At 71.3% G+C, this 57671-nt stretch carries 42 protein-coding genes (1 of these 42 only partly in view); 26 read left to right on the top strand and 16 right to left on the bottom strand.

Annotation, left to right across the window (positions count from 1 at the left end):
* The 4 genes from ACIQ5Y_RS28830 to ACIQ5Y_RS28815 all read right to left on the bottom strand — a co-directional run.
* Positions 1–1770: part of a condensation domain-containing protein coding region (locus ACIQ5Y_RS28830; RefSeq protein WP_403886619.1), annotated on the bottom strand (this coding region is incomplete at its 3' end). Its footprint begins 47 nt before the window's first position; the window shows 1770 of its 1817 annotated nt.
* Entirely contained in the window at positions 1767–2747 is a 981-nt protein-coding gene (sbnA, locus tag ACIQ5Y_RS28825) for a 2,3-diaminopropionate biosynthesis protein SbnA (RefSeq protein WP_403886616.1), read from the bottom strand. The genes ACIQ5Y_RS28830 and sbnA, both read right to left, overlap by 4 nt.
* Before the next feature lie 22 nt (positions 2748–2769).
* Positions 2770–3573 carry an ABC transporter permease gene (locus tag ACIQ5Y_RS28820; protein ID WP_403886613.1) on the bottom strand — a complete coding sequence of 268 codons (804 nt, stop codon included), beginning with the start codon at positions 3571–3573 and terminating at the stop codon, positions 2770–2772.
* Positions 3570–4556 carry an ATP-binding cassette domain-containing protein gene (locus tag ACIQ5Y_RS28815; protein ID WP_403886611.1) on the bottom strand — a complete coding sequence of 329 codons (987 nt, stop codon included), beginning with the start codon at positions 4554–4556 and terminating at the stop codon, positions 3570–3572. Before ACIQ5Y_RS28815 ends, ACIQ5Y_RS28820 begins: the two co-directional genes overlap by 4 nt.
* 373 nt (positions 4557–4929) lie before the next feature.
* Here ACIQ5Y_RS28815 and ACIQ5Y_RS28810 point away from each other — a divergent pair, with 373 nt between their 5' ends.
* Together ACIQ5Y_RS28810 and sbnB are read left to right on the top strand one after the other, a co-directional pair.
* Positions 4930–7182, top strand: a complete 2253-nt coding sequence (locus ACIQ5Y_RS28810) for an MMPL family transporter (RefSeq protein WP_403886608.1) — start codon at positions 4930–4932, stop codon at positions 7180–7182.
* 57 nt (positions 7183–7239) lie between these two features.
* Complete coding sequence (sbnB, locus tag ACIQ5Y_RS28805) at positions 7240–8247, top strand: 2,3-diaminopropionate biosynthesis protein SbnB (protein ID WP_403886605.1); 1008 nt, start codon at positions 7240–7242, stop codon at positions 8245–8247.
* Between the two features lie 103 nt (positions 8248–8350).
* Here the strand turns inward: sbnB and ACIQ5Y_RS28800 are convergent, their stop codons facing one another.
* Positions 8351–10282 carry a serine hydrolase domain-containing protein gene (locus ACIQ5Y_RS28800; protein ID WP_403886602.1) on the bottom strand — a complete coding sequence of 644 codons (1932 nt, stop codon included), beginning with the start codon at positions 10280–10282 and terminating at the stop codon, positions 8351–8353.
* A gap of 176 nt (positions 10283–10458) precedes the next feature.
* Here ACIQ5Y_RS28800 and ACIQ5Y_RS28795 point away from each other — a divergent pair, with 176 nt between their 5' ends.
* The 4 genes from ACIQ5Y_RS28795 to ACIQ5Y_RS28780 all read left to right on the top strand — a co-directional run bounded on the left by ACIQ5Y_RS28795 (position 10459) and on the right by ACIQ5Y_RS28780 (position 15891).
* On the top strand, positions 10459–11706 hold the full coding sequence (locus ACIQ5Y_RS28795; RefSeq protein ID WP_403886600.1) for a sensor histidine kinase: 1248 nt from the start codon (positions 10459–10461) through the stop codon (positions 11704–11706).
* The gene (locus tag ACIQ5Y_RS28790) at positions 11691–12335 is read left to right on the top strand and encodes a LuxR C-terminal-related transcriptional regulator (RefSeq protein WP_403886597.1); all 645 of its coding nucleotides are present in this window, start codon (positions 11691–11693) and stop codon (positions 12333–12335) included. The genes ACIQ5Y_RS28795 and ACIQ5Y_RS28790 overlap by 16 nt, the downstream gene beginning before the upstream one ends.
* A gap of 84 nt (positions 12336–12419) precedes the next feature.
* On the top strand, positions 12420–14576 hold the full coding sequence (locus tag ACIQ5Y_RS28785; RefSeq protein WP_403886594.1) for a DEAD/DEAH box helicase: 2157 nt from the start codon (positions 12420–12422) through the stop codon (positions 14574–14576).
* A 118-nt stretch (positions 14577–14694) separates the two neighbouring features.
* Complete coding sequence (locus ACIQ5Y_RS28780) at positions 14695–15891, top strand: FAD-dependent monooxygenase (RefSeq protein ID WP_403886591.1); 1197 nt, start codon at positions 14695–14697, stop codon at positions 15889–15891.
* 62 nt (positions 15892–15953) lie between these two features.
* Here the strand turns inward: ACIQ5Y_RS28780 and ACIQ5Y_RS28775 are convergent, their stop codons facing one another.
* Complete coding sequence (locus ACIQ5Y_RS28775; protein WP_403886588.1) at positions 15954–16934, bottom strand: SMP-30/gluconolactonase/LRE family protein; 981 nt, start codon at positions 16932–16934, stop codon at positions 15954–15956.
* Between the two features lie 87 nt (positions 16935–17021).
* Here ACIQ5Y_RS28775 and ACIQ5Y_RS28770 point away from each other — a divergent pair, with 87 nt between their 5' ends.
* The 4 genes from ACIQ5Y_RS28770 to ACIQ5Y_RS28755 all read left to right on the top strand — a co-directional run bounded on the left by ACIQ5Y_RS28770 (position 17022) and on the right by ACIQ5Y_RS28755 (position 20846).
* Positions 17022–17459 carry a MarR family winged helix-turn-helix transcriptional regulator gene (locus tag ACIQ5Y_RS28770; RefSeq protein WP_403886585.1) on the top strand — a complete coding sequence of 146 codons (438 nt, stop codon included), beginning with the start codon at positions 17022–17024 and terminating at the stop codon, positions 17457–17459.
* Between the two features lie 172 nt (positions 17460–17631).
* Entirely contained in the window at positions 17632–18780 is a 1149-nt protein-coding gene (locus ACIQ5Y_RS28765) for an alpha/beta hydrolase (protein WP_403886582.1), read from the top strand.
* Between the two features lie 186 nt (positions 18781–18966).
* On the top strand, positions 18967–20058 hold the full coding sequence (locus ACIQ5Y_RS28760; protein ID WP_403886580.1) for an alpha/beta hydrolase: 1092 nt from the start codon (positions 18967–18969) through the stop codon (positions 20056–20058).
* Positions 20055–20846, top strand: a complete 792-nt coding sequence (locus ACIQ5Y_RS28755; protein WP_403886577.1) for a trypsin-like serine peptidase — start codon at positions 20055–20057, stop codon at positions 20844–20846. The genes ACIQ5Y_RS28760 and ACIQ5Y_RS28755 overlap by 4 nt, the downstream gene beginning before the upstream one ends.
* A 21-nt stretch (positions 20847–20867) precedes the next feature.
* Here the strand turns inward: ACIQ5Y_RS28755 and ACIQ5Y_RS28750 are convergent, their stop codons facing one another.
* The 3 genes from ACIQ5Y_RS28750 to ACIQ5Y_RS28740 form a co-directional block, all read right to left on the bottom strand.
* Positions 20868–21794 carry an EamA family transporter gene (locus ACIQ5Y_RS28750; RefSeq protein ID WP_403886574.1) on the bottom strand — a complete coding sequence of 309 codons (927 nt, stop codon included), beginning with the start codon at positions 21792–21794 and terminating at the stop codon, positions 20868–20870.
* Between the two features lie 64 nt (positions 21795–21858).
* Positions 21859–22680, bottom strand: coding sequence for an isocitrate lyase/phosphoenolpyruvate mutase family protein (locus tag ACIQ5Y_RS28745; protein WP_403886570.1), 822 nt, complete (start codon positions 22678–22680; stop codon positions 21859–21861).
* A 315-nt stretch (positions 22681–22995) separates the two neighbouring features.
* Positions 22996–24108, bottom strand: coding sequence for a threonine synthase (locus ACIQ5Y_RS28740; protein ID WP_403886568.1), 1113 nt, complete (start codon positions 24106–24108; stop codon positions 22996–22998).
* Positions 24109–24331: 223 nt separating this feature from the next.
* Here ACIQ5Y_RS28740 and ACIQ5Y_RS28735 point away from each other — a divergent pair, with 223 nt between their 5' ends.
* The 8 genes from ACIQ5Y_RS28735 to ACIQ5Y_RS28700 all read left to right on the top strand — a co-directional run bounded on the left by ACIQ5Y_RS28735 (position 24332) and on the right by ACIQ5Y_RS28700 (position 34418).
* Positions 24332–25909 (top strand): S8 family peptidase, encoded by a 1578-nt coding sequence (locus ACIQ5Y_RS28735; protein ID WP_403886566.1) that lies wholly within the window; start codon positions 24332–24334, stop codon positions 25907–25909.
* Positions 25910–26028: 119 nt separating this feature from the next.
* Complete coding sequence (locus ACIQ5Y_RS28730; protein ID WP_403886563.1) at positions 26029–27192, top strand: DUF4190 domain-containing protein; 1164 nt, start codon at positions 26029–26031, stop codon at positions 27190–27192.
* Positions 27193–27382: 190 nt separating this feature from the next.
* The gene (locus ACIQ5Y_RS28725) at positions 27383–28135 is read left to right on the top strand and encodes a GntR family transcriptional regulator (protein ID WP_385126043.1); all 753 of its coding nucleotides are present in this window, start codon (positions 27383–27385) and stop codon (positions 28133–28135) included.
* Positions 28136–28545: 410 nt separating this feature from the next.
* Entirely contained in the window at positions 28546–30237 is a 1692-nt protein-coding gene (locus tag ACIQ5Y_RS28720; protein WP_403886559.1) for a purine-cytosine permease family protein, read from the top strand.
* A gap of 161 nt (positions 30238–30398) precedes the next feature.
* Positions 30399–30584: an SPOR domain-containing protein gene (locus tag ACIQ5Y_RS28715; RefSeq protein WP_360900784.1), complete on the top strand. Its 186-nt coding sequence runs from the start codon at positions 30399–30401 to the stop codon at positions 30582–30584.
* A gap of 30 nt (positions 30585–30614) precedes the next feature.
* Positions 30615–31079, top strand: coding sequence for a (deoxy)nucleoside triphosphate pyrophosphohydrolase (locus ACIQ5Y_RS28710; protein WP_403886556.1), 465 nt, complete (start codon positions 30615–30617; stop codon positions 31077–31079).
* A gap of 154 nt (positions 31080–31233) precedes the next feature.
* On the top strand, positions 31234–31662 hold the full coding sequence (locus ACIQ5Y_RS28705) for an ATP-binding protein (protein ID WP_403886632.1): 429 nt from the start codon (positions 31234–31236) through the stop codon (positions 31660–31662).
* A gap of 173 nt (positions 31663–31835) precedes the next feature.
* Positions 31836–34418, top strand: coding sequence for a SpoIIE family protein phosphatase (locus tag ACIQ5Y_RS28700; RefSeq protein WP_403886553.1), 2583 nt, complete (start codon positions 31836–31838; stop codon positions 34416–34418).
* Positions 34419–34623: 205 nt separating this feature from the next.
* On the opposite strand, the gene ACIQ5Y_RS28695 is transcribed toward ACIQ5Y_RS28700, so the two are convergent.
* The 7 genes from ACIQ5Y_RS28695 to ACIQ5Y_RS28665 all read right to left on the bottom strand — a co-directional run bounded on the left by ACIQ5Y_RS28695 (position 34624) and on the right by ACIQ5Y_RS28665 (position 44564).
* Positions 34624–35343: a PspA/IM30 family protein gene (locus ACIQ5Y_RS28695; protein ID WP_403886551.1), complete on the bottom strand. Its 720-nt coding sequence runs from the start codon at positions 35341–35343 to the stop codon at positions 34624–34626.
* A 52-nt stretch (positions 35344–35395) separates the two neighbouring features.
* The gene (locus ACIQ5Y_RS28690) at positions 35396–37516 is read right to left on the bottom strand and encodes a TPM domain-containing protein (protein ID WP_403886548.1); all 2121 of its coding nucleotides are present in this window, start codon (positions 37514–37516) and stop codon (positions 35396–35398) included.
* Positions 37517–37561: 45 nt separating this feature from the next.
* Entirely contained in the window at positions 37562–40660 is a 3099-nt protein-coding gene (locus tag ACIQ5Y_RS28685) for a protein kinase (protein ID WP_403886545.1), read from the bottom strand.
* Positions 40661–40727: 67 nt separating this feature from the next.
* Positions 40728–41504 (bottom strand): succinate dehydrogenase/fumarate reductase iron-sulfur subunit, encoded by a 777-nt coding sequence (locus ACIQ5Y_RS28680; RefSeq protein WP_403886542.1) that lies wholly within the window; start codon positions 41502–41504, stop codon positions 40728–40730.
* On the bottom strand, positions 41501–43405 hold the full coding sequence (locus ACIQ5Y_RS28675; protein ID WP_403886539.1) for a fumarate reductase/succinate dehydrogenase flavoprotein subunit: 1905 nt from the start codon (positions 43403–43405) through the stop codon (positions 41501–41503). The genes ACIQ5Y_RS28680 and ACIQ5Y_RS28675 overlap by 4 nt, the downstream gene beginning before the upstream one ends.
* A 1-nt stretch (position 43406) precedes the next feature.
* Positions 43407–44237 carry a hypothetical protein gene (locus ACIQ5Y_RS28670; protein ID WP_403886536.1) on the bottom strand — a complete coding sequence of 277 codons (831 nt, stop codon included), beginning with the start codon at positions 44235–44237 and terminating at the stop codon, positions 43407–43409.
* Between the two features lie 96 nt (positions 44238–44333).
* Positions 44334–44564 (bottom strand): hypothetical protein, encoded by a 231-nt coding sequence (locus tag ACIQ5Y_RS28665; RefSeq protein WP_403886534.1) that lies wholly within the window; start codon positions 44562–44564, stop codon positions 44334–44336.
* Between the two features lie 355 nt (positions 44565–44919).
* On the opposite strand from ACIQ5Y_RS28665, the gene ACIQ5Y_RS28660 reads away from it, so the two are divergent.
* The 8 genes from ACIQ5Y_RS28660 (at position 44920) to ACIQ5Y_RS28625 (ending at position 57633) form a co-directional block, all read left to right on the top strand.
* Positions 44920–47412, top strand: a complete 2493-nt coding sequence (locus tag ACIQ5Y_RS28660; RefSeq protein ID WP_403886531.1) for an ABC transporter family substrate-binding protein — start codon at positions 44920–44922, stop codon at positions 47410–47412.
* A gap of 374 nt (positions 47413–47786) precedes the next feature.
* The gene (gene typA / locus ACIQ5Y_RS28655; protein ID WP_030664340.1) at positions 47787–49691 is read left to right on the top strand and encodes a translational GTPase TypA; all 1905 of its coding nucleotides are present in this window, start codon (positions 47787–47789) and stop codon (positions 49689–49691) included.
* A 429-nt stretch (positions 49692–50120) separates the two neighbouring features.
* Positions 50121–51758 (top strand): ABC transporter substrate-binding protein, encoded by a 1638-nt coding sequence (locus ACIQ5Y_RS28650; protein WP_403886528.1) that lies wholly within the window; start codon positions 50121–50123, stop codon positions 51756–51758.
* 173 nt (positions 51759–51931) lie between these two features.
* Positions 51932–52864: an ABC transporter permease gene (locus ACIQ5Y_RS28645; protein ID WP_403886629.1), complete on the top strand. Its 933-nt coding sequence runs from the start codon at positions 51932–51934 to the stop codon at positions 52862–52864.
* Positions 52857–53804: an ABC transporter permease gene (locus tag ACIQ5Y_RS28640; RefSeq protein ID WP_403886525.1), complete on the top strand. Its 948-nt coding sequence runs from the start codon at positions 52857–52859 to the stop codon at positions 53802–53804. Before ACIQ5Y_RS28645 ends, ACIQ5Y_RS28640 begins: the two co-directional genes overlap by 8 nt.
* A gap of 20 nt (positions 53805–53824) precedes the next feature.
* On the top strand, positions 53825–54871 hold the full coding sequence (locus ACIQ5Y_RS28635; protein ID WP_403886627.1) for an ABC transporter ATP-binding protein: 1047 nt from the start codon (positions 53825–53827) through the stop codon (positions 54869–54871).
* Complete coding sequence (locus tag ACIQ5Y_RS28630; protein WP_403886522.1) at positions 54864–55916, top strand: ABC transporter ATP-binding protein; 1053 nt, start codon at positions 54864–54866, stop codon at positions 55914–55916. The genes ACIQ5Y_RS28635 and ACIQ5Y_RS28630 overlap by 8 nt, the downstream gene beginning before the upstream one ends.
* Before the next feature lie 94 nt (positions 55917–56010).
* Positions 56011–57633: an ABC transporter substrate-binding protein gene (locus ACIQ5Y_RS28625; RefSeq protein ID WP_403886520.1), complete on the top strand. Its 1623-nt coding sequence runs from the start codon at positions 56011–56013 to the stop codon at positions 57631–57633.
* Positions 57634–57671: the final 38 nt, after the last annotated feature.

Here is a 57671-nt window from a genome sequence, read left to right as displayed (position 1 = left end):
CGGGGCGAGTTCGGTGTCGGTGGCGCCGTCCCAGGCGATCACGGTGGGCGTGCCGGTGGCGGTGTCGAGGAGTTCGGCGGCGGTCGTGTCGAGGCCGGGTCCGGTGTAGAGGACGTCGGGGCGTGAGTCGTCGAGGAGTGCGGCGGTTCGGGTCAGGGGGGCTCGCAGGTCGAGGGGGACCCAGGCCGCGCCGGCGCCGAGGACGCCGAGGACGCCGGCGACGAACGGGATGCCGGGCTCGCAGAGCATCGCCACCCGCGAGCCGGGGCGCACCCCGGCCGCGGTCAGGCGACGGCTCAACGCCGAGGCGAGGCAGACCAGCTCAGCGTAAGAAACAGAGCCCTGCGGATCCTGGACCGCAGTCTTCTCGGGCTCGTCGGCAGCCAGTGCCCGGACACGCTCCACCACCCCTGTGTACGTCTCGTCCACCGCGGTGGCGTCCCAGCCCGCGCGCACCGCGGCCGACTCCTCCGGCAGCAGGACGTCGATCCGGTCGACGACCGCGTCCGGACCCGCCTCGGCGAGCCTCTCCAGCCAGCCGAACAGACGGCGCTGGTGGAGGTCCAGCTCCTCCGCCGTGTAGCGCGAGGGGTTGGCGTCCAGGCGGACCGCGTAGCCCTCCTCGGCCGAGTCGAGATAGATGATCTGCATGTCCTCGACCGGGCCGGTCGACAGGTTGTTCAGCAGACCGGTGCACGCGCCGAACGCGTAGTCGAAGCCCGACTCCAGGACGTTGACGGTCGGGCCGAGCGAGCGGCCCGCGTCACCGGTGAAGCCGAGGTCGCGGCGGATGCGGTCGCCCCGGTAGTTCTGGTGCCGCAGCGTGGAGCGCAGCTCGCCCGCGCTGTCGCGCAGGAAGTCCGCGACCGTACGGCCGGGCAGCACCCGGACCGGATGCGGCACGAAGTTGGCGCGCATCCCCGGGACGGCGCGGGCCGCCGCCGTGGCACGGGCCGGTACCGCGAGGGTGAGCAGGGCGCGGTCGACGCCCGCGGCCCGCTGCACGTAGGCGCCGGTCGCGGCGATCAGCAGCGTCTGCCAGGTGATGCGGGTGTCCCAGGCCAGTGCCCGCAGCCGCTCGACGGTGGCCGCGGGCAGCACGGCCTCGCACCGCAGCGAACTGCGGGCGGGCCCGCCGGCACGCGGCGAGAGGCTCACCGGCTCGGGCTGCTCCTCGAAGCGGTCGCGCCAGAACGCCTGCTCCTTGAGGTACTTGGGCGTCTCGGCGTACGCGGCCTCGTCGTCGGTGAGCGTGCGCGGATCGGGGAACGCGCCTTCGGCCTCCGGGTCCGCGTACAGCGCGGCGAGCCGGTTGTAGATGAGGACGCGGCTGAACCCGTCGACCAGGATGTGGTTGACCCGGATGTAGAACAGCAGGTGCTCCGGGCCGAGCCGCAGCAGCACCGACCGCAGCGTGCCCGCGGTCAGGTCCGGCGGCACGAGCAGGTCCTGCCGCATGAACGCCTCGGCGGCGTCCCGCGGCCGCGGCTCCCCGGACAGGTCGAGCGTCTCGACGGGGAAGTCCCCGGCGTCGGCGAGCTCCTGAAGCGGCTCGCCGTCGAGCTCGGTGAACAGGGCGCGGAGAGTGCCGGCCTCCCGCAACACCCCCTGCCACGCGGCCGTGAACCGGGCGGTGTCCAGGGGACCGCGCAGCTCCAGGAAGTCGCCCATGGTGAAGACGGGGTTGCCCGGGTCGGCCTGCTGCCCGTACCACATCTCGCGCTGAGCGGCGGAGAGCGGCAGCTGTCGGGCGGGAGGTGTGGGGATCATGACTGCGGTGCTCCAGTGGGAAGTTCGATCGGTTCGTTGCCGTACACCTCACGCACCCAGCTCGGCTGGTAGACGGTGTCGAGATAGCGCTCGCCGAGGTCCGGGGCGATGGCGACCGCCGTGTCGTCCCGGCCCGGTCTGTTCTCGGCGAGCCAGCGCAGCGCACCGCTCACCACGGTTCCGGTGGAGCCGCCGAAGAGGAATCCACCGCGGGCCAGGGCGTGGCAGGCGCGCACGGTGTCGACCTCGGGGACGTGCACGACGTCGTCGATGTACGAGGTGTCGAGCAGTGCGGGGCGCACCCCCGTACCGAGTCCGGGGATCATGCGGGGGCCGGCAGGGCCGCCGAAGGTGACGGAGCCGACGCTGTCGACCGCGACGACCGTCACCGGTCGCGGCAGCTCCTTGAAGTAGCGGGCGCAGCCCATCAACGTGCCCGTGGTGCCGGCGCCGATGAACAGGATCTCCAGATCGGGGAACTGCTTCTCGATCTGCGGGGCCGTGGTGCGGTAGTGCGCACGCCAGTTGTCCGGGTTGGCGTGCTGGTTCAGCCACACGACCCGCGGGTCGGCGGCGAGCAGAGTTCGGACGTACGCGAGCCGCGCCGCCAGGAATCCGCCCTCCTCGGCCGGATCCGTGATGGTGTGCACCTCGCTGCCGAGCGACTCGATGAGCTTGCGCGTCGCGACGTTGGTCCGCGAGTCGACCACGCAGATGAAGTGGTAGCCCTTGGCCGCGGCGATCACGCTGAGCGCGACCCCGAGGTTGCCGGACGACGACTCCACCAGCGTCGAGCCCTTGGTGAGCGCACCGCTGCGCTCGGCCGCCTCGATCATGCTCGCGGCGGCCTTCAGCTTGATGGAGCCCGCGAAGTTGAAGCCCTCGCATTTGAGGTGCAGTGGATATCCGTACAACTCCCGGAGATCTACGTAGAGATCTTCGGTGTTGAATTCGTGCGGTGCCGTGATGACCGGCATGATTCCCCCCGGGAAGACAAGGCTATCGCGTTGCCGATATGCGGTACACGCGCAGGCTCAGAGGTATGAGAACGGCGATGAGAGCCCCGATGCTGATCGCCGACACGATCACCGCGTGTTCCACCGGAAAACTGTCGGACGCAACGGCTCCGGTGTTTCCCCACAATTGCCGGCAGGCCTCCGAGACCGCGCTGACCGGATTCCACTCGGCGACGGTCTGCAGCCAGCCGGGAAGTCCGGTCAGCGGCATGAAAGAGCTGGAGAGGAAGGAGAACAGGACCAGGAGCAGGGCGGACACGCCGCTGATCGCCTCCAGGTTGCGCATCATCATGCCGAGGAGCGCGCCGACCCAGAGCATGGCGTAGGCGAAGCCGAGGAGCAGCAGGAAGCCGGCCACGTTCTCGGCGAACGATCCGTGCACGCGCCAGCCGATGGCGAGCCCGGTGACGGCCACGAGCGCGATGCTCAGGGCCGCGGCGGCGAGATCGGCGAGCGTGTGGCTGACGAGGACGGTGGCCCGGCCCATCGGCAGCGAGCGGAACCTGTCGATCAGGCCCTTGCCGAGGTCGCCGGCCACGCCGATCGCGGTGATGCCGATGCAGGAGAGTCCGACCTGGGCGAACACCCCGGCCATGATGTACTCGCGGTAACTGCCGCCGGTGTTCTTCACCTCGACGACGGTCGCGAAGAGATAGCCCAGGATCACGACCATCGCGACGGGCGTGAGCGCCACGCCGATGATCTTCTCCGGGGTGCGCCGCAGATGGCGCAGGTGCCGGCCGGTGAGGGCCGCGACGTCACCGCCGTGGGCAAGCACCGAACTCATAGGGACGCCTCCGCTTTCACCGCGCCGGGGTGCGTGGCCGGCGTGCCCGTGAGCTCGCCGGTCAGATGGAAGAACACGTCGTCGAGCGAGGGGCGCCGCAGAGCGAACTCCTCGACGGCGACGCCCGCGTACTCGAGCGCGGTCGCGGCGGACGCCAGCGCGCCCATGCCGTCCGGCAGCTGCACGTGGAGGGTCCGCTGCCGCTCGTCCAGCTGCGGCGGACTCACCGCGAGCGGCGCGAGCACGGCGGCGGCCTGCGCGAGCGCGCCGGCGTCGGCGACGGCCACCTCCAGGCGCTCGCCCCCGACCTTCCGCTTGAGCTCGTCGGAGGTCCCCTCGGCGATCACCCGGCCGCGGTCGACGACCAGGATCCGGTCCGCGAGGAAGTCGGCCTCCTCCAGGTACTGCGTGGTCAGCAGGACCGTGACACCCTGGTCGACCTGGTCCTGCACCATCCGCCACAGCGTGGCCCGGCTGGCCGGGTCGAGTCCGGTGGTGGGCTCGTCGAGGAACAGCACCTCGGGCGAGGCGATCAGGCTCACCGCCAGGTCGAGGCGGCGCCGCATGCCGCCCGAGTACTCCTTGGCGGGCTTGTCCGCGGCGGCCTCCAGCTCGAACTGCGCGAGCAGTTCGGCGGCCCGGACGCCGGCGCCCTTGCGGCCGAGCCGCAGCAGCCGGCCCAGCAGGACGAGGTTCTCGCGCCCGGTGAGGAGCTCGTCGACGGCGGCGTACTGCCCGGCGAGACCGATCCGGCGGCGCACCTCGCGCCGCTGCCGCACGATGTCGAAGCCCGCGACGCGAGCCGTGCCGGCATCGGGTTCGAGCAGGGTGGCGAGCGTGCGGACCGTGGTGGTCTTGCCCGCTCCGTTGGGCCCGAGCAGGCCGAGCACGGTGCCCGCTTCGACCGACAGGTCCACGCCGTCCAGGGCGCGGTGGCCGCCGTACTGTTTCGTCAGGCCGGCCGCCTCGATCGCGGTGTTCACGGAATTCCCCCTTTCACGCCTCAGGTGAATTGGTTGGCTGGTTATGGGCTGGGTAGTCACGTGGCGGAGTGGGTAAATGGATTCCAGGTCGCCTGGCGGACGAATCCGGTCGGCGGACGCAACGCGGTCCGTGCCGTCCCGTGACTCCCGACGAGAAGAACCTAACCAGCGGCGTGGCCGGATCGTGCCGTTGTCGATGGTCACAGGCTGCCGCTGCAGCATGTTGCAGACCCCCACGCCCCCCGGTGCCGGCAGGATGCTGCAGCGGCATTCAACTGACATATCGAGAAGGGAAACCGCCGGTCCCGGATATCTACAGTGAGAGACGTCGCTCATCAAGGGTCCCCCCGCTGACGTCCCACTGGGAGAGGTAATGGCAAGGCAACGAAATCTGGCGGCTTCACTGGGCGCCTGGAGTGCCAGGCACCGCAAAACCGCGCTTTTCGGATGGCTCTTCGCCGTCATCGCGCTCACGGTCCTCGGCGGTATGGCGGGCCAGAAGAGCCTGACCGAGGCCGACTACGGCACGGGGGAGTCGGGCCGCGCCGCCCGGGTCCTCGTCGACGCCGGCATCAAGACCCCGGCGCCCGAGATGGTCCTGGTCCACAGCGGTGAACTCACCGCCGAGGACCCCGGGTTCAAGAAGGCCGTCGCCGACGCGATCGCCGCCGTGGACGGCACCGGCCTCGCGCAGAACATCGGCGACCCGTACACGACCGGCGCGGTCTCCGAGGACAAGCACGACGCGCTGATCCAGTTCGCGGTGAAGGGCGACCCGGACACGGCCGCCGACCGCATCCAGCCCGTCGTCGACGCGCTGGCCAAGGTGGACGAGGCCCACACGGGCGTCACGCTCGGCCAGTACGGCGCCGCCAGCGGACTCAAGGGCATCAACGACTCCCTCGGCGACGACTTCACCCGCGCCGAGTACACCGCCCTGCCCGTCGCCCTCGGCATCCTGCTCGTCGTGTTCGGCGCGCTCCTGGCCGCCGTCCTGCCGCTGATCCTCGCGATCACCGCGTGCGTCGCCGCCATGGGTCTGCTCGCGCTTTCCAGCCAGCTGGTCCCGGTCGACGCGATGACCAACTCGGTGCTGCTGCTGATGGGCCTCGCCGTCGGCGTCGACTACTGCCTCTTCTACATCCGCCGCGAGCGCGAGGAGCGTGCCGCCGGCCGCGACAAGGAGAGCGCGCTGCGCATCGCCGCCGCGACCTCCGGCCGCTCGGTGCTGATCTCCGGCCTGACCGTGGCCGTCGCCATGTCCGGCATGTTCCTTTCCGGCCTCACGGTCTTCGAGGGCTTCGCCATCGCCACCATCGAGGTCGTCCTGATCGCGGTGCTCGGCTCCATGACGGTGCTGCCCGCCGTGATGGCGATGCTCGGCGACAAGATCGACGCCGGCCGGATCCCGGGCCTGCGCCGCAAGGCACGCGTCCGCACCGCGGGCGAGAAGCCGGGCCGGCTGCTCGGCGCGGTCCTGAAGGCGCCCGCGCTCTTCGCCGTCCTCGGCATGGCGTTCCTGCTCGCCCTCGCCTCGCCCGCGCTGTCAATGAAGACGGAGAAGCTCGGCTTCGACCAGCTGCTGCCCGCCGACAACGTCACCGCGAAGACGGCCCAGCGGATCGAGGACGTCTTCCCCGGCGCACCGGCACCGGCCCAGATCGTCTTCAAGACCACCGACGTCACCTCGGCCGAGGCCACCGGCGCCCTCGCGAGCTTCAAGGAGCGCGCCCTCGCCTCCGGCCACGTCAAGAACCCGATCGAGGTGATCGTCCACAAGGCCGAGAACATCGCGGTGATCAACGCGCCGCTCGCCGGTGACGGCCGCAACGCGACCTCGGTCCGCGCCCTGAAGGCGCTCCGCGGCGAGATCATCCCGGCCACCCTGAAGAAGGACGGCGCGAACAAGGCGCTGGTCGGCGGCGACCTCGCCTTCTCGACCGACTACAACGACCAGCTCAAGTCGTCGATCGTGCCCGTCTTCGCCTTCGTGATGGGCGTCAGCTTCCTGCTGATGCTGCTCTGCTTCCGCTCCGTGGTCATCGCGATCACCTCGATCGTCCTCAACCTCCTGTCCGTGGTCGCCGCCTACGGCGTGATGACCGCGGTCTTCCAGAAGGGCTGGGGCGACGAGCTGGTCGGCACGACGGCCGTCGGCGCCATCGAGTCCTGGATGCCGCTGTTCGTCTTCGTCGTCCTGTTCGGCCTGTCGATGGACTACCACGTCTTCGTGGTCTCCCGGATCCGCGAGGCCTACGACCAGGGCATCGACAACCGCGCCGCCGTCGCCTACGGCATCCGCTCCACCGCCGGGGTCGTCACCAGCGCCGGCCTGATCATGGTGGCCGTCTTCGCGGTCTTCGGCACGCTGTCCATGCAGGACTTCAAGCAGCTGGGCGTGGGCCTGGCCGTCGCGGTCCTGCTCGACGCCACGCTCGTCCGCGCCATCCTGCTGCCCGCCGTGATGGCGCTGCTCGGCCGTTCCAACTGGTGGCTGCCCTCCTGGCTCAAGTGGCTCCCGGAGCTCTCGCACGGCGAGGAGCAGCCGGCTCCGGCGCCGAAGCACGCGGCGTCCTCCCCGCACCGGCAGTCCGAGGCGCCCGAGCACACCTTCGCGGGCCGCTGACCGGCCCGACGCCCCCACACCCTCCGTATCCGCTCACGATCTCAAGGATCCTTCTCCATGTACGAGTTCAGCGTCGTCGGCGGCAAGACCGCGCGGGAGATCATCTCGGCCTCCCGGCAGGACCTCGTCGACGTCGTCCGCGACACCTACCTCGCCCACCACGCGGGCGACTCGGTGAACCCCGACAGCTACTTCCTGCGCTTCCCCGAGAAGCCCGACGCCCGAATCATCGCGCTCCCCGCGCACCTGGGCGCCGGCGCCGACGTCTCCGGGATCAAGTGGATCAGCAGCTTCCCGGCCAACATCGAGCGCGGCATACCGCGCGCCTCGGCGGCCCTGCTGCTCAACGACTACGAGACCGGCTACCCCTTCGCCTGCCTGGAGGCCTCGCAGATCAGCGCCGCCCGCACGGCCGCCTCGGCGGTGCTCGCGGCGGAGCAGCTGACCGGCGGGCGCACGGCCGGAAAGCTGACGGTCGTCGGCGCGGGCATCATCGCGCGCAACATCCTGGAGTTCTTCGCGTCCCGCGACTGGCAGGTCGGTTCGGTCACGGTGCACGACAAGAGCGAGGAGTACGGCTCCGCGCTCGCCGCCCACGCGACGAACGCCCTCGGCTACCCGGCCGGCACCGAGTCCGACCTCACCGCCGCCCTCGCCGGCGCCGACGTGGTGGTCCTCGCCACGACCGCCGCCGAGCCGTACATCCTCGACCCGGGTGCCTTCGCGCCCGGTCAGGTCGTCCTCAACATCTCGCTGCGGGACATCGGCCCGGAGCTGATCGAGGGCGCGTACAACATCCTCGACGACGTCGACCACTGCCTGAAGGCCAACACCTCGCCGCATCTCGCCGAGCAGAAGTACGGCGACCGGCACTTCGTCACCGGCACGCTCGCCCAGTTCATCAAGGGCGAGGTGACCACCGGCGACGACAAGCCGGTCATCTTCTCGCCGTTCGGCCTGGGCGTCCTCGACCTGGCGGTCGGCCTGCACGTCCTGCGTGCGGCGCAGGCGTCGGGCGAGGCCGTGGAGATCGCGGACTTCTTCGGCGAGACCACCCGCTGGTAGCCCCGTCCCCCGACCACGAGGCCCGGGCAGGATCTCCTGCCCGGGCCCTCCCATGTCCGACGAAGGAGCGATCGTGACCACCTCCCCGCGGGGTCGCCGCGTCCTAGCCCACCAGCCGATAGGAGGCGCACACCCCGAGGAAGAGCATCGAGGCCAGCGTGCTGCACGTGTAGTGCAGCCGGCCGGTCACCCGCCACCAGCGCCGCCGCCAGGAGAGGAAGGCGCACACGACCATGGCGCAGGTGGTCGCGAGCGCGATGGTGGTCAGGGCCGGTACCGCGGTCAGGAGCGGCGAGTCGCCCACGATGATCGTGCGGTTCAGGGCGTTGGGGTCGGCGGACAGCAGCAGGAAGCACGTCGTCGCCGTGGTGATCAGCGCACCGGAGGTCCACAGCAGCAGCTTGGCGACGCGCGCCCCGGCCGGCGTGCCCGGCGAGCGGCGGCGCACCAGCGCGAGCACCGGCAGCGCGAGCACGGTCAGGGCGAGGAACGCCAGCGAGCCGAGCAGCACCTGCTGGTGCAGCGTGGGGGAGAGGTACCAGGGGAGCCGCTCGTACGAGACGGAGGCGTCGGAGGCGGCGGTCAGGCGCCCGTCACGGAAGGCGATCCGGTCCTGGCCGCCCTGCTCCTGGAAGAGCCCCGGGCTCAGCTGCACCCAATGACGCTCGGTCACCTCCGGGTTGCGCGACAGCCCCGTCGTGGTCAGCGTCGCGCCCTCACCCGCGCGGACCCGTACCGAGCCGATCAGGGCGCTGACCCGGGTCAGCTCCGAGGAACTGGTGCGCGTGGAGCGGTACTCGCCCTCGTACTGCCCGACGTCGGCCTGCGAGGTGGAGCCGTGTGCGCCGGCGGGCGTACCGAAGTGGTCGGCGACGCGGTCCACCACCTCCTGCCCCGCGTAGGCGGCGATCCCGTTCTCGCCGTCGCCGTTGTAGACGACGTACACGCCGGTGTCGCGCTCGGGCAGCAGGGCCAGGTTGCCGTGGAAGCCGGGCAGGTCGCCGTCCTTGACCAGCATCCGCTGTCCGTCGCGGACGCGCTCCTCGAGGATGTACCCGAGGCCGGGCAGCCGGTCGTCGTTTCCGAACTGGCGCTTCATCAGGGCTGCGGCGGAGCGCTCGCTCAGCACCGGACCGCCGCCGTCGAGCAGGGCGCTCAGCAGCCGACCCATGTCGGCCGCGGTGGTGACGGCGCCCGCGCCCGTCGGCGACCAGTCGCCGTACTGGCCGTCCTGGACGCGCTGGTGCCCGGATTCGGGGCGGTGGCCGCGTGCGAGGTCCGCCGCGATCTCGGGGGTGTGCGGCTGCGCGAAGCTCGTACGGTCCATGCCGAGCGGTCGCAGGACCGAGCGGTCCACGTACGCGGCGAACGGGGTGCCCGTCACCGTCTCGACCAGATAACCGGCGAGCGCCACGCCGTAGTTGTCGTAGCTCGCGACCTCGCCCGGCGGGCGCACCCGGCGCGGCTGGTGCTCGGCGAGGCTCTCGCCCAGCGGGCGCACCTCCTCGGGCCGGGTGGCGGCACGCCCGATGATGCTGTTGTCGAAGCCCGCCGTGTGCGTGAGGAGATCGCGTACGGTCACGGGGTGCCCCGGATACGTGTCCTTCACCTTGAACGACGTGAGGTAGCGGTTGACGTCGGACCGCAGGTCGAGCCGGCCCTGCTCGACCTGCTGCAGGACCGCGATCGCCGTGAACAGCTTGGCGTCGGAGGCCAGGAAGAACCCGGTGCGAGTCGGGTCCACCGGGGTCCCCGCGGTGGAGTCCGCGACGCCGTACCCCTTGGTGAGGACCTGACGGCCGTTCTCGACGACCACCACGGAGGCGCCGGGGATCCGGTAGTCGGCGAGCTGCCGGCGCACGAGGGAGTCGACGGCCCCGGAGAGCCCGGACGCCTCGGACGGCTCGGACGTGGCGGGGGCCTCCACCCGGGAAGCCGGCGTCGCGGAGGCGGTGCCGGCGCCACCCGCCAGGAGCAGCGGCACGCAGAGCGGAAGGAGCAGGTGCCGCAGTCGCAGTCGCAGTCGCATCGTCATGTATACAGTCAAGTCGTCACGACGAGGACGAAACAGCGACCTCGGTGGCGTCCCAGGGGGGACCTAGGTACACCACCGCAGACGGGACACACGTCCCCTGCGCGCGGACCCGGCATCGACAAGACTCGGGGCATCACCACGGCAGCGAGCCGTAACAGAGGGGAAATGGGACGACCGTGAACAACCTGAACATCCGCACCGGTTTCCGTGCCGTCGGCAAAGGACTGCCCGTTCTCGGCTTCGCCATCGCGGAACTCGTCCTCTTCTGCCTCTTCGTGACGGCGGTCTCGCTGATCGGCATCGGTCTGGGCGTGCTGCTCGTCCCGGCGCTCGCCGTCGCCGTACGGGCCGTGGTGAACGGCTCCCGCCGGACCGCGGAGCGGTGGTCGGGCCGTGCGATAGAGGAGCCCTACCTCCCCGCGCCCGCCGCCGAGTCGGGGCTCAAGGGGCAGTGGCAGCGCACGCACTGGGTGCTGACCGACCCGGCGACCTGGCGGGACCTGGCGTGGATGCTGGTCAACCCGGTGGCCGGGGTGTTCGTCGCGCTGCTGCCGCTCGCCCTCGTCGTCGGCGGACTCGGCGGCATCCTGATGCCGGCGATCTACCGGCCCATCGCCGACGCCGGTGAGAACTACTACATGTGGATCCGGATCAGCGACCTGACGTCCGCCTGGTACGCCGTGGCCCTCGGCATCGTGGTCCTGGCCGCCGGTCTCGCCACCGGACCCGCCCTGCTGCGCGCCCACGCCTCCCTCGCCCGCACGCTGCTCGCCCCCACCCGCACCGCCCAGCGCGTCCGCCGCCTCACCGACAGCCGCAGCGACGCGGTCAGCAGCTCCGCGGCCGAACTGCGCCGCATCGAGCGTGACCTGCACGACGGGGCGCAGGCCCGCCTGGTGGCCCTCGGGATGAACCTCGGTGTCGCGGAGCAGCTGCTCAGCAAGGACCCGGAGGCCGTCCGCGCCATCCTGGCCGACACCCGCAAGGCCTCCGCCGCCGCCCTGACCGAACTGCGCGACCTCGTCCGCGGCATCCACCCGCCGGTGCTCGCCGATCGCGGCCTCGCGGACGCGGTGCGCGCCCTGGCCATGGACAGCCCGCTCGACGTCACCGTCAACGCCGACCTGCCCGGCCGCCCCGAGGCGCCCGTCGAGTCCGCGATGTACTTCGCGGTCGCCGAAGCCCTCACCAACGCCGCCAAGCACGCCGCGCCGGACACCGTGAGCATCGACCTCTGGTACGAGGGCGGCGCGCTGCGCGGCCAGGTCATCGACGACGGCCAGGGTGGAGCGGACCCCTCGCGCGGCACCGGGTTGCGCGGCATCGAACGCCGGCTCGCCGCCTTCGACGGGCTCCTCGCGATCAACAGCAAGCCGGGCGGACCGACCACCCTCACCATGGAGCTGCCGTGCGCGTTGTCCTAGCCGAAGACCTGTTCCTGCTGCGGGACGGCCTGGTCCGCCTGTTGGAGTCGTACGACTTCGAAGTGGTCGCCGCCGTGGACACCGGGCCCGGACTGCTCAAGGCCCTCCTCGACCACAAGCCGGACGTCGCCGTCGTCGACGTCCGGCTTCCGCCGACGTTCACCGACGAGGGCCTGCGGGCCGCCCTGGAGGCCCGGCGCCAGATCCCCGGCCTGCCGGTCCTGGTCCTCTCCCAGTACGTGGAGCAGCTCTACGCCCGCGAACTCCTCGCCGACGGCAGCGGGGGCATCGGCTATCTGCTCAAGGACCGGGTCTTCGACCCCGACGGGTTCGTGGACGCGGTGCGCCGCGTCGCGTCCGGCGGCACCGCGATGGACCCCGACGTCGTCGCCAAGCTCTTCGCCAAGGAGCTCCACCGTGACGGCCCGCTCGCCCGCCTCACCCCGCGCGAGCGCGAGGTCCTCGGTCTGATGGCCGAGGGCCGCTCGAACGCCGCGATCGCCCAGCACCTGGTGATCACCGAACGCTCGGTGATCAAGCACACCTCCAACATCTTCACCAAGCTCGACCTGCCGCCCTCGGACGCGGACAACCGAAGGGTCCTCGCGGTCATCGCGTACCTCAAGTGAGGCTCCCGCCCGAACCCGACCCGCGCAGGGGCTCCCGCGCAGGTGGGAGGATGCGGGGGGTCTGATGAGAGGGGCCGGGGCGCGATGGGGCGGAGTGGCCGGGAGGCGGTTGTCCGGGGGAGGCGGCTGTACGAGGCGGCGCAGGCCGTCGCCGAGGACCACGCGCGTGCGGTCGAGGCGGTGCGCGCGGCCCTGGCGCCGATCCGCGACGGCCTGGCGGAACGCGAGCTCGAAGCCATCCCGGTGGCCCGGCTGAAGGAGGTCACCGAGGGGAGACTGCGGCTCGGGGAGGTCGAGCGGGGCGGCTTCCGTACCGTCGGGCAGGTCCTCGACGCCGGGCCGTACCGGCTGCGGCAGATCCCCGGGGTCGGGCAGCAGACCGCCGCCCAGACCGTCGCGGCCGCCCGTCAGATCGCCGATGCCGTACGGGAGACCATCGCCGTGCACATCGACGTGGACCGGCCGGATCCCCGGACGACCGCGCTGGTGGTCGCCCTGCACGTGCTGGTGGAGGCGGGCCCCGAGGCGGGGCGAGCGCTCGACGCGGCCCGGGCGCTGTCGGGCCGGCTCGGGCCGCTGATCGAGGCGGCCAGGCCCGTCTCGTCCCGGCTGCGGCTGCTCGTGGCGGGCAGGCCGGGGCGGGAACGCGCGCTGGGGGCCGCCGCGGAGATCCGCGTGGTGGCCGAGCAGGCCGAGTCCGAGGGCGTGCCGGAGCTGCTCGCGCAGGCCTCGGTGGATCTGCTGCGCGGCCCGTCGAGCGAGCTCGCGGCCATGGTCGACTTCGAGCTCCGCTCGGCCGAGTACTACAGCCTGATCGCGGAGTTCTCGGACCGGCGGCCCGATCCGGCCGCGGCCGAGGGGTTCCTGCCCGACGAAGTGGCCGAGCGGGTCAGGGGGCAGGCGCTCGACGACACGCTCCGGAGGGTCTCGCTCCGCGGGTATCAGGCCTTCGGGGCCCGGTTCATGCTCGCCCAACGCCGGGTGATCGTCGGTGACGAGATGGGGCTCGGGAAGACCATCCAGGCGATCGCGGCGCTGGCGCACCTCGCGGCCGAGGGACGGAGCCACTTCATGGTGGTGTGCCCGCCCGGCGTGCTGATCAACTGGACGAGGGAGATCGAGGGCCGCAGCAGACTCCGGGTGACGGCCCTGCACGGGCCCGACCGGCAGGAGGCGTTCGCCGACTGGAAGGAGCGGGGCGGGGTCGGCGTCACCACCTTCGACGCCCTGCGGGGCTTCGCGCTGCCCGGGGACGGGGAGCCGGCGATGCTCGTCGTCGACGAGGCCCACTACGTGAAGAACCCGAAGGCCCGCCGCTCCCTGGCCGTTCGCGAGTGGGCCGAGCGCTGCGAACGGGTGGTCTTCCTGACCGGCACGCCCATGGAGAACCGGGTCTCGGAGTTCCGCAGCCTGGTGGGGATGCTGCGGCCCGGACTCGCGGACGCCATCGGCGAGGACCGCGCCAAAGTGGCCGGTTCCAAGGCCTTCCGGAAGGCGGTCGCACCGGTCTACCTGCGCCGCAACCAGTTGGACGTGCTCGCCGAACTTCCCGCGCTCCAGCACACGGACGAATGGGAGGAGCTGAGCGCGCGCGACGAGGACGCCTACCGCAAAGCCGTGCTGGACGGCAATTTCATGGCCATGCGCAGGGCCGCGTACGCACACCCGGAGGAGTCGGCGAAGCTGAACCGGCTGCGGGAGATCGTCGCGGAGGCCGCCGAGGGCGGGCTGAAGGTCATCGTCTTCTCCACCTTCCGGGACGTCCTCGCAGTGGTACGGGACGCACTCGCGCACACGGTGGTCCTCGGGCCGCTCTCCGGGAGCGTGCCGCCCGCGGGCCGGCAGCGGCTCGTCGACGAGTTCGCGGCCGTGTCCGGTCACGCGGTGCTGCTGGCGCAGATCGAGGCGGGAGGCGTGGGCCTCAACATGCAGGCGGCCTCCGTCGTGATCCTCTGCGAGCCGCAGGTCAAACCCACCGTCGAGCAGCAGGCGGTGGCACGGGCCCACCGCATGGGACAGGTCCGCCCGGTCCAGGTGCACCGTCTGCTCGCCACGGGCGGGGTGGACGAGCGGATGGTGCGGATCCTGGCGAACAAAGCGCGCCTCTTCGACGCGTACGCACGACGCAGCGCGGTCGCCGAGTCCACACCGGACGCCGTCGACGTGTCGGACACCGCGCTGGCCCGGCGGATCGTCGAGGACGAGCAGGCCCGGTTGGGTGCGCTCCGCGGCGGCCGCTGACCAACAACTGCACGACGCCGGACGTTACTTGACCGTATGTCTGTTGATTCGTGCCAGGGAGTTGGCAGGATCTGTGATCACGTGTCCAGAGCTCGTCTGCAAGGGGAGTGCCACCAGCATGAGAGACGCAACGGTCCTGATATCCGGAGCCGGTATCGCGGGTACCGCGCTGGCCTACTGGCTGCGCAGGCACGGTTTCCGGCCGACCGTCGTGGAGCGGGCGCCCGAGATCCGGGCCGGCGGCTACAAGGTCGACATCCGCGGGGCGGCCCTGGACGTGGTGACCCGGATGGGGCTGCGCGAGGACATCCGCGCGCACCGCACCGACGTGCGCGGCGGCTCGGTCGTCAACGCCGCCGGCAAGCGCGTGGCAAGCATGGACGGGGACACCTTCGGCGGGCGGCAGGGCGAGGACGCCGAGATCCTGCGCGGCGACCTCAACCGGATGCTGTACGAGGCCTCCAAGGGCGAGGTCGAGTACCTCTTCGACGACGCCATCGACGCCATCGACGACACGGGCGACCGGGTGGGCGTCACGTTCGCGAGCGGACGCGTCGACTCCTACGACCTCGTCGTCGGCGCGGACGGGCTGCACTCCGCCACCCGCGCGCTGGCCTTCGGCGACGAGAAGCGGTTCATCCACGACCTGGGCTACTACGTCTCGATCTTCAGCGTTCCCAACCACCTCGAACTCGACCGCTGGGAACTGACCTACGTCGGCCCCGGCCGCACCGCCCTGACCTACAGCACCGCCAAGGACCACGGCGCCAAGGCCATGTTCCTCTTCGCCTCCACCCCGCTGGAGTACGACCGCCGCGACCGGACCGCGCAGGAGCGGCTCCTCGCCGACGCCTACGCCGGCGAGGGCTGGGAGGTGCCGCGACTGCTCGAAAGCATGGACGCCGCACCGGACTTCTACTTCGACTCGCTCAGCCAGGTCCGCATGGACCACTGGTCGACCGGCCGCGTGGCGCTCCTCGGCGACGCCGCCTACTGCGCCTCGCCCGCCTCCGGCCAGGGCACCAGCCTCGCCCTGGTCGGCGCGTACGTCCTGGCCGGGGAGCTGGCCGCCGCCCAGGACCACGCCGCAGGACTGGCCTCGTACGAACGGGAGATGCGCCCCTTCGTCGAGCAGAACCAGAAGCTCGGGCCCGCCAACATCAAGCGGATGGTGCTGCGCAGCGCCGGACAGGTGCGCATCTCCATGGCCATGCTGTCGCTGCTCGGGCGCCTCCCGGGCAAGGAGAAGCTCATGGCCAAGGCCATCGAACCGATCCACAAGGCCGCGACGGCCATCACCCTCAAGGAGTACTGACCGCTGCGCCCGGGGGCGGCCCTCCCGGCCGCCGGCCGGAGGCCGCCCTTCCCGCCGCCCCGTCAGAGCCCGCGCACCGAGGCCACCGTGAAGGTGGTCGGGGTGCCCGTGCTCGGGGTCATCGGGCCCCCCTTGTCGAACTGGGAGCGGACCACCAGGGTGCGGCCCGGGGAGTGCGACAGGGTCGTCGGGATCTGCAGGGCCGGGTCCGTGACCGTACGGGTCAGGCGGGCCCTGGTGCCGTCCGCGCCGAGCCGCCAGCGGGTCAGGGTGTTGGTGGTGTTGTGCGCCACCCGCAGGGTGCCGTCGGGGGAGAGGTCGAGGCCGTCGGCGGCCTTCATGTCCCGGCCGCCGAGGTCGACGCGGCGCACGGCCCCGGTGGCGAGGTCCACGCGGTACAGGTCCCCCTCCGGCATGTCCACGGCCAGCAGATAGCGCCCGGCGCGGTCCGAGACGATCCCGTTGAGGCTGAAGCCGCCCGCCGGGCGGGGCCGCAGGGCCGGGGACAGGTCGTACGCCTCGGTGAGGGGGCCGCTGCCGGCGGCCAGCTGCTCCGGGGTCACGCGGTAGATCACCCCGCGGACGCTGTCGGTGAGGTACGCGGCGCCGTCCGGGGTGATCGTCAGGTCGTTGACGAAGCGGGGGCCGCTGCCCGCCACCTCGAAGTGGGCCAGGCGCGAGCCGGTCGCGGTGTCGTAGACCGAGACCCCGGCCGTGGAGTCGGTCACCCAGAGCCGGCCCCGGGCGTCGACCCGCAGGCCGTTCGCCGTGCGGCGGCCGTCGGTCCCGGAGGGCAGGAACACCTCCGCCTCGGTGCGGCCGGGGCGGGCCCGGTAGACGGTGCCGTCCGCGTACGAGCCCACGTAGACGGTGTGCGTACGGGCGTCGGTGGCGATGCCCTCGGGGTAGACCTTCGCGCCGGGTATGGAGAAGGCGGTGGATATCCGGGCGCCGTCCGGCGAGGAGAGCGCGGACGCCGGTGCCGCCCCCAGGCAGGCCAGGGCCAGAGCGGTGGTCAGCGCGGCGGCGGGCAGCAGTTTCATCACGTATCCCCAGGTGTCCTCTACTTGACAGGTGCAGGCGAATCTATGTTAGAGCTCTAATGCATGCAAGGGTCGTAGGATGCGGGAATGACCTCCATGGCCCCCGACGAGCGCATCGGCGCGCACATCAAGCGCGCCGAGCAGGCGCTCCTCGCGGCGAAGAACGTCGCGGTGAAGCCCGCCGCAGTAACGGTTCCGCAGTACGCCGCACTGCTTTGGCTGGCCGAGAAGCCCGGTGTCTCCGCCGCCGCGCTCGCCCGGCTGTGCGGGGTGACGCCGCCGACCATGAACACCGTCCTGAAGAACCTCCAGGAGCGCGGGCTCATCGAGCGGACCCCGCACGAGCTCCACCGCAACGTGCTGGAGACCCGCCTCACCCAGGAGGGACGCGCGGTGATGGAACAGGCCGATTCCGGCGCGGTGCGCGTGGAGCGGGCGCTGGCCGAGGCCTTCACCGCGGAGGAACGGGCGCAGCTCATCGCGCTGCTGGGCCGGTGCGCCGAGGTCCTCGACGAACAGCGCTGACGGCGGACCGGCGGCCGACCGCCCGGCCGACCCCGGCGTTCACCCAAGATTCCCGCCGTGTTTTTGCCGGGATTTGGAACTCCGCGGGGGATTCGCGCATCAGGAAGAGAAGCCAGCCCTTCCGCAGTCCTTCTGCCCATGGGGGCAGCCACAACCGTTCGGAGCGAAGTACGTGCACCAGCAGTCGCAGCCCCCGGCCCCGCCCCGGCCCTACGAGGTCGAGGAGCCGCAGTACCGGCAGCCGCAGCCCGGGAGGTCCCGGCGCCGAATATGGATCAGCGCGGTCGTCGCCCTCGCGCTGCTCCTCGGCGGCGGTGGCTTCGCCGCCTGGAAGCTCGACTGGTTCTCCGGCAACGGCGACGCGGTGACCTTCGGCAAGCCGTCCCCACCCCCGGCCGGCCCGGAGAAGAAGGCCCCGGAAGCCCCGGCGGCCTCGGCCTCGCCCACTCCCACCGGCGACCCCGACGTACAGATGCCGAGCGGCCCGAAGTCCGACTTCAAGCAGACCACCAAGCTCGACGACGGCACGATCATCGCCAAGACCCGCCTCGCGGGCGCGAAGTCCGGCTTCGAGGGTGACGTGTGGGTGTGGGCGCCCAAGGAGTACGACGACCCGAAGTACGCCAAGAGCGCCTTCCCGGTGCTCATCGCGCTCCCCGGCGGCAACGGCTTCCCGAACAACTACTGGGCCGACCGCAGCCTCGGCCTCCAGAAGGCCATCACCGAGGGCGTCCAGGCGGGCACCAGCCTCCCCTTCATCGTGATCATGCCGGTGCTCAACCCCGACAACAAGTACTACTACGACGGCGCCGACATCCCCGGCCGGCCCAAGATGGGCACCTGGATCGCCGAGGACGTCCCGGACTTCACCCGCGCCAACTTCCGCACGTACAAGTCCCGCGACGGCTGGGCCTTCATGGGTTCCTCCTCCGGCGCCTTCGTCGGCATGAAGACGCTCCTCCAGCACCCGGACAAGTTCAAGGCCGTGATCGCCAGCGGTGGCGAGATCGTCCCGGACTCCCCGCTGTGGAAGGGCCACCAGGCGGAGATGGACGCGAACAACCCCGAGACACTCGCCAAGAAGCTGATCGACACGGGCGGGCCCGAGGTCTACATCAACTTCCAGATCGGCACGAAGGAGAGCGGGAAGGAGCGGATGACGAAGTTCGTGCAGACCTACGGCAAGGGCCCGGTCAAGACGACCATCCGCGACATCCAGAACGGCGAGCACAACGGCTGGCACTACGTGCGGGGCATGAAGGAAGGCTCCCTGGAGTGGATCAGCAAGGTGCTGAAGGGCCCCAAGCCCGAGGCCGGCTGACCGGCTCAGGCCGGGCCTCCGACCGGCCGGTCGAACACCCGCCCACCATCGGGTGGCGCTCGACACGTCACGCCCGTCCCAGGCAACCCGCCCCGTCGTTCATACCTCTGACAGGGGTGTAAGGGGGACCGAACGGTCCGACCCGCGCTCCGAGGTGAGCGCCGGAGAGGGAACGGGACAAATTCCGTGCAGTATGACCAGCAAGGCGACGGCGGCCCCACGACCAAGGGCGGCCGTCGCCCCAAGCGCCTGCGCCTGCTTCTGATCGGAGGCGGGCTCGCGTTCGTCATGGCCGTCGGCGGCGGAGCGGCGGCGTACAAGTACGGCCTCTTCTCGGACATAGGGGAACCGGTGTCCTTCGGGAAGGTGCAGAAGACCTCCACCGCCGCCGCGGTGACCGGGGCGCCGCCGGGGGTGCGGATGCCGACCGGGCCGAAGGCCCAGTTCACCCGTACCAGCCGGCTGCCGGACGGCACCCAGATCGGGAAGACCACCCTCACCGGGGCGAAGTCCGGGTTCACCGGTGACGTGTGGGTGTGGGTGCCGAAGGAGTACGACGAGCCGAGGTACGCCAAGAGCGCCTTCCCGGTGCTGATCTCCCTGCCCGGGGGCCGCGGCTACCCCACGAACTACTGGGGCACGGGACCGGGCCTCGGCCTGCAGAAGGCCGTCAGCGACGGCGCGAAGGCCGGCACCAGCCTGCCCTTCATCCTGATCATGCCGGTGCACAACGCCGACACCAAGCACCACTTCGACGCCTCCGACATCCCCGGCCAGCCCAAGATGGGCACCTGGATGGTCGAAGACATCCCGGATTTCACGAAGGCCAATTTCCGGACCTTCACCTCCCGCGACGGCTGGGCCTTCATGGGGTCCTCGGCCGGCGGGTTCGGCGCGTTCAAGCACGTCCTGAAGTACCCCGACCGCTTCAAGGCGGCCATCGCGAGCGGGGTCGACATCGTCCCCGATTCCCCGCTGTGGAACGGGAACACGCAGGCCATGGACCAGGACAACCCGGAGAAGCTCGCCGAGAAGCTGATCAACGCGGGCGGCCCGGACGTCTACATCAACTTCCAGATCGGCACCGCGGAGACCGGCCGCGAGAAGGCCGAGAAGTTCATGCAGGACTACGGCAAGGGTCCCGTGCACACCACGCTCCAGGTGATCCAGGATGGTGAGCACAACGGGAAGTCGTACGTTCGCGGCATGAGGGAGGGCGCGCTGGAGTGGATCAGCAAGGTGATGTCCGCGCCGACCCCCGACCCCGCCGTGCGATGAACAGCGTGGTGAAGGGGGCCTCGGCCGCCGCCGTGGCGGGGATCGCGGCGGTGTGCGCCGTCGCGTTCCTCAAGGCGCCCGGCGACCGGCCCGTGCTCCCCTTCCCCACCGTCGGCGTGCTCATGGCGGGAGGCGAGCACTGGTGCACGGCGAGCGTCGTCGACAGCCCGAAGGGCAACGTCGTCGCGACCGCCGCGCACTGCGTGGCCCCGGCCGGGGAGGCCGGGCATCCGGGCGAGGTCGCCCACGACGGTCTGGCCATCGGCGAGCTCTCCTTCGCCCCCGCCTTCTCCGGCGAGGGCGCCGGAACCCAGCCCCTGGGGGTGTGGAAGGTCCGCTCGATCCACGTCGACGACCGCTGGACGAAGTGGGGCGAGGAGACCGCCGACTTCGCCTTCCTCACCCTCGCGCCGGACGAGGACGGGCGCAGCGTGCAGCAGGCCGTCGGCGGGGTGGCGGAGGCCCCGAAACCCGAATGGACCTCCGGCTACGACCGGGACGTGACCGTCGTCGGCTATCCGGAGTCCGAGCACAACCCGAAGAACAAGCCGGTTTCCTGCACGACGCAGACCCGGCACGACGACAACGACCCCGACATGCTCTACATGAGCTGTGCGGGCTTCTGGACGGGTACCAGCGGCAGCCCCTGGATCGCCGACCGCGGCGGTCCGGGCCACCCCGGCCGGCTGATCGGCGTACTGAGCGGCGGGGACACGGACGTGGACTCCACGGCCGCACTGTTCGACGAGCGCGCCAAGGCCCTGTACGAGCGGGCGGCGCGGGGCTGAGCCGGCGCCCGCCTTCCCCCGCTACTTCTTGCGCTCCGTACTGACGATCACGCCCACCGCCGCCACGACGACCGCGCCGCCCAGCACGATCGGCCAGGTCAGGGCCTCGTCGAGGATCAGCGAGCCGAGGGCGACGGCGACCACCGGATTGACGTAGGCGTACGTGGACACGAGCGACAGCGGCGCGGCCTGGAGCAGCCACACGTACGCCGTGAAGCCGACGAGCGAGCCGAAGACGACCAGGTAGCCGAGGGCCAGCCAGGAGGCGGTGGAGTACGCCGCCGGATCCAGGCCGTGGTGCTCGCCGCGCAGCAGGCCGACGACCACGCCGGCGATCCCGCCCGCGAGCATCTGGTACGCGCTGCCCGTGAAGGGGTTCCCCGGCAGGGGCAGCTTCGACGCCGAGAACGAGCCCAGCGACCACAGCACCGAACCCGCCAGCACCATCAGCACCCCGGACAGCCGCACGGCCCCGCCTATCCCCGGGCTGGTCAGCACCGCGAGCCCCACCAGCCCCACCAGGACCCCGCCCAGCGTGCGCAGCGGGGGCCGGTCCCCGGTGCCCGCCCGCAGCACCACCACCCACATCGGCACGGCCGCGACCAGCAGGGCGGCCAGCCCGGAGGGCACGGAGGTCTCGGCGAGCACGACCAGGCCGTTCCCGCCGAGGATCAGCAGCAGGCCGACCAGGACCGCCGAGGCGACCTGGGCGCGGGTGGCCTTGAGCGCGCCCGGGCCGTACCGCCAGGCCACGCCGGCCGCCAGCAGCAGGCCGGCGGTGATGAAGCGGGCTCCGGCGGAGAGGAAGGGCGGCATCGTCTCCACGACGATCCGGATGCCGAGGTAGGTCGAACCCCACACCACGTAGACGAGGGCCAGGGCGGTCCAGACGGCCGCGGCCGGAGCGGCGGCCGGCCGGCTCTCCTTCACCAGAGCTGATGTGGTCATGACCGGATCCTACGGTCGTTGGCGGATGCACGCTTCGGGGTTTTCCCGTACGCGTGCCACTGCCTCAGCCCTTCAGCAGGGCGTTCAGCTCGCCGTACGGCAGCGCGTGGGCGAGCGTCCCGTAGGTGCCGCCGGAGAGCAGCTCCTCGGTGGCGCGCCGGACCACGGCGTACGCGGCCTCCGCCACCCAGGAGCCGAGGCTCACGCGGGAGACGCCGAGGGCGCCGAACTCCGCGACACCCGGGGCGTCGGGGCCGGCGAGGACGTTCAGCGGGGCGTCGATGCCCTTCGCGAGCTCGGCGACGGTGGCGGGGTCGGTGACGCCGGGAACGAAGACGCCGGTGGCTCCCGCGCGGAGGTAGGCGGCGGCGCGGGTCAGGGTCTCGTCGAGACGGGTCGCCGGATCGCCGAGGCCGAAGAGGTACGTGTCGATGCGGGCGTTGACGTAGAGCGGGACCCCGGCGGTCTCGGCGGCGGAGCGCGCCGCGGCGAGGCGCTCCGCCTGGTCGGCGGGGTCGCGGCGGCCGTCCTCGATGTTGACGCCGACCGCGCCGGCGGCCAGGACCCCGGCGACGGTCTCGGCGACGCCGGCGGGGTCGGCGCCGAAGCCGCCCTCGATGTCGGCGGTGACGGGCACGGAGACGGCGGCCGCCACGCGGGCGACGAGGTCGAGGGCCCGGTCGCGGGCCAGGGCGTCACCGTCGGGGGAGCCGAGCGACCAGGCGACGCCGGCGCTGGTCGTGGCGACGGCGGGCGCACCGGCCGCCTCGACGACACGGGCGGAGGCGACGTCCCAGGCGTTGGCGAGGGCGAGGGGGGAGGCGGGGGTGTGCAGGGCCGCGAACGCGGTTGCCTTGGCGGTGAGTTCGGGGTGCGTGGTGGTCATACCCCTAGCCCATCACGCGACCCGCCGGAAGGCTCGCGGATTTCCGACACGTACGTCCCGCCGGGCGAGCCGCCGCTGGGCCCGGCGCCGTTTCCCGCCGGGGTTCCGCTGCCGGGGCTCCGCCCCCCGGCCCCCGCGCCTCAATCGCCGGCGGGGCTGGATTCGGCTGCTGCCGTCCGCCAGGGGCTGGCTGGATTGCCCGGAGGGCAATTTCAGCCGCGCCGGCGTTTGAGGCGCCGCCGGAGGCAAACCCAGCCCCTCCGGCGTTTGAGGAGCGGGTCTGGGCGGAGCCCAGGGAGCCGCGCGGCGGCGGGTTCAGGCGGGCAGGCCGGTCTTCGCGCCGGCTCCGCACAGGGGGACGATCGCCGTGCGGCCGTGGAGGGGGTCGTCCGGGGCGCCCGGGCCGACGGCCGCCCAGCACGCGGCCGCCGTCGGCTCCACGAACAGCCCGCGGCGGGCCAGGTCCCGCTGGGCCTCGCGGAGCCCGTCGTCCGAGACCGTCAGGAAGGTGCCCCCGGACTTGCGGACCGCCGCCAGGATCTGCCGGGCCCGCGGCGGCGAGGGGATCGCGATCCCCTCCGCCAGGGTGGGCAGGGGAGGGACCGGCGCGGCGTCCTCGGCCCCCGCCGCGAAGGCGGAGGCCAGCGGGGCCACCGCCGCCGACTGGACGGCGATCAGCGCCGGCGGCCGGACCCCCCGCGCGGCCAGCTCCTCCACCGCCAGCGCCGCCCCGAGCAGGAGGGTGCCGTTGCCGACGGGGACGACCAGCGCGTCCGGGAGGCGGCCGCCGAGCTCCTCCCAGATCTCGTACACGTACGTCTTCGTGCCGTGCAGGAAGTACGGGTTGAAGACGTGGCTCGCGTAGAACACCCCCGGCCCGTCCGCGGCGGCCCGCGCCGCCTCAGCCGCGGCCTCCCGGCCGCCCGGGACCACCCGCACGGCCGCCCCGTGCGCCCGCATCTGCTCCGTCTTCTTCTCCGAGGTGCCCTCGGGCACGAAAACTTCACAATCCAGTCCGGCCCGCGCGCAGTACGCCGCCACCGAGGTCCCCGCGTTGCCGCTGCTGTCCGCCACGACACGCTCCGGGGCCAGCCGCCGGGCCAGTTCCGCGAGCATCACGGCGCCCCGGTCCTTGAACGACAGGGTCGGCATCAGGAAGTCGAGTTTGGCGTGAACCCGTTCCGCCAGCGGCACCAGTGGAGTGTGCCCCTCCGCCAGCGATACGGAGAACGCCCCCGGCAGCGGCAGCACGGCCCCGTACCGCCACAGCGAGTTCGGTCCGGCGGCCGGTTCCAGCGGGCCGGCCGGATCCGGTGCGAAGTCGAGGTCCCACGGCCCGTCGCAGGCCGGGCAGCACCAGGGCGCCGTCCGGGCGTCGGCGCGCGTGCCGTCCTCGGGGCAGACGTAACCGGGCAGTGCGTGCGTCATGTGCGGAGCGCCTTTGCTCGTTCATGGCAGTCGTATGGCACGGATGTTACGTCTCCGCAGTCCTCTTGTGGGTGCTGCGGAGGTGGGTCAACCTTTCGGAGGCGACAGCCCGTTGGGCCGAATGCTTTGTCATGAGCATGGCTAGAACGGCAATTCTTGCGGCGTGTTCCGACGGCTGCGTGCCCCACCCCCCGCAACGCACCACCGACGAGGAGGACCCTCAATGTCCGTGCGTCACACCCGCCGGAAGCTCGCCGGCCTCAGCGTGACCGCCGTCGCGGCCCTCGCCCTCGGCGCCGCGGCCGCGTTACCCGCCTCGGCCGCGGACAGCGGCGCGCTCGGCGTCATCGAGAACGCGGGCGCCCCCGGATCCGTGTCCGGCAGCTACATCGTGACCCTGAAGGACTCCGCCGCCCGCTCCACGGCAGACAGCGGCAAGGCCGTCGCCAAGCGGTACGGCGCGAGGATCGACCGGACCTACAGCGCGGCCCTCAACGGCTACTCCGTCGAGGTGTCCGAGACCCAGGCCAGGAAGCTCGCCGCGGACCCGGCCGTCAAGTCGGTCGTGCAGAATCGTATCTTCACCATCGACGGGGCCCAGGGCACCCAGCCCAGCCCGCCGTCCTGGGGCCTGGACCGCATCGACCAGCGCGCGCTCCCGCTGAACCAGAGCTATACCTACCCGGACAAGGCGGGCGAGGGCGTCACCGCGTACATCATCGACACCGGTGTCCGCATCACCCACCAGGACCTCGGCGGCCGCGCCTCCTACGGCTACGACGCCATCGACAACGACAACACCGCCCAGGACGGCCACGGCCACGGCACGCACGTCGCCGGCACCGTCGCGGGCAACACGTACGGGGTGGCCAAGAAGGCCAAGATCGTCGGCGTCCGGGTCCTCGACAACAACGGCTCCGGCACCACCGCCCAGGTCGTCGCCGGCATCGACTGGGTGACGCGGAACGCCGTCAAGCCGGCCGTGGCGAACATGTCCCTCGGCGGCGGCGCCGACTCCGCGCTCGACACCGCCGTGCGCAACTCCATCGCCTCCGGCATCACCTACGGCGTCGCGGCGGGCAACGAGTCCACCGACGCCTCCACCAAGTCCCCGGCGCGCGTCGCCGAGGCCATCACGGTCGGCGCCACCACCAACACCGACGCGAAGGCGAGCTACTCCAACTACGGCAGCATCCTGGACATCTTCGCGCCGGGCTCCTCCATCACCTCCTCGTGGGGCACCGGGGACACCGCCACCAACACCATCTCCGGCACCTCGATGGCCACGCCGCACGTCGTCGGCGCGGCCGCGCTGTACCTCTCGCAGAACCCGGCGAGCACCCCGGCCCAGGTCCGCGACGGCCTGGTGAACGCGGCCACACCCAACGTGGTGACCGGCCCCGGGACGGGCTCCCCGAACCGGCTGCTCTACGTCGGCGCCGGCGGCACCGTCCCGCCCGGCCCGAAGTTCGAGAACACCGCCGACTACGCGATCAACGACAACGCGACCGTCGAGTCGCCGATCACCGTCAGCGGGGTCTCCGGCAACGCCCCGGCGACCCTGAGCGTCCCGGTCGACATCAAGCACACGTACATCGGTGACCTGAAGGTCGACCTGGTCGCCCCCGACGGCACCGTCTACAACCTCCACAACCGGGCCGGCGGCAGCGCGGACAACATCATCAAGACCTTCACCGTGAACGCCTCGGCGGAGGTCGCCAACGGCGTCTGGAAGCTGCGGGTGAACGACAACGCGAACATCGACACCGGGAAGATCGACTCCTGGGCGCTGCAGTTCTGAGGAACCGGGCCCGACCGCGTGAGCCGGTCGTGAACAGGGCGGGGGCGACCGAAGGACCGGTCGCCCCCGCTGCGTACTATTCGCGCGTCCGTTCGCGTCCCGTGATGGAGTCCGCCCCTGTGAGCACCCCGCCGATACCGACCCCCGGACCGGGCCACCCCTGGGCCCCGCCCTCCCCGCAGCCGGGGTGGGGCCTGCCGCCCGGGTACGGGCAGCAGCCGCCGCGGCTCAACGGATTCGCGCTCGCCTCGCTCCTCGTCGGCCTGTTGTGCCTGCCGCCGCTCGGCGTCGTCTTCGGGATCGTGGCCCTCGTGCAGATCGCGAAGAAGGGGGAGAAGGGCAAGGCCCTGGCGATCGTCGGCCTGGTGGTGTCGGTGCTCATGACGGGTGTCGTGGTCCTCTCCGCGGACCGGGTCGCGACGGCGGTCCGCGACCGGCTGGCGTCGGTGAACGAGCTCGCCGACGTGGAGGGCGAGCTCGCCGACATCGACGACCTGCGGGTGGGCGACTGCTTCAACGTCCCGCGCGGGGACCTGATGGACGACCACCCGCTGATGTACAAGACCGACTGCGGGCTGGTGCACCACGGCGAGGTCACCGAGTCGAAGACGGCGGACCCGAAGGCGCCCATCGAATCGACCGAGGCGGACCGGGCCTTCGAGGACGAGTGCTGGAAGGCGCAGGACGCGTACGCGATGGACACCTGGGCCCTGCCCGCCTACGCGGAGATGTTCTACTACGCGCCCTCGCGCGAGTCCTGGAGCCAGGGGGACCGGCGGCTGCTGTGCGTGATCGGGACGACGGACGGGGACCACAAGGGCAGCCTGCGCCAGGACGCCGGAACCCTGAAGCCCGAGCAGGCGGCCTTCCTGCGGGCGGCGAACACCGTCGACTTCGCCATGAGCACGCCTCCGGACGAAGAGGTCGCCGAGGCCCTCGCGGAGCACCAGGCGTGGGCGCGGGAGGTGTCCTCGGCGCTGGGCGAGGAGGCCAAGGTCGTCGAGGGCCACGCGGGGTTGCCGGGGATGGACAAGGCCGCCCGGGCGCAGCTGAAGGAGATCGAGGCGGCCCGCGCCGCGTGGCAGCGCGCGGCGCAGGCGAAGACGGCGCCGGACTTCGACAAGCAGTGGGACCGGGCGGTGGGGGCGATGCTGCCCGAGACCGAGCAGGCGCTGCGCGGGGCGTACGGGCTGTCGACGCGGATCCCGCCGTGGCTGGAGGAGTACCCGGACGACTCGGAGCCCGACTCGGGCGGGCGGGGGCCGTCGCGCGAGTCGGTGTAGCCCGGGGCGGGCCGGTGCCGAGCCGGGCCGGGGTGGCGCGAGGTGGGCTCGAGGCCTTCTTCGGTAACGCGCGGTAACGGGTTTGGGTGACCAGGCTTCATCACTTCGAGTGAAACTCTGGCCCTTGCTTGCGGTCTTCAACCGTCGGTTGCCAGGGTGTGGCTGTCTGTCAACCTGATGGGAGTGGCCAGTGACTTTCGGTGAGCAGCCGGCCTATCTGCGCGTGGCCGGGGATCTGCGACAGAAGATCGTCGACGGTTCCCTGCCCCCGCACGCCCGGCTCCCCTCGCAGGCCCGCATCCGCGAGGAGTACGGGGTCTCCGACACCGTGGCGCTGGAGGCGCGCAAGGTCCTCATGGCGGAGGGCCTGGTCGAGGGCCGGTCCGGGTCCGGTACGTACGTACGCGAACAGCCGGTCCCGCGGCGGGTCGCCCGCTCCGGCTACCGCACGGGCGGCGCGTCGACGCCGTTCCGCCAGGAGCAGGCGGATGCGGGGGCGCGGGGCACGTGGGACTCGAACAGCGAGCAGACGGGCGCGCCGGCGGAGATCGCGAAGCGGCTGGGCATCGAGCCGGGCGAGCGGGTGATGCGGACGCGGTACGTCTTCCGCGACGCGGGGGAGACGATGATGCTGTCCACCTCCTGGGAGCCGCTCGCCGTCACGGGGCGGACCCCGGTGATGCTCCCCGAGGAGGGCCCGCTGGGCGGCTCGGGGGTGGTGGACCGGATGGCCGCGATCGACGTGGTCGTGGACAACGTGGTCGAGGAGGTCGGCGCGCGGCCGGGCCTGGCCGAGGAGATCCAGCTGCTGGGGGGAGTCCCGGGGCACGTGGTGCTGGTGATCGGCCGCACGTACTACGCGTCGGGCCGTGCCGTGGAGACGGCGGACGTGGTGGTCCCGGCGGACCGGTACCGCCTGTCGTACCACTTGCCGGTGCGGTGACCCCTGCGGGGTGCCGGTGCCGGTGCCTGTGCCTGTGCGGTGCGGTGCGGTGCGGTGCGGTGAGGTGTGTGCGCGGGTACGGCGACGCCGCCGGGGCTCCGCCCCGGACCCCGCGCCTCAAACGCGGGCGGGGCTGGATCGTCCCCGGCCCGGGCTTTCGGGTGCGGGCCGTCGGCCCTCCGGGCCATGGCCCACCGAGGCAGGCTTGCAAGCCACCGGGCAAATCCGGCCCCGCCGGCGTTTGGGGCGCGGGGTCCGGGGGCGCAGCCCCCGAGCGCGGCGCCGCACCGGACACCGGACAGGGGGTTCGGGGGTGTTAACCCCCGCGTGACGCGGGCGCCGGGGGTGTAACCCCCGGGCAATGCCAACGGGTGACGGGGTGTCACATGACGCCCCTACCGTCCGGCGGTATGACCGACACCGCCACCACCCCCGCCCCCGCGAAAGCGATCCGCAGCTACGCCAAGCTGGCCGCCGACGAGAGCCGGGAGGACTACTCGCTCAGATACGCGCCGCACTCCTTCCGCCGCTGGGGCCCCGGCACCGTCGCCGGCACGGCCCTCGGCGGGATCGCCTACCTCGCCGACTTCGCCATCGGTGCGTCCATCGTCTTCGCCTACGGATTCACCAGCGGCGCCGCCGCGATCCTGGCCGCCGCCGCGGTCATCTTCCTGACCGGCATCCCGATCGCCCGCGCCTGCGCCACCTACGGCCTGGACATGGACCTCGTCACCCGCGGCGCCGGCTTCGGGTACTTCGGGTCCACCCTGACCTCGCTCATCTACGCCTCGTTCACCTTCATCTTCTTCGCCCTCGAAGGCTCGATCATGGCCCAGGCCATGCACCAGGCGGTCGGCCTCCCGCTGGAGGTCGGCTACCTGCTCACCACCCTCGTGGTCATCCCCATCGTGTTCAAGGGCATGGGCGCGCTCGCCAAGGTGCAGGCCTGGACCCAGCCCGTCTGGCTGATCGGGCTCGTGCTGCCCTTCGTGGTCCTCGCCTTCCACGCGCCCGACGCGTGGGGCGCCTTCGCCGACTTCGGCGGGACGGAGGGCGCCGGGTCGGGGTTCTCGTGGATCGGCTTCGGGTTCGGCACCGGCATCGCGCTCTCCCTCATCGCGCAGATCGGGGAGCAGGCCGACTACCTGCGGTTCATGCCCGCCAAGACCCCCGCCAACAGCCGCCGGTGGAACCTCGCCGTGCTCGCCGCCGGACCCGGCTGGGTGGTCATCGGCGCCGCCAAGCAGCTCGGCGGCGCGTTCCTCGCCTTCGTCGCCCTCGAAGCGGTGGGCAAGACGCACGCGCTGGAGCCGATCGCCCCGCAGATCGAGGCCCTGCGCCCCTGGCTCGGCGGCCTCGCGCTGCCCGCCGCCGCGCTCTTCGTGATCGTCTCGCAGATCAAGATCAACGTCACGAACGCCTACAGCGGCTCGCTGTCCTGGTCGAACTTCTTCTCCCGCGTCACCCACCGCCACCCGGGCCGGGTCTGGTACATCTTCCTCAACCTCGGCATCGCGCTGACGCTGATGGAACTGAACATGTTCGCGATGCTCGGCAAGCTGCTGGGCTTCTACTCCAACGTGGGCATCGCCTGGATCGCCGCGGTGGCAGCGGACCTCGTCATCAACAAGCGGCTCGGGCTCAGCCCGCCGTACATCGAGTTCAAGCGCGCGTACCTGTACGCCGTCAACCCGGCGGGTTTCGGCGCGATGGTGATCGCTTCCACCGTCTCGATCCTCGCGTTCTTCGGACTGTTCGGCACCTACGCCGAGGCCTTCTCCACCTTCATCGCGGCCGGTCTGGCCCTCCTGCTGTGCCCGTTGATCGCCTGGATGACCAGGGGGAAGTACTACCTGGCCCGGCCGAACACCGTGAACGGACCGGACGCGCAGACCCCGGACGTCACCGCCACCCACGTATGCGCCGTCTGCGAGACGGCGTACGAAATCCCCGACATCGCGGACTGCCCCGTCCAGGCGGGCCCGATCTGCTCCCTCTGCTGCTCCCTCGACGCGACCTGCGGCGACGTCTGCCGCAAGGGGGCGGCGGGCGGCGCGGTGGTCCTGCCGATGCCCTCCGTGCACCCCGCACGCCCCGTCTGAACCGGAGCGCACGGCCCACTCGTACACATGGCCGGATGAGTACGCCCGCGAGGTACCTCTTCGTGAAAACCCGTATCCGCTCAGTAAAGGTCGGGCGTAAGCTCGGGCATATGCGCAATGCGGTTTCCCGGGCAGATACGTCGGCGGAGGGTTGAAACGCGATGAACGACAGCGGTGCCCTGCTCCCGTGGCTGGTCATACGTCAGGACGACAACGGCAACCGCTACCGGGTGGGCCGGTACCCCACCCGGGCCGAGGCCCAGAAGGTCGCCGACAGCCTCGACGACCGAGGACACAAGCAGCTCTACTGGGTCGAGCGGATCGGCCAGACCGCCACGACGAACTAACGGCACGAACGTTGGCATAGGCTCCGCCCCATGACTGTACGAGTGGTCGTGGGCGGAGCCCTTTGTCATGAGGGGCGCCTGCTGGCCGCCCGCCGCAGCGCGCCGCCGGAGCTCGCCGGGCGCTGGGAGCTGCCCGGAGGCAAGGCCGAGCCGGGTGAGTCCGTCCCCGAGGCGCTGGTGCGCGAACTGCGCGAGGAGCTCGGCGTGGAGACCGAGCCGCTGGAGCGGATCCCGGGGGAATGGCCGCTGAAGCCCGGCCTCGTACTGCACGTCTGGACGGCCCGGTTGCTCTCCGGGGTGCCGGCGCCGCTGGAGGACCACGACGAACTGCGCTGGCTCGGGCCGGAGGAGCTGGAGTCGGTGGACTGGCTCGACCAGGACCGGCCCGCGGTCGCCGAGGCGGGCCGCCGGCTGCGGGGCGTGAGCGGGGACGCGGCCGCGGGCGGGCGCGACGGGGACGGGCGCGATGGAGACGGGCGCGGCGGGGGCGCGTGACGCTCGCGCGTTGGGCCGTCTGCGCCACAGTGCGCCGGTGGGCGAGAGGTCGGGTGGTACGACGCCTCGAATATCGGGTATGTCGCTATTAGTCCCTATCTCGTCCCTCTTTCGTCACAGACGAACCGGACTGGGGTCGCTGATGGCCCGGGAAGTGATCGGCGTGATCGACACAGACGGTGAGCGTGCCGAATGGGCTTTCCCCGCCGAGCCCGGTGCCGTCCGCACCGCCCGTCACGCCGTGCGCGGCACCCTCAGGGACTGGGGCCTGGAATCCGTCGGAGACGTGACCGTCCTGCTGGTCAGCGAGCTCGTCACCAACTCCCTGCGCTACGCCTCCGGCCCCATCGGCGTCCGTCTGGTACGGCAGGATCAAGCCGCCGCCGGCCCGGCGGGCGGGCCCGCGCTGCTCGTGGAGGTTTCCGATCCGCTTCCGGATCCGCCCCGGGAACGGGTCGCGCAACCCGACGACGAAGGGGGCCGCGGCCTCCACCTCGTCGCCGTCTCCTCGCAGCGCTGGGGGACCCGTCACGGGAAATCGGGCAAGACCGTGTGGTTCGAGTTGGCTCTTCCTGGTGAGTAACAAGGTGAGATCACGTGACGTGGCTCGAAACTAACGGGACCTTTTTGTGATCGTGAACGCCGTGCCGAGCAGGGCCGTGGTGCTGAATACTGCGGTCATGGCCGGTCCGGTTGCGGTGAGCTGGAGGGGACGGTCGCGTGAGCGAGATACCTGCGCAGGCACATCAGACCAATATGCCTCGCGAGACATGGCACGACGCCCTGTGGCACAGCAGTCCACCTGGCTCGATATATGACTACATAAAGGTCGCATCGTTCTCGATCGGGCCGGACGGGCTCATCGAGCAGTGGAGCCTGCGCGCCGAGGAACTCTTCGGGCTGCCCGCCTCCCAGGCGGTGGGCCGGGACCCGGTCGACGCCTTCATGCCACCGGAGCTCCGGGCCGACGCCCACCGCAGGGTGTCCGAGATCCTCGACGGCAAAGAGTGGACCGGCCTGATCCCGTTCCGGATCCCCGGCGGGGGCGGCGCGCACGGGGTGGCGGAGATCTACGTGATGCCGACCCAGACCGAAACCAACGAGCGGGCCGCGCTGTGCGTCGTCGTCGACGTGCGCGCGCTCCGGCGGATCGAATCCGATCTCGCGGCTTCGCAGGCGATTTTCGGCCAATCTCCCTTCGGCTTCCTCCTCTTCGGCACGGACCTCACCGTGCAGCGCGCCAACCGCCGCTTCGCCACCGTCTTCGGGGGCGCGGTCGAGGAACACCGGGGCCGGACCGTCCACGACTACCTGCCGCGGGACGAGGCCGACCGGATGGCCGAGGCGCTGCGCCGCGTCCTGGAGACCGGGGACTCCGTCACCGACCTGCGGATCACCGGAGCCGCCCCCGGCAGCCGGGAGAACCGCCACTGGTCCATCAACCTCTACCGCGTGCACGGCGGCAGCGGGCGTCCCATCGGCGTCGCCGGCATCGGCACCGACGTCACCCGCCGCCACCTCGCGGCCCGCGAGGCCGCCGGAGTACGGCGCAACCTCGCCCTGCTCAACGAGGCCGGGCACCGCATCGGGAACTCGCTCGACCTGGAGACCACCGCCCGCGAACTCCTCGACGTCACCGTCCCCGGCTTCTGCGACCTGGCCGCCGTCGACCTCTACCAGGCGCTGCTGCTCGGCGACGACGACCGCCCCGCCCGGCCGCAGGGCCCCGGCGTGCCCAGCCTGCCCGGCCAGGGTCCGGGCCGCGCCCCGTCCGCGGCCCTGCGCCGGGTCGCCTTCTCCTCGGCGGTCTCGGACGCGCCGCTGTCCGGGCCGGGCTCGCTGGTCTCCGTGGGGGAGATCCACCGCTTCCCGGCCGCCTCGCCTGGGGCGCTCGCCCTGCGCACCGCGCGGCCCCGGCTGATCGAGGGCGCCGGGCCGGACGACCTCGTGCAGTCCACGCTGGTCGTACCGCTCGTCGCGCACGACACGGTGGTCGGGCTCGCGCAGTTCTCCCGTACGAAGGGCAGCGAACCCTTCGGCGAACGGGACCGGGCGGTCGCGGTGGAGCTCGCCGCACGGGCCGCCGTGTGCATAGACAACGCCCGCCTCTACCGGCGCGAACACGAACGCGCCCTGATCCTCCAGCGCAGTCTGCTGCCCCCCGGCGACCCGGAGGCGGCCGGCCTGGACATCGCCTGCCGCTATCTGCCGGGTAACGCGGCCACCGAGGTCGGCGGGGACTGGTTCGACGTCATCGAACTGCCCGGGCACCGCACCGCGCTCGTCGTCGGCGACGTCATGGGCCGAGGCCTGCGGGCCGCCGTCGCGATGGGCGAACTGCGGACCGCCGTACGGACCCTGGCGCTGCTCGACCTCGAACCGGCGGAGGTACTGGCCGCGCTCGACGAGATCGCACGCGGCCTGGGCGCCCCCGGCGGATCCCAGCAGGCCTCCCGGGCGGCCCTGCACTCGCGGGACGCCGACCGCTCGGAGGTGTACCTCGCCACCTGCGTGTACGCCGTCTACGACCCGGTGACCCGGCGCTGCACCATCGCCAACGCGGGCCACATGCCGCCGGTGCTGGTGGAGCCCCCGGACGAGGCCGGAAAGCCGAGGCCGGCGCTGCTGCTGGAGGTGCCGCCGGGCATGCCGCTCGGAGTGGGCGGCGAACCGTTCGAGGAGGTCGAGGTCGAACTCCCGGAGGGCGCCCTGCTCGCCCTCTACACCGACGGCCTGGTCGAATCCCGCGACCACCCCCTGGAGGAGGGCCTGCGGGGCCTGCGCGAGGCCCTCGCCGACCCGGTCCGCCCGCTGGAGGACGTCTGCGACCACGTCCTGAACACCCTCGACACCCGGCACGGCGAGGACGACATCGCCCTCCTCATGGCCCGGGTGCAGGGCCTGCCGGTGGACGCCGTCGGCGACTGGCAGCTGCCGAGGGAGGCCCGCTCGGTGGGCCGCGCCCGGGAACTGGCCCGGGCGAAACTGCCGGCGTGGGGCCTGGAGGGCCTGCTGGACACCACCGAACTCCTGGTCAGCGAACTCGTCACCAACGCCCTGCGGTACGGGGAGGGAGAGATCAGACTCCGACTCCTGCTCGACCGGACCCTGGTGTGCGAGGTCTGGGACGCGAACCTGGTCCAGCCGAGGAGGCGGCGCGCCCGCGACACGGACGAAGGGGGCCGCGGCCTGCAACTGGTCGGACTGCTGTCCGCCGGCTGGGGCACCCGCCGTACCCACCGGGGCAAGACGGTCTGGTTCGAGCTGCCGCTGCCGGGCGCGACGGCGGAGGCGGTGGCGGAGTTGTCGGCGGAGCAGCTGCTGAACATGTACGGCTGAGCACCGCTGCCGGGGCCCTGCCGGATGTCCCCGGGGTGCGGCGCCGTTCCCGGGGGCGCTGCCCCCGGACCCCCGGTCCTCAAACGCCGGAACATCCAGCCCCTCCGGCGTTTGAGGAGCGGGGTCTGGGGCGGAGCCCCAGGGAACGGTGGAAGGGCGGGTAGGGGACAGGCCCCGCGCAGCGGACACCCCGCCCCCGGGAGGGTCAGGCGGCCCGGCCCTGCTTGAGCGCGGCGAGCCTGGCCTCGATCTCGGAGGTCTTGCCCAGGTCCTCCAGGGACTCGAACTGCGCGTCCAGCGAAGACGCCGCCAGCTCCTGCTTGCCCATCGCCATCGCCTCCTCCCGCCGCACCTTCTCCTCGAAGCGGTTCAGGTCGCTCGTCGGGTCCATCACGTCGATGTTCTTCACCGCGTCCATCATCGTGTTCTGCGCCTGCGCGGTCCTGGACCGCGCCACCAGCTCGTCCCGCTTCGCCCGGAGTTCCGTCAGCTTGTTCTTCATCGAGTCCAGGCCCGCCTTGAGCTTGTCCACGACCTCCGTCTGGGCTGCGATCGTCGGCTCCGCCGTCTTCGCCTCCTTCTCCGACTGGATCTGCCGGCCCAGCGCCACCTTCGCGAGGTTGTCGAACTTGTCGGCGTCCGCCGCCGAACCCCCGGCCCGCAGTTCGTCGGCCTTCTTGCTCGCCGCGAGGGCCTTGGTGCCCCACTCGGCGGCCGCCTCCACGTCCTCCTTGTGGTCCGCCTCCAGCATCCGCAGGTTGCCGATCGTCGTCGCGACGGCCTGCTCCGCCTCCGAGATGTTGTTCGTGTAGTCGCGGATCAGCTGGTCCAGCATCTTCTGCGGGTCCTCGGCCTGGTCCAGCAGGGCGTTGATGTTGGCCTTCGCGAGCTGGGTGACACGGCCGAGGATGGTCTGCTTGCTCATGTGGGTCCCTCCTGTGGGGTCCTGATGGTCTGTTGCCCGAGCCGAACGCGGTTCAGAAGCGGCCGCCGCCGCCCATGCGGCCGCGGGTTCCGCCACCGCCGAAGGAGCCCGGGCCGCTGCCCCCGCCCCCGAACCCCCCGAAGCCCCCGCCCCCGCCACCGAAGCCGCCGCCCCCGCCGCGCAGGATCTCGCCGAGGATGATCCCGCCGAGTACCGCGCCGCCCCGGCCGCCGCCCCCGCCCTGCCTGCCCGCGTACGGGTCCTGGTAGGCCCGTACGTCCGCCTCCGCGAGCTCCTGCGCCTGCCGGGCCAGCGCATCCGCCTGCTGCGCCTCCGCCAGCGCCCCCGCCGGGTCCGACGAGGACAGGGCCGTGGCCCGCTCCAGGTGCCGCCCCGCCTCCGCCAGCCGGGTGCGGGCCCGGCTGCCGACCGCGCCCCGCGTGGTGGTCACGTAGTCCGTCGCCGCGCCGATCGCGCTGCGGGCCGTGAGCATGGCCTGGTCGAGCAGGGCCGCGGCCCGCTGCCGGCCCGACTCCTGCTCACGCGCCCCGGCCAGGGCCGTGTCGAGGGCCGCGTCGGCCTCCTCGATCCGGCGCAGCGCGTCGATCGGGTCGTACCGGCCGGCCTCCTGCTCCTTCTGTACGTCGGCCAGCACGGCCTCCGCCCGTCCGATCCGGCCGCGCAGGTCGGCCGTGGACGTGCCCTCCGCGGTGCCGGACAGCAGCCCGCGCGCGTCCGCCAGGTCGGTCTGCGTCTCGCTCAGTGTGCCCGGCAGCTTCCCGGCCGCCTCCGCCAGCTCCTGCGCCCGCCGCTCGACCGCGTCGACCAGGGTCGCCGCCTGGTCGACCGCGCCCTCGGCGGCCCGTACGTGCACGGCCGCCTTGCCGTTGTCGCCCGCGTCGAGGGCCGCGTGGGCCAGGCCCAGGTTGGTCGCCGCGAACACCTGCCGGTCCTTGGCCTGTTCGGGGTTGGAGGCGACGGGCGAGGACGCGGAGTCCGCGTACCGCCGCGTCAGCGCGGTCAGCGTCGCCTCGGCGGTGACGGTGCGCCCGGTGAGCTCCAGGTAGTGCGCCTCCACCGTGGCCAGGGCCGCCGGGGCGTTCTTCTCCAGGTCCCGCAGCCGGTCGAAGTCCGCCGACTCGGCGTCCAGCCGCCGGTTCGCCTCGGTGCAGCGGGCGACGATCTCGTCGAGCATCCGGCGCCGGGTCGCGTCGTCCTCCGGGTAGGCGTCGTCGAGCTGCTGGCGCAGCCGGAAGGCGCTCGTCAGCTCGCCCTTCGCGTACTCCACGGCCTCCGTGAAGGGGCCGACCGCCTCGTCGCCGAACTGGGCCGATGCGAAACCGAGTTCCTCGGTGCTCGTACGGACCGCGTCGTCGGTCTCCACCAGCAGCGCCTTGGCCCGGGCGTCCAGTTCCGGCAGCGGGAGCCGGTCCGGCGCGCCCTCGGGCCAGCCCGGCCCGGTCTGCGCCGTACGTCCGCCGCCCGATACCCAGCGCTTGCGGCGGGTGTACGCGTACACCCCGAGCGCCCCGGCCGCGCCGACCGCGATCACCGGGAGCACGTAGTCCCCGGCGCCGCTCTCCCCGCTCGCCCCGCCCCCGGGGTCGGCGGGGCCCGGGGTGATGGTCGGCACCGGTACGGGCTGCCCGCCGAGCACCGCGTCGTACCCGTTGGCCGCGCCGATCGCGGCGCCCGCCCAGTCGTTCTGCCTCAGCGGCGGCTCGATGGCGGTCCGGGCCACCTCCGCGAGCTGCTGCTCGGTGAAACCCGAGTCGACGGCGGCCGAGTAGGCGTACTGGCGGGCCCCGGTGGCCACGGCCAGCAGGACGTCGTCTCGGCCGAGCCCGTTCTTCTCCGCGGTGGCGTCGGCCCAGCTCTGTGCCGAGCGCCCGGAGAAGTCGTTCACGTAGGCGACGAAGAGCTGGATCTTCCGGTCCGCGTACAGCTCGTCCAGCGCGGCGGTGACGGCCGCCTTCCGGTCGCCCAGCGCCCCGACGCGGTCGGTGATCTGCCCCTGCTGCGCAAGGGTGACGGGATCCTCCGCCCGCGCGGGCGGCGCCTGCGCCACGCCCCAACCGCCGAGAGCCAGCAGCGCGGCGGCCAGGGCGAGCAGGGCCCGTACGGATATCTCGCTTCTCGGCCTTCGCTTCGTCTTGCTTCTCGGCGGGATCACATTTGGGAGCGTATGGGCGGTTTCCGGGCTCCGCACCCGGAGGGATCACGGCAGGGCGACCGCCGTGAGCGCGGGCAGCGGGAGGACGACGGAGTCCCCGTGCAGGACGGCGCCCCGGCTCCCGATCCCGGGGTTCTCCCAGCGCCAGCGCGATTGGCCGGTGTCGGGGTCCAGCGCGACCAGGAACGGATCCTTCGTGCCGCGGCGGAGAGCGGGGCCGGGCAGCGCGCACTTCACGTACAGCAGCCCCGCCCGGACGCCGAGCAGTTGGAGGGCGCATTCCCCGGATTGGTGGCGCCTCGTCACCTGGCTCTTCCAGATCGTCCGGCCGGTCTCGGCCTCGATGGCGAACACCGCGGATCCGGGCAGCTTCGGATCCGATCCGGCCGCGAACACCACCCCGCCCCGGACCAGCAGTCCCGGGGCCGGCTCCCCCACCTCGACGGCCCAAAACTGCCGTCCCGTGCGCTGGTGCAGGCTGCGCACGAACCCCCCGGACACCACGTGGACCGGACCGACGGGCACGTCCGGGCCCGCCGGTTCCACCGTGGGCTCCTTGCCGGGCGGCCCCGACCACAGGGTCGCGCCGCTCTGCAGATGCAGGCCGGTCAGCCGTGCCCGCTGCGCGAGCACCAGGCAGTCCGGACCAGCCGTCAGCGTCAACGAGGCGCCGTAGGAACCGGGGCAGCTCCAGACTTCCTCCCCCGTGGCCGCGCTCAGGGCCGTCACCGCCTTCAGACCCCCGTACACCACGAGCCCCCCGGCCACCGAGAACTGCGCGGGGGCGTCCGGGCCCGCACCGCGCTTCACGGTCGCTTCCTCGGGCAGGTCCCGCCACCAGCGCACCTGCCCGTTCAGGGGATCCCGGGCCAGCAGCCGTACGCCCGGACGGTCCCAACCCTCCACCGCGACGAACACCCCGCCGCCCTCGCCGTCGACCGCCAGAGCCGACGTGGTCCGCCCGTCCGGCGGCGGGACGGGTACTCCCGCGTCGCTGTCCGCCGTCCAGCGCACCGCACCGGAATCGGCCCGTACGGCCCCCACCTCGTCTCCGGCCAGCCAGGCCACGGCGTCCCCGGCGCGGCACAGGGCGGCGGGCTTCGCCGCGGTGGACCACCGGGGCACGCCGGACAGGCCCGCCAACCGGGGGTTCGGGCGGGCCGGAGCCCCGACTCCGGGGGCCGCCGGCTGGAGGTGGTCCGGCGGGGTGCCCGGATCGGCCGCCGGCTCCGGGTGCCAGGGACTCAGTTCGTCGGCCGCGCTCAGCCGGGCGATCCGGGCCAGCTCGATCGCCCGCTCGGGGCCCTCGGCGTGCGCACTGCGGGCCGCGGCCGCCCGCTCCCGCGCGACCGCCGGGTCCAGGGCGGGAGCCGGGCCCTGCGTGGCCAGCCGACGGGCTTCGGACAGGGCGGTCATCGCCGCGTCGATCTCCGGGTACCCGCTGGTGACGAAGTCGACCGAGGCCAGCCTTTCCGCCTGGTCGCGCAGTTGCCCGGCCTGGACGACCCTTCCCTCGTCGGCGAGCTCGCCGGCCCGCTCCCGCAGGCCTGCGGCCCGCTGCCGTGCGGCCCGCGCGACCGCGTTCTCCGCCTCCTCCAACGACTCCCAGTCCACGCCCTCCTTGCGGGCCGAAGCCGACCGGAACATGGCCAGCGCCCGCGCGGTCGGGTTCTGGATCCGCCCGGCCATGCGCAGGCCGGTGGCCGGATCGCTGCTCGCGATCACGCCGACGATGTCCGACTCGGTGACCGCGCGCAGTCCGGCGTCGCCGATCTCGGGCAGGTACACCATGGCCCGCCCGGGGTCCGCGCGCGCGGTCGCCACCGCGATCCGGGCCCAGACGCGGTCGCCCGCCGTCTGCCCGGCGAAGAGCCCCGGCGTCAGCAGGGCACTGCGCTCCGGGGCGATCCGGGCCAGTTCCGCCACGACCCCGCGCAGGGCTTTCTCGCGGTCCGGGCCGAACACGGTGAACAGCGCCTGCTGGGCGTCGGTCAGGATCCGCAGGGTGCGTGCCGGGGCGTGCTCGGAGGTGTGCCGGGCCAGCACGGTCAGCAGCTCCGCGACCCGGGCCCCGTCAGCCCCGCCGTCGGTCCACGCGCAGCGTTCCGCCTCCGCGAGCAGCCGCCCGGCGAGCCCCGCGTCGAACCGCGCGGCGGCATCCGCGGCGAGGGCCAGGGCTTCCACGCGCAGGGGTGCGCTCCCCGGCGCGGAGCGCACCAGCTCCGCCGCCTCGCGCAGCAGTTCCCGTACGAAATCCTCGCCGACCGGGTGGGCTCGCGGATCCGGGGGGTCCGCGTCCACCTCGGCCGGCACGTACTCCGGTGCGGCGCCGCCCGCCCCGATCAGTCCCCGCAGTGCCTTGGCCACCACCGCCGCCGACTCCGGGCGGTCCTCCGGGGCCTTCGCCAGCAGGGCCCGGACCAGCCGGTCCACCTCGGGGGCCACCGGGAGCGCGGGCGGCGGGTCCTCCACGTGCCGGCGCATCAGTACGTACGCGGTCTCGGTCACGCCGAACGGCGGCTCCCCGCTCAGCAGTGCGTACAGCACGCACCCCAGCGCGTACAGATCGCAGCGGGCGTCCACGTGCCGGCCCAGGCACTGCTCGGGGGCCATGTAGGGGATGGTGCCGAAGGCCCACCCGGTGACCGTCCAGCCGGCCGTCGCGTCCGGGGAGTACGCGATGCCGAAGTCGCAGATCTTGAGCCGGCCGTCGGGCAGCAGGAACAGGTTGGCCGGCTTCAGGTCCCGGTGCACGACGCCCTGTTCGTGGGCGGCGGCCAGGGCCTCCGCCGTCTGGGCGGCCAGGCCGAGGGCCGCGTCCACCGGCAGTCCGCGCGGCTCGCGCGCCAGTACCGTGCCGAGGTCCTCGCCCGCGAGGAGCTCCATCACGATGAACAGTCGGTCGTCCTGCTGCCCGACGTCGTGCACCACGGTGATCCCCGGGTGCTGGAGCCGGGCCCCGATGGTGGCCTCGCGCCGGAAGCGGGCGACGAACTCGTCACCGCTCGCAGCCTCCAGCAGCGTCTTCACCGCGACGGACCGGTCCAGGTTCAGATCGTGGCCGTGCCACACCTCGCCCATCCCGCCCGCCCCGAGGCGCCGGTCCAGCCGGTAGCGCCCGGCCAGCTGATCACCCACGCGCATGCCAGAAGCCCCCTGATGTCACGTCAGCAGACGTTCGTTTCAGGGGGCATTCTGCACTTCGTGCGGGCTACTGGGGGTCGGAACGCCGCCGGATCCTGCTTCCGAGCCACACCAGCGGGTCGTACTTGCGGTCCACCGCCCGCTCCTTCAGCGGGATCAGCGCGTTGTCGGTGATCTTGATGCCCTCGGGGCAGACCTCCGTACAGCACTTGGTGATGTTGCAGTAGCCGAGCCCGTGTTCCTCCTGCGCGGTGCGCTTGCGGTCCAGGCCCGCCTCCGCCGCCGCGTCCAGGGGGTGCATGTCCAGCTCCGCCACCCGCATCAGGAAGCGCGGACCGGCGAAGGCGGGCTTGTTCTCCTCGTGGTCACGCACCACGTGGCAGGTGTCCTGGCACAGGAAGCACTCGATGCACTTGCGGAACTCCTGCGAGCGCTCCACGTCGATCTGCTGCATCCGGTACGCGCCCGGGGCCACCCCCTCCGGCGGTACGAAGGCCGGGACCTCCCGGGCCTTGGCGTAGTTGAAGGACACGTCCGTGACCAGGTCCCGGACGACCGGGAAGGCGCGCAGCGGGGTCACCGTGATCGTCTCGGAACGCTCGAAGGTCGACATGCGGGTCATGCACATCAGCCGCGGCCGGCCGTTGATCTCCGCGCTGCACGAGCCGCACTTGCCGGCCTTGCAGTTCCAGCGCACGGCGAGGTCCGAGGCCTGGGTGGCCTGGAGCCGGTGGACGATGTCCAGGACCACCTCCCCGTCGTGCACCTCGACGGTGAAGTCCCGCAGTTCCCCGCCCTCCGCGTCGCCCCGCCAGACACGGAAGCTCGCGTCGTACGTACTCATGCGTGCAGCTCCTCTTCGGCGAGGTACTTGGCCAGCTCTTCCTTCTCGAAGAGCCCGAGCAGGTCGGAACGGATGGGCTCGGTGCGCACCCGGGTGAGCTCGATCCGGTCGGCCGCCGGGTCCTGCGGAGGCGGGTCGACCGGGCGGCACAGCAGGTTCACCGGGCGCCAGCTCCGCTCCATCGACGGGCAGTCCTCGCGGGTGTGCCCGCCCCGGCTCTCGGTGCGTTCCAGGGCGGCGCGGGCCACGCACTCGCTGACCAGCAGCATGTTGCGCAGGTCCAGGGCGAGGTGCCAGCCCGGGTTGAACTGCCGATGCCCCTCCACCCCGGCCCGGGAGGCCCGCTCGCGCAGGGTCGCGAGCTTCTCCAGGGCTTCGGACATCTCGCCCGCCCGCCGGATGATGCCGACCAGGTCGTTCATGGTCGTCTGGAGTTCCTGGTGGAGCGTGTACGGGTTCTCCGCGCCGTCGGCGGCGTGGAACGGGGCCAGCGCCTCCGCGGCCGCCGCGTCGATCCCCTCCTGGGAGACGGCGGGGCGGGCGTCACCGGCGGCCGCGGCGTGCTCGGCCGCGTGCAGCCCGGCCCGGCGGCCGAAGACCAGCAGGTCGGACAGGGAGTTGCCGCCCAGCCGGTTCGATCCGTGCATCCCGCCCGCGACCTCGCCGGCCGCGAAGAGACCGGGCACGCCGAGGGTGGCGGCGGTCTCGGAGTCGACGGCGATACCGCCCATCACGTAGTGGCAGGTCGGGCCTACCTCCATCGCCTCCGCCGTGATGTCCACGTCCGCCAGCTCCTTGAACTGGTGGTACATGGACGGCAGCCGCCGCTTGATCTTCTCTGCCGGCATCCGCGTCGACACGTCGAGGAAGACACCGCCGTGCGGGGAGCCGCGGCCCGCCTTCACCTCCGAGTTGATGGCCCGCGCCACCTCGTCGCGCGGCAGCAGCTCGGGCGGACGCCGGTTGTGGTCCGGGTCCTCGTACCAGCGGTCGCCCTCCTCCTCCGACTCGGCGTACTTCTCCTTGAACACGTCGGGGATGTAGTCGAACATGAACCGCTTGCCCTCGGAGTTGCGCAGCACCCCGCCGTCACCGCGGACCGACTCGGTGACGAGGATGCCCTTCACGGAGGGCGGCCAGACCATGCCCGTGGGGTGGAACTGCACGAACTCCATGTTGAGGAGGGGGGCTCCCGCGAGCAGGGCCAGGGCGTGGCCGTCGCCGGTGTACTCCCAGGAGTTCGAGGTGGTCTTGAAGGACTTGCCGATCCCACCGGTGGCCAGGACCACCGCCGGGGCCTCCAGCACGAAGAACCGGCCGGACTCGCGCTCGTAGCAGAAGGTCCCCGAGACCCTCTCCCCGTCCCTCAGCACGCGCGTGACCGTGCACTCCTGGAAGACCTTGAGCCGGGCCTCGTAGTCCCCGTACTCCTTGAAGTCCTCCTGCTGGAGCTGGACGATCTTCTGCTGGAGGGTGCGGATCAGCTCCAGGCCCGTACGGTCGCCCACGTGCGCGAGGCGCGGGTACTCGTGCCCGCCGAAGTTGCGCTGCGAGATCTTCCCGTCGGGCGTGCGGTCGAAGAGCGCCCCCCAGGTCTCCAGCTCCCAGACCCGGTCGGGGGCCTCCTTCGCGTGCAGCTCCGCCATCCGCCACTGGTTGAGGAACTTGCCCCCGCGCATGGTGTCGCGGAAGTGCACCTGCCAGTTGTCGTGCTCGTTGACGTTGGCCATGGAGGCGGCGATCCCGCCCTCGGCCATCACCGTGTGGGCCTTGCCGAAGAGGGACTTGCAGATCACGGCCGTACGGGCACCCCGCTCGCGCGCCTCGATCGCGGCCCGCAGCCCGGCGCCGCCCGCGCCGACCACGACCACGTCCCACTGCTGCCGGTCGACTTGAGCCATGTCAGAAAAACCTCGGGTCTGTGAAGGCGCCGGTGGCGAGCAGGTACACGTAGAAGTCGCACAGGGCCACGCTGATCAGGGAGGCCCACGCGAGCTGCATGTGGCGGGTGTTGAGCCGGCTGACCCAGCCCCACAGCCGGTAGCGCACCGGGTGTTTGGAGAAGTGCTTGAGCCGGCCGCCCATGATGTGCCGGCAGGAGTGGCAGGACAGCGTGTAGGCCCAGATCAGCGTGATGTTGACCAGGAACAGCAGGGTCCCGAGGCCCATGTGGCCCCACGCGTAGTTCTCGTCGCGGAAGGTCAGCACGGTGTCGTACGTGAGGATGCCCGCGACGGGGATGGCAGCGTAGAAGAAGTACCGGTGCGCGTTCTGGAGGATCAGCGGGAAGCGGGTCTCACCCGTGTACTTCGCGTGCGGTTCGGCGACGGCGCAGGCCGGCGGCGAGGCCCAGAAGCCCCGGTAGTAGGCCTTGCGGTAGTAGTAGCAGGTCAGCCGGAAGCCGAGCGGGAAGATCAGGATCAGCAGGGCGGGGGAGAGGACCCACCAGCTGCCGAAGATCTCCCAGTTCGGTCCGCCCTTCATCGGGACGCAGTTCTCCGCGAGACACGGGGAGTAGAAGGGCGAGACGTACGGGGCCGCGTAGTAGTCGGCGTTCGAGAAGGCCCGCCACGTCGAGTAGACGATGAAGGCGAGCAGCCCGGCCGCGGTGCCGGCGGGGGCCAGCCACCACCGGTCGGTGCGCAGGTGCCGGGCAGAGATCGCGGCCCGCGAGGCGTCGTGGACGCCGGCGGGCCGCCGCTGCTGCTGGGGTGGTTCCGTGCCTGTGGCCAAGGGTGACTCCGGGTGGAGTGATGAGGGGTGGCCCAGGAGGCCCGGCCGCGGGGCGGCCGGGCCAGATGGGGTGTGCGGGGGATACGGGTCCGCCGGTCAGGGGGCGCGACGGTCGCGGGCGCCCAGGCCCTCGTCGTCGACGTCCTGCCACAGCGTCGCGTCGTACGGGGTGTCCGGGACCGTCACCATGCGGGACGGGTCCGGAGCGGCCGCCGGCGTCGAGCTCCCGGGCTTCTGCCGCCCGGCCTGCCGCTCAAGCTGCTCGACCTTGCGCGTCAGCTCGTCCAGGTTGCGTCGTACGGCGGTCAGATCGTCTTGCAGGGACATGATGTGACCTCACTTCCGCAGCGTGCGGTGGTAATGGCAACGCTCATGTGCGCCTGCGAGTGTCGCGCTTCCCGTCCCCGGTTGTGAAGGGACGTGCAGCGATTGCGGGCGCGCAGGCGTGAACTGTGCGCCCCTCCCTGCACCCCATTCTCATCCCTCTCCCGGGGGAACGCCCCTCCGGCGCGCAAACCGCATTGGTCCGCACGGGTGGGGTTCGCGGCGTGGCGAGGGGCCGGTGCGAGGGGTGCGGCGGGATGTCGATTTCAGTGGTTTTCGGCAACCGGTGTGATCAGCTCCATATACCGCCGAACGTGATCATGCGTCCCCCCACGTCCCGCCCCCGGAGGTACCACCCATGTCCCAGAGAAGGCGCAGGTCCTTGGCGCTGCTGACCTCGGGAGTCCTCGCCCTGCCGCTGCTCGCGGGCTGCGGTGCGGGTGACGACGAGGGCGGCCCGGCCGCCGCCGGACAGGACATCGCCGCGACCAAGCGCGACCAGGTCGCCGACGGCGGCACCCTGCGCTGGGCGGTGGACCGCCTCCCGGACACCTTGAACACCTTCCAGGCCGATGCCGACGCCACCACCGCCCGGATCACCGGGGCGGTGCTGCCGCAGCTGTTCGTCCTGGACGCCAGGGGCCGTCCGGTGGCCAATCCCGACTACCTGGAGAAGGCCGAGGTCGTCGAGCGGGAGCCCAAGCAGGTCGTCCTGTACAAGCTGAACCAGCAGGCCGTGTGGAGCGACGGCCGTGAGATCGGCGCGGCGGACTTCGTGGCGCAGTGGCGGGCCCTGAACGGCAAGGACTCGGCGTACTGGACCGCCCGCAACGCCGGCTACGAGCGGATCGAGAAGATCGAACGGGGCAAGACCGACCTGGAGGTCAAGGTCACCTTCGTCAAGCCGTACGCGGACTGGCGCTCCCTGTTCACCCCGCTCTACCCCAAGCAGGTCACCGGCACCCCGGACGCCTTCAACGAGAGCGCCCGGGGCACGCTCAAGGCGACCGCCGGGCCCTTCTCGCTCGGCGCGGTCGACAAGAAGACGGGCACGGTGGCCCTGACCCGCAACCCGCGCTGGTGGGGGGCCCCGGCCAAGCTGGACTCGCTGGTCCTGACGGCCGTGTCCCGGGCGGACCGGCCGGCGGCGCTGGCCGAGGGCAGGCTCGACCTGGCCGAGATCGACCGCGCGGGCGCCGACCGGATCGCCCTGGCCCACAAGGACGCCGCGGGCAAGGAGGCGTCCGGCAAGGGCGCCCCGGCCGAGGGCGGCGCGGCCGAGACCGGCTCGGGCGGGGCCCCGGCGCACGGCCCGGCCGCGGCGCTGACCCCGGCGCAGGCCACCCTGTCGTGGGCGAACGCCTTCGGCGCGGACGAGGCGAAGGCCACGGCCGAGAAGGAGAACCGCCAGAAGCACGCCGAGGCGGTGAAACGGTACGCCGGAGAGCAGACGGCCCTGCGGACCTTCACCGTCCGCAAGTCCCTGGAGCCCGCCTACACGCAGCTCGCCATGAACGGGGCCTCCGGCCCGCTCGCCGACGAGCGGGTGCGCCGGGCGGTGGCCCGGGCCCTGGACCGCAAGCAGCTCGCCGAGCTCGTGCTCAAGCCGCTCGGCCTGCCCGCGAAGCCGGTGGGCAGCCACGTGGCCCTGGCCGGGCAGCGGGCCTACGAGGACAACAGCGACTCCCTCGGAGGCCTGGACACCAAGGCGGCCCAGGCCCTCCTCGCGGACGCGGGCTGGCGCCTCGGCGGGAAGATCACCGAGCCCCCCGGCGCCAAGGCCGGCCCCGAGAGCGAGAAGCAGGACGACTCGAAGACCCCCTCGACCCCCTCGGGCCCGGGCACCGGCAACGACGGCCTCTACATCGTCGGCCAGGACGACCAGCGCAACGGTGAGCTCCACTCGGCCGCTTCCGACCTGCGGGCGGTGACCACCTCCGCGGCCCGCCGGGACCACCAGGGCACGCTCGGCAGCCGTCCCGAGGGCCCCGAGGGCCACAGCGGCGACGGAGCCCTGGCCGCGGACGGCGGCGCGGCCGCCTACGGCCCCGACGGGGAGATCGTCGACGCCGACGTCTTCGCCCGGGGCGCGGCCGGGGTCCGGCCCTCCCCGGTGCTCGCCCCCGCCCCCTTCACGGCCCAGCAGGAGAAGTCCCTGCTCGCCCAGGCCGAGGGAATGGCCGCCGTGGAGGACGCCAAGCGCGGCCCGGTCCGCGACGCGGAAGCCGCCGAGCCCCCCGCCCAGGGCTCCCCGGCCCCGGCCAAGCAGGCCGTCCGCACCTCCGGCTCCGTGCTGGCCAAGGACGGCAAGCCGCTGACCCTGCGCTTCGTGGTCCCGGCGGGCCCCGGATCGGAGTCCCTGCGCACGGTCGGCGAGCGGATCTCCCGGGAGCTCCGGAAGATCGGCGTGAACACCGAGATCACCAAGGTCGCCGACGAGAGCTTCTTCAAGGACCACATCGCGGCCGGCCAGTACGACCTGGCCCTCTACTCCTGGCCGGCCACCGCCTACCCCGCCACCGACGCCCGGCCCATCTTCGCCAAGCCGGAACCGGCAGCGGACGGCTCGCTGCTCGTCGAACAGAACTACACCCGCGTCGGCACCGACCAGATCGACCAGCTCTTCGACCAGGCGCTCGGCTCCCTGGACGAGGACGAGTCCCGCGACCTGATGCGCAAGGCGGACGCCCGGATCTGGGCCGCGGCCGGCTCCATCCCGCTCTACCAGCGCCCGGAGCTGGTGGCGGTCAAGCCGGGCCTGGTCAACGCCGGCGCCTTCGGCCTCGGCGCCCCCCGCTTCCAGGACATCGGCTGGAAGAAGCCGCCCACCGCCAAGGACAAGAAGAAGTAGCGCGGCCCGGGCCGCGGCTCGAGAAGCGCAGCCCAAGAAGTGGTGACAAAAAGGTGCCTGTCCGGTTGACCGGAGGGTCGCAACCTCAGATGTGACTCAAGTCCCTTGCCCGCCGGATCCCCGGCGGGCAAGGTCTTGGCACACCCACTGATCTGCCCGTTGACCCGCGTGATTACCGGCAGGACCGGCGCCCGACGCACCCCACCCCACACTCGGCCGCTCTCATGCGTCCGGCCCCTTGACAGACCCCCCGGCAGGCGGTTCCCGCTGCGCGACGTACCATGGGGTAAGGCCGTGGCAGGTTTTCGCCCGGCCGAGGCGAGCGTGCCGGACCGTACGCGACGCCATCCACTTATCCCGGGAGAAGCGCCGAAGTGCCCACGCGCCACGACATCCGTAACGTCGCCATCGTCGCCCACGTCGACCATGGCAAGACGACCATCGTCGATGCCATGCTCAAGCAGGCCGGTGCCTTCGCCGCCCACCAGCAGCTCGACGACCGCATGATGGACTCGAACGACCTGGAGCGTGAGAAGGGCATCACGATCCTCGCCAAGAACACGGCGGTGAAGTACCACCCCAAGGACGGCGGGGCCCCGATCACGATCAACATCATCGACACCCCCGGCCACGCCGACTTCGGTGGTGAGGTCGAGCGCGGTCTGTCGATGGTGGACGCCGTCGTTCTGCTGGTGGACGCCTCCGAGGGTCCGCTGCCCCAGACCCGGTTCGTGCTGCGCAAGGCCCTCCAGCAGCGCAAGCCGGTCATCCTCTGCATCAACAAGACGGACCGTCCGGACTCCCGGATCGACGAGGTCGTCAACGAGACCTACGACCTCTTCCTCGACCTGGACGCCGACGAGGACCAGATCGAGTTCCCGATCGTCTACGCCTGCGGCCGTGACGGCATCGCCTCGCTGACCAAGCCGGAGGACGGCACCGTCCCCGCGGACAGCGAGAACCTGGAGCCGTTCTTCTCCACCATCCTGGAGCACGTCCCGGCCCCGGTGTACGACGAGGAGGCCCCGCTCCAGGCCCACGTCACCAACCTGGACGCCGACAACTTCCTCGGCCGCATCGCGCTGCTCCGCGTCGAGCAGGGCGAGCTGCGCAAGGGCCAGACCGTGGCCTGGATCAAGCGCGACGGCTCGATCTCCAACGTCCGCATCACCGAGCTGATGATGACCGAGGCGCTCACCCGCAAGCCCGCCGAGGTCGCGGGCCCCGGTGACATCTGCGCGGTCGCCGGTATCCCCGAGATCATGATCGGTGAGACCCTGGCCGACCCGGAGAACCCGATCGCCCTGCCGCTCATCACGGTGGACGAGCCGGCCATCTCCATGGTCATCGGCACCAACACCTCCCCGATGGTCGGCCGCGGCGGCTCCGGCAAGGGCGCGGACGCCAAGGCCGCGGTCAAGGACCGCAAGGTCACCGCCCGCCAGGTCAAGGACCGTCTGGACCGCGAGCTGATCGGTAACGTCTCGCTGCGCGTCCTGGACACCGAGCGTCCGGACGCCTGGGAGGTCCAGGGCCGTGGTGAGCTCGCGCTCGCCATCCTGGTCGAGCAGATGCGCCGCGAGGGCTTCGAGCTGACCATCGGCAAGCCGCAGGTCGTCACCCGCGAGGTCGACGGCAAGGTCCACGAGCCCGTCGAGCGCATGACGATCGACGTGCCCGAGGAGCACATGGGCGCCGTCACGCAGCTCATGGGTGTCCGCAAGGGCCGCATGGACAACATGTCGAACCACGGCTCCGGCTGGGTCCGCATGGAGTTCGTCGTTCCGTCCCGCGGCCTCATCGGCTTCCGTACGGAGTTCCTGACCCAGACCCGCGGCACCGGCATCGGCCACTCGATCCACGAGGGCCACGAGCCGTGGTTCGGCCAGCTGGTCACCCGTAACAACGGCTCCCTGGTCGCCGACCGCGCCGGTGCGGTCACCGCGTTCGCGATGACCAACCTCCAGGAGCGCGGTGTGCTGTTCACCGACCCCGGCACCGAGGTGTACGAGGGCATGATCGTCGGCGAGAACTCCCGCGCCGACGACATGGACGTGAACATCACCAAGGAGAAGAAGCTCACCAACATGCGCTCCTCCTCCGCGGACACCTTCGAGGCGATCGTCCCGCCGCGCAAGCTCTCCCTGGAGCAGTCCCTGGAGTTCTGCCGCGACGACGAGTGCGTCGAGGTGACCCCCGAGGCCGTCCGCATCCGCAAGGTCGTCCTGGACCAGAAGGAGCGCTCGCGCACCGCGTCGCGCGCCAAGTCCGCGAAGTAACGGCACGTCGGCCCTGACGGGCCGAGGCGCCGCCGGCAGCCCCTCCACCACGGTTTCGTGGGGAGGGGCTGTTGGCATTTGTCAAGCGGATTGCGGCGTTCCAGTGTCCACGGTGTCCGTATACCGACCGTGACACTCCGGAAGATGGATCAACCGTCCGTTTCGCACGTGTCTGTCTCCTATCCGTTTGTCCGGATTTCGGGTTTTCGCCATGCGGTGATGTTGTGAAAACGAGACCACTTAAGTGTGGTTTACGGTCAGGCCGTCCCCGAGGATTGGCTCCATTGAGCTCGGGTCAATGGGTCACGCGCTGTGGGGAGCGCCGACTCACGAGCACACTCGGGGCACTGTTCAACTCGCCGTCAGGGGTGTCGGTGAAACGTTCGTGTGTCCCGCACATCAAACAGTGGACTCATGAGGAGGAAACCCATGCGCGGTGCCAAGAGCGCCAAGTGGGTAGCGGGCGCGATTGTCGTCGCCCTGGCTGCGACCGCCTGCGGTGGCAACGACAAGGGCGACGCCGCCGGCAAGGGTGAGGTTGACCCGAACGGCATCTACTCCGTCGAGGTGGGCGAGCCCGAGAAGCTCCTCCAGCCGGCCGACACGATGGAGTCCAACGGCTCCATCGCCATGTCCGGGCTGTTCTCGCAGCTCGTCGACTACGACGCCGACGGCAAGCTGACCATGGTCAACGCCGAGTCGGTCGAGTCCAAGGACAGCAAGCTCTGGACCGTCAAGCTCAAGTCGGGCTGGACCTTCCACGACGGCACCAAGGTCACCGCCGACTCGTACGTCAAGGCCTGGAACTGGGCCGCGAACATCGAGAACAAGCAGGGCAACGCGTCCTGGTTCGCGGACATCAAGGGCTTCGAGGCGCTCCACCCCGAGGCCGAGGGCGCCAAGCCCACCGCCACGGCCCTGGAGGGTCTGAAGGTCGTCGACGAGAACACCTTCACCATCGAGCTCGCCAACGCCGTTCCGTACTTCGCGTACAAGCTCGGCTACGAGGTCTTCTCCCCGCTGCCCGAGTCCTTCTACAAGGACCCGAAGGCCGCCGGTGAGAAGCCGGTCGGCAACGGCCCGTACAAGTTCAAGTCGTGGGAGCACAAGAAGCAGATCGAGCTCACGCGCTTCGACGACTACAAGGGCGAGAACAAGGCGAAGAACGGTGGTGTGATCCTCAAGAACTACTCCACCCTCGAAACCGCCTACGAGGACCTGAAGTCGGGCAACGTCGACGTCCTGCGTCAGATCGGCCCGAAGGACCTCCCGGTCTACCGCAACGACCTCGGCAACCGCGCCGTGGACCAGGCGTACTCCGCGATCCAGACCCTGGCCATCGCCTTCTACGCCGACCAGTGGAAGACCCCGAAGCCGATCGACCCGAAGGTCATCCAGGGCCTGTCGATGGCGATCGACCGTGACACCATCACCAAGACCGTGCTCCAGGGCACCCGCGAGCCGGCCACGGGCTGGGTCGCCAAGGGCGTCCTCGGCTACACGCCGAACGCGACCGGTGACGTCACCAAGTTCAACCCGGCCAAGGCCAAGGAGCTCATCGCCGCGGGCGGTGGCGTTCCGAACAACGAGATCTTCATCCAGTTCAACTCGGATGGCGGTCACAAGGAATGGGTCGACGCCGTTTGCAACAGCATCACCCAGGCCACCCAGGTCAAGTGCACCGGCGACGCCAAGCCGGACTTCCAGGCCGACCTCCAGGCCCGTAAGTCCAAGCAGGTCAAGTCGATCTACCGCTCCGGCTGGGTCCTCGACTACCCGGTCAACGCCAACTTCATCAGCGACCTGTTCCGCACGGGCGCGGGCGGCAACCAGGGTGGCTTCTCCAACGCCGACCTGGACGCCAAGATCGCCGCTGCCGACACGGCCGCGTCCCTCGACGAGTCGGTGAAGGCCTACCAGGCCGTCGAGAAGGACCTGGTGAACTACATGCCGTCGATCCCGCTCTGGTACTACAAGGTCAACGCGGGCTTCTCGGAGAAGGTCCAGAACGTGAAGTACGCCCAGGACGGCGACCCGATCCTCGAGGACGTCGAGGTCAAGAAGTAAGTCCCACAGCGTAATTCCGCTCGACGGATGCGGGCCGGCGGGGAGCCGGCCCGCATCCGGGCCTAAACGCAGAGCCCGGGGGGCCCTTTCGCGACGCAGTGACGGTTCGTCACGCGCGTGCGTGGCGAAAGGGCCCGTCCGGCTGCCTCTGCCGCATCTTCTACGGAGGCATGATGGGGCGCTATGTCGCACGACGACTGCTCCAGATGATCCCGGTCTTCTTCGGGACGACCGCACTCATCTTCTTGATGGTCTACAGCCTGCCCGGCGACCCCGTGGCCGGGCTCTTCGGTGACAAGGGAACGGACCCCGCCACGCTTGCCGCACTCAGGCACGAGCACGGGCTCGACCTGCCGGTGTGGCAGCAGTACTACAACTACATCACCGACATCCTGTTCAACTTCGACTTCGGCAAGCAGATCCGAAGCGGACGCGAGATCACGGATGTCATCGGTGCCGCCTTCCCGGTCACGCTGCGACTGGCCTTCCTGGCCTTCGCGATCGAGATCGTCCTGGGTCTGGCCCTCGGGATCGTCGCCGGCCTCAAGGCCGGCAAGCTGGTGGACAACCTGGTCCTGATCCTCACGCTGCTGATCATCTCGATGCCGGTCTTCGTGCTCGGCTTCATCGTCAAGTCGGTGTTCGCCTTCCAGCTCGGCTGGATCGACCCCAACGTCAGCAACAAGGAGACGTGGGGCGAACTCATCGCGCCGGCCATCGTGCTCGGATCGCTGTCCCTCGCCTACGTGGCCCGCCTGACCCGCACCTCGATGGCGGAGAACCTGCGCTCCGACTACATGCGCACGGCCGTCGCCAAGGGCCTGCCCAAGCGGCGCGTCATCGGCGTCCACCTGATGCGCAACTCGATGATCCCCGTCGTGACCTTCCTCGGCACCGACATCGGTGCGCTCATGGGCGGCGCCGTCGTCACCGAAGGCATCTTCAACGTCAAGGGCGTCGGCGGTCTGATCTACGACTCGGTCGTCCGCCGCGAGGGTCTGACCGTGGTCGGTGTGGTCACCGTCCTGGTCGTCGTCTACCTCATAGCCAGCCTGCTCGTCGACCTCCTCTACGCGGTCATGGACCCGAGGATCCGGTATGCCTGACATGACCAAGACCGAAGCCGTCTCGACCGAGGGCGCCGTCGCCCCCGTCGACGCGATCGCGCCCGCCACCAAGGAGAAGGCGCGCAGCCTCTGGGGCGACGCCTGGTCCGACCTGCGCCGCAACCCGTACTTCGTCGTCTCCGCGGCACTGATCCTCGTGCTCCTGGTGATCGCGGCCTTCCCGGGCTGGTTCACCAGCGCCGACCCGACCAAGGGCGACCTGGTCCACCACTTCCTCGGCAAGCCGGAACTCGCACAGGTCGGTTCGCCGGACTGGCTCGGTTACGACGGCCAGGGCCGCAGCGTCTACGCCCGCCTGATCTACGGCACCCGTGCCTCGATCATCGTCGCCACCTGCGTGACCGCGATCGTCACCCTCGTCGGCGGCATCACGGGCATGATCGCCGGTTACTTCGGCGGCCTCACGGACACGCTCATCTCCGGGGTCACCAACATCTTCTTCGGCATCCCCTTCCTGCTCGGCTCGATGGTCGTCCTCCAGGCCTTCACCGACCGCACGGTGTGGACGGTCGTCTTCGCACTGGCCTTCCTGGGCTGGACGCAGATCACCCGCGTCATGCGCGGTTCGGTCATCACCGTGAAGCAGGCCGACTACGTGCACGCCGCGAAGGCGCTGGGCGCCGGGACCTCCCGGATCCTGTTCCGGCACATCCTGCCGAACGCCATGGCCCCGGTGATCGTGGTTTCCACGATCGCGCTCGGCGGCTACATCGCGGCCGAGGCCACCCTGTCCTACCTGGGTCTGGGTCTCGCGTCCCCGACCATCTCGTGGGGTGTGGACATCTCCGCCGGTGCCGCCCAGATCCGAGTGGCGCAGCACATCCTGCTGTACCCCTCGATCATGCTGAGCATCACCGTCCTCGCCTTCATCATGCTCGGCGAAGCGGTCCGCAACGCCCTCGACCCCAAGCTGCGCTGAGGAGGGCGTACGTGATCACCATGGACAACACCAGCACCGTTCCCTCCCCGCGTGACGGGAACCAGCAGACCCCGCTGCTCGAAGTGCGAGACCTGCACGTCGAGTTCCACACCCGCGACGGCGTGGCCAAGGCCGTCAACGGCGTCAACTACAGCGTGAGCGCCGGCGAGACCCTCGCCGTCCTCGGCGAGTCCGGCTCGGGCAAGTCCGTGACGGCGCAGGCCATCATGGGCATCCTCGACATGCCCCCCGGCAAGATCCCGCAGGGCGAGATCTTCTTCCGCGGCCAGGACATGCTCAAGATGAGCTTCGAGGAGCGGCGCAAGCTGCGCGGCCGGAAGATCGCCATGATCTTCCAGGACGCGCTGTCCTCGCTGAACCCGGTGCTCTCCGTCGGCTACCAGCTGGGCGAGATGTTCCGCGTCCACCAGGGGCTGTCGAAGAAGGAAGCCCGCCTCAAGGCCATCGAGCTGATGGACAAGGTCAAGATCCCGGCGGCGAAGGAGCGTGTGGACGACTACCCGCACCACTTCTCCGGCGGTATGCGCCAGCGCATCATGATCGCCATGGCGATCGCGCTGGAGCCGGACCTGATCATCGCCGACGAGCCGACCACGGCCCTCGACGTGACCGTCCAGGCCCAGGTCATGGACCTGCTCGCGGAGCTCCAGCGCGAGCTCAACATGGGCCTGATCCTGATCACCCACGACCTCGGCGTCGTCGCCGACGTCGCGGACAAGATCGCGGTCATGTACGCCGGCCGGATCGTCGAGACGGCCCCGGTGCACGAGATCTACAAGCGCCCGGCGCACCCGTACACCCGCGGTCTGCTGGACTCGATCCCGCGCCTGGACCAGAAGGGCCAGGAGCTCTTCGCGATCAAGGGCCTGCCGCCCAACCTCCTGCGGCTGCCGACCGGCTGCTCGTTCAACCCGCGCTGCACCGTCGCGCAGGACGTCTGCCGTACCGACGTCCCCCTGCTCCAGGTGGTCAGCGAGCAGGACGGCTCCGAGCTGCCCGGCCGCGCCAGCGCCTGCCACTTCTGGAAGGAGCAGCTCCATGGCTGAGCTCACCAAGAACGCCCCGGAGCGCGAGCCGATCCTCCAGGTCCGCAACCTGGTCAAGCACTTCCCGCTGACCCAGGGCATCCTGTTCAAGAAGCAGGTCGGCGCGGTCAAGGCCGTCGACGGCATCAGCTTCGACCTGTACCAGGGCGAGACGCTCGGCATCGTCGGCGAGTCCGGCTGTGGCAAGTCCACCGTCGCCAAGCTGCTGATGAACCTGGAGCGGGCCACCGCCGGCGAGGTCTTCTACAAGGGCCAGGACATCACCAAGCTGTCCGGGCGCGCGCTGAAGGCCGTCCGCCGCAACATCCAGATGGTCTTCCAGGACCCGTACACCTCGCTGAACCCCCGTATGACGGTCGGCGACATCATCGGCGAGACCTACGAGATCCACCCCGAGGTGGCTCCCAAGGGCGACCGGCGCCGCAAGGTCCAGGAGCTCCTGGACGTCGTGGGCCTCAACCCGGAGTACATCAACCGCTACCCGCACCAGTTCTCCGGCGGCCAGCGCCAGCGCATCGGCATCGCCCGCGGCCTCGCGCTCAACCCGGAGATCATCATCTGCGACGAGCCGGTCTCCGCGCTCGACGTGTCGGTGCAGGCGCAGGTCATCAACCTGATGGAGAAGCTGCAGGAGGAGTTCAACCTCTCCTACATCTTCATCGCGCACGACCTCTCGATCGTCCGGCACATCTCGGACCGCGTGGGCGTCATGTACCTGGGCAAGATGGCCGAGATCGGCACGGACACCCAGATCTACGACCACCCGACGCACCCGTACACGCAGGCGCTGCTGTCGGCCGTCCCGGTCCCGGACCCGGAGGCCCGCGCCCACCGCGAGCGGATCATCCTCACCGGTGACGTCCCCTCCCCGGCCAACCCGCCGTCGGGCTGCCGCTTCCGCACCCGCTGCTGGAAGGCCGAGGACCGCTGCTCCACGGAGGAGCCGCTGCTGGCCATCCCGACGCGCTTCCAGGGCAGCGACTCCCTGGCCGCGCACGAGTCGGCGTGCCACTTCGCGGAGGAGAAGGCCGTCCTGGCCATCTGATCCGCCCGGAACGACGGACGGGGCCCAGCCGATCCCGGCTGGGCCCCGTCCGCTTTCCCGCACCACCGAAAGCGACTCCCGAGGAGAGACCACCATGCGCGCAGCGAGCCCCCGGTGGATCGCCGGTGCCGTCGTCGTGGCGCTGACCGCCACCGCGTGCGGCGCCGGCGGCGAGGACGCGAGGTCCGGCAAGGCCGGCGGGCACATCACCGTGGTCCTCGGCGAGCCGCAGCAGGGGCTGGTGGGGCAGGAGACCGTCGAGACCGAGGGGGCCGAGGTCCTCCACGCCCTGTTCACCGGCCTGGTCGAGTACGACACGAAGACCAACGAGCCCAAGCTGGCGATCGCCGAGTCCATCGACAGCACGGACTCCAGGACCTGGACGATCAGGATCAAGGACGGGTTCACATTCCACAACGGCGAGAAGGTCGACGCGCAGTCCTTCGTCCGCGCCTGGAACTGGGGTGCCGACCAGGAGAACGTCGCCGAGGCGATGGGTTTCTTCTCGAAGATCGAGGGCTCGGAGCAGCTGGCCCCGGGCAAGGGCAGGACGCCCACCGCCAAGGAGCTGAAAGGCCTGCGCGTCATCGACGACCGTACGTTCACGGTCACCCTGAAGGCGCCGTTCTCGCAGTTCCGGACCATGCTCGGCTACGACGCCTTCTACCCGCTGCCCAAGGCGTTCGAGGCCGACCCGAAGGCGTTCGGCCAGGCCCCGATCGGAAACGGTCCGTTCCGCATGGACGGCGCCTGGGAGCACCACAAGCAGATCAAGGTCAAGAAGTACGACAAGTACCCGGCCGAGGGGCGGGCGAAGCTCGACGCCGTGACCTTCAAGATCTACGACGACCTGGACGCCGCCTACGGCGACCTGCGCAAGAACACCCTGCAGATCACCGACAAGCTGCCGGTCTCCGCGCTCGCCACCGTCTCCGAGGAGTTCGGCGACCGCTACATCTACAAGCCGGAGGCGTCCGTCGGCTACCTCGGTCTCCCGCTGGCGGCCAACCCCGAGGCCTTCGGCAAGGTCGAGGTGCGCAGGGCGATCTCGATGGCCATCGACCGGGACGCCATCTCCAAGAAGGTCTTCCACGGCACCCGCAAGGTGGCCGACGACTTCATCAGCCCGGTCGTCCCCGGCTACCGCCGCGGCGCCCTGGGCGAGGCCGGCACGTACAACCCGACCAAGGCGAGGGCGTTGCTCCAGCAGGCCGGCGGCATACCCGGCAACAAGCTGGAACTCGGCTACAACGACGACGGCGGCCACCGGGAGTGGATCGACGCCGTCGCCGCCCAGCTGAAGGCGAACCTCGGCCTTGACGTCACCACCAAGCCGTACCAGAGCGCCGGCGCCCTGACCGAGGACGTGAAGTCCCAGAGGTTCAAGGGTGCCTTCCGCATGGGCTGGGCCATGGACTACCCGGCGGCGGAGAACTACCTGCGCCCGGTCTTCTCGAAGGAGGCCATCGCGAACGGCTCCAACTTCGGGCGTTACGCGAACGACGAGTTCGAGGCCGTCCTCGCCGCCGCCGACCGGGAGACCGACCCGGCCGAGAGCCTGAAGCTCTACCAGCGGGCCGACGACATCGTCATCAGGGACCTCCCGTGCATCCCGGTCTTCACCTACATGTCGGCCGTGGCCTACTCCAAGTCCGTGAAGAACGTCGCGGTCGACGCCCAGGGCCGCATGGACCTCGCGCACGTAGAGCTCGACTGACACCCCGTCGGGGGGTCCGCGCGGAAGGGAGTTGCGGG

Source organism: Streptomyces sp. NPDC096339, from assembly GCF_044762985.1.
Taxonomy (GTDB): domain Bacteria; phylum Actinomycetota; class Actinomycetes; order Streptomycetales; family Streptomycetaceae; genus Streptomyces.
The sequence above is the reverse complement of the archived record's forward strand: the minus strand, read 5'-3'. Positions and strand labels throughout refer to the sequence as shown.

What these genes read in the sequence shown, in the direction of transcription:
- ACIQ5Y_RS28755 (WP_403886577.1), top strand. Translation starts at nt 20,055, where the DNA reads ATGAACAGCGTGGTGAAGGGGGCCTCGGCCGCCGCCGTGGCGGGGATC.
- ACIQ5Y_RS28660 (WP_403886531.1), top strand. Translation starts at nt 44,920, where the DNA reads ATGTCCCAGAGAAGGCGCAGGTCCTTGGCGCTGCTGACCTCGGGAGTC.
- ACIQ5Y_RS28700 (WP_403886553.1), top strand. Translation starts at nt 31,836, where the DNA reads ATGCCTCGCGAGACATGGCACGACGCCCTGTGGCACAGCAGTCCACCT.
- sbnA (WP_403886616.1), bottom strand. Translation starts at nt 2,747, where the DNA reads ATGCCGGTCATCACGGCACCGCACGAATTCAACACCGAAGATCTCTAC.
- ACIQ5Y_RS28710 (WP_403886556.1), top strand. Translation starts at nt 30,615, where the DNA reads ATGACTGTACGAGTGGTCGTGGGCGGAGCCCTTTGTCATGAGGGGCGC.
- ACIQ5Y_RS28625 (WP_403886520.1), top strand. Translation starts at nt 56,011, where the DNA reads ATGCGCGCAGCGAGCCCCCGGTGGATCGCCGGTGCCGTCGTCGTGGCG.
- ACIQ5Y_RS28665 (WP_403886534.1), bottom strand. Translation starts at nt 44,564, where the DNA reads ATGTCCCTGCAAGACGATCTGACCGCCGTACGACGCAACCTGGACGAG.
- ACIQ5Y_RS28745 (WP_403886570.1), bottom strand. Translation starts at nt 22,680, where the DNA reads ATGACCACCACGCACCCCGAACTCACCGCCAAGGCAACCGCGTTCGCG.
- ACIQ5Y_RS28645 (WP_403886629.1), top strand. Translation starts at nt 51,932, where the DNA reads ATGGGGCGCTATGTCGCACGACGACTGCTCCAGATGATCCCGGTCTTC.
- ACIQ5Y_RS28635 (WP_403886627.1), top strand. Translation starts at nt 53,825, where the DNA reads ATGGACAACACCAGCACCGTTCCCTCCCCGCGTGACGGGAACCAGCAG.
- ACIQ5Y_RS28750 (WP_403886574.1), bottom strand. Translation starts at nt 21,794, where the DNA reads ATGACCACATCAGCTCTGGTGAAGGAGAGCCGGCCGGCCGCCGCTCCG.
- ACIQ5Y_RS28785 (WP_403886594.1), top strand. Translation starts at nt 12,420, where the DNA reads ATGGGGCGGAGTGGCCGGGAGGCGGTTGTCCGGGGGAGGCGGCTGTAC.
- ACIQ5Y_RS28650 (WP_403886528.1), top strand. Translation starts at nt 50,121, where the DNA reads ATGCGCGGTGCCAAGAGCGCCAAGTGGGTAGCGGGCGCGATTGTCGTC.
- ACIQ5Y_RS28685 (WP_403886545.1), bottom strand. Translation starts at nt 40,660, where the DNA reads ATGCGCGTGGGTGATCAGCTGGCCGGGCGCTACCGGCTGGACCGGCGC.
- ACIQ5Y_RS28630 (WP_403886522.1), top strand. Translation starts at nt 54,864, where the DNA reads ATGGCTGAGCTCACCAAGAACGCCCCGGAGCGCGAGCCGATCCTCCAG.
- ACIQ5Y_RS28735 (WP_403886566.1), top strand. Translation starts at nt 24,332, where the DNA reads ATGTCCGTGCGTCACACCCGCCGGAAGCTCGCCGGCCTCAGCGTGACC.
- ACIQ5Y_RS28810 (WP_403886608.1), top strand. Translation starts at nt 4,930, where the DNA reads ATGGCAAGGCAACGAAATCTGGCGGCTTCACTGGGCGCCTGGAGTGCC.
- ACIQ5Y_RS28715 (WP_360900784.1), top strand. Translation starts at nt 30,399, where the DNA reads ATGAACGACAGCGGTGCCCTGCTCCCGTGGCTGGTCATACGTCAGGAC.
- ACIQ5Y_RS28740 (WP_403886568.1), bottom strand. Translation starts at nt 24,108, where the DNA reads ATGACGCACGCACTGCCCGGTTACGTCTGCCCCGAGGACGGCACGCGC.
- ACIQ5Y_RS28640 (WP_403886525.1), top strand. Translation starts at nt 52,857, where the DNA reads ATGCCTGACATGACCAAGACCGAAGCCGTCTCGACCGAGGGCGCCGTC.
- ACIQ5Y_RS28680 (WP_403886542.1), bottom strand. Translation starts at nt 41,504, where the DNA reads ATGAGTACGTACGACGCGAGCTTCCGTGTCTGGCGGGGCGACGCGGAG.
- sbnB (WP_403886605.1), top strand. Translation starts at nt 7,240, where the DNA reads ATGTACGAGTTCAGCGTCGTCGGCGGCAAGACCGCGCGGGAGATCATC.
- ACIQ5Y_RS28800 (WP_403886602.1), bottom strand. Translation starts at nt 10,282, where the DNA reads ATGACGATGCGACTGCGACTGCGACTGCGGCACCTGCTCCTTCCGCTC.
- ACIQ5Y_RS28770 (WP_403886585.1), top strand. Translation starts at nt 17,022, where the DNA reads ATGACCTCCATGGCCCCCGACGAGCGCATCGGCGCGCACATCAAGCGC.
- ACIQ5Y_RS28820 (WP_403886613.1), bottom strand. Translation starts at nt 3,573, where the DNA reads ATGAGTTCGGTGCTTGCCCACGGCGGTGACGTCGCGGCCCTCACCGGC.
- ACIQ5Y_RS28695 (WP_403886551.1), bottom strand. Translation starts at nt 35,343, where the DNA reads ATGAGCAAGCAGACCATCCTCGGCCGTGTCACCCAGCTCGCGAAGGCC.
- ACIQ5Y_RS28780 (WP_403886591.1), top strand. Translation starts at nt 14,695, where the DNA reads ATGAGAGACGCAACGGTCCTGATATCCGGAGCCGGTATCGCGGGTACC.
- ACIQ5Y_RS28775 (WP_403886588.1), bottom strand. Translation starts at nt 16,934, where the DNA reads ATGAAACTGCTGCCCGCCGCCGCGCTGACCACCGCTCTGGCCCTGGCC.
- ACIQ5Y_RS28675 (WP_403886539.1), bottom strand. Translation starts at nt 43,405, where the DNA reads ATGGCTCAAGTCGACCGGCAGCAGTGGGACGTGGTCGTGGTCGGCGCG.
- ACIQ5Y_RS28720 (WP_403886559.1), top strand. Translation starts at nt 28,546, where the DNA reads ATGACCGACACCGCCACCACCCCCGCCCCCGCGAAAGCGATCCGCAGC.